This window comes from Streptomyces sp. NPDC058632, from assembly GCF_042717095.1.
Classification (GTDB): domain Bacteria; phylum Actinomycetota; class Actinomycetes; order Streptomycetales; family Streptomycetaceae; genus Streptomyces.
Map to the genome: position 1 here is coordinate 1 of NZ_JBHXQZ010000074.1, position 41,271 is coordinate 41,271.

A 41,271-nucleotide genomic window follows, 5' to 3' on the forward strand; every position below is an offset into this window, starting at 1 on the left:
GTACCCATGGGTACGGCGCCCGCGGCCCTGTGTGCTGCTGTGCTCAGTCCTCCCGCCGATCCTCCGCCGGGATCAAGCCGACTTTCGGCTGTCCCGGGGATGAACCGCAATGTTCATCGCGCCGGAGCGCAGAACGGCGAGACGCTCCTCGAGGACCTCTTCGAGTTCCTCTCGGGTACGTCGTTCCATCAACATGTCCCAATGCGTACGCGCGGGCTTGGCCTTCTTTTCCTCGGGGCCGTTGCCGTCAACCAGGAGTGCCTGGGCACCGCAGACCTTGCACTCCCACTCCGGCGGGATCTCCGCCTCGACCGAGAAGGGCATCTCAAAGCGGTGCCCCTTCTCGCATGCGTACTCCACGGCCTGGCGGGGGGCCAGGTCGATGCCGCGGTCCGTCTCGTAGCTGGTCACCACGAGGCGCGTGCCGCGAAGAGCTCGCTCACTCATGAATCGTGCCTCCCGGGCTTGTCGCCCACAGGACAGGTGTCGCTGTCGTCGTCATCCGGTCAACGTCCGGTCGGCGGTAAAGATTCCCGTTCCGGGCCATGTGTCGCCGTCGTAGCCGCAGCCTTGTCAACCAGTGCAGTACCCACCGGCGCCCGGTTTGTCACATCTGATGAAAGACGTGACACAGCGTTTCGGCATCTTTGACGCGCAGTAACGGTACACCTGGCAGGCCAAACGCGTACACTACAGCCCTTTCGCGTCGAGTGCTAAATCCTCTCCGGAACGGGATTTCCCGCGTCGGCTATCGCCCGGCGCACCGGGACCCGCGCGAGCAGCGCGAAACCGAGGACGAAGAAGGCCACCAGCGAGATGATCGCGTCCCGGTAGCTGCCCGTCAGCTGGTAGGTCAGCCCGAACAGCAGCGGCCCGAGCCAGCTCGTCCCGCGGTCGCTCAGCTCGTACGCCGAGAAGTACTCGGCCTCCTTGCCGGGCGGCACGAGGTGCGAGAACAGCGACCGGGACAGCGCCTGGCTGCCGCCGAGGACCAGGCCGATCCCCGCGGCCAGGACGAAGAACCACACCGGCTCCCCGGCGGGCAGGAAGTAGCCGGCGGCCAGCGTCACCGTCCAGGCGACCAGCGAGCCGAGGATCGTGCGCTTCGCCCCGTGGATCCGGGCCAGCCGGCCCAGCGCCAGCGCGCCCACCACCGCCAGCACCTGGACCAGCAGCACGGCCACGATGAGGGTGGACTGTCCGAGCCCCAGCTCCTTCGAACCGTAGACCGAGGCCTGCGAGATCACCGTCTGGATGCCGTCGTTGTATACCAGGTACGCCAGGAGGAAGGCGAGTGTCAGAGGGTGGCGGCGCATGTCGCGGAAGGTCGCCGCGAGTTGCCGGAAACCGGTCGGGGCGCCGGCCTCCCGCGCGGGAACCCGGCGGTCGCGCAGCCGCCGCAGCGGCACCAGGGTGAAGGCACCCCACCACAGGCCCGCCGACGCCAGACAGATACGGACCGCCATGCCCTCGGAGAGCCCGAAACCGTCATGGGCGGTGTAGAGGATCAGGTTGGCGACGAGCACCAGGGCGCCCGCCGCGTAGCCGAAGGCCCAGCCCCGCGAGGAGACCGCGTCCCGCTCCTGGGGCGTCGCGATCTGCGGCAGGTAGGAGTTGTAGAGCATCATCGCCACGGACTGCGCCGCGTTCGCCACGATCAGCAGCGCACCGCCCAGCAGATACCGCTCGCCATCGAGGAGGAACATGCACGCCGTCGCGGCGGCCCCGGTGTAGGCGGCGGCCGCGAGCAGCGGCTTCTTGCGGCCGGTGCGGTCCGCGGCGGCACCCACCAGGGGCATCGCGAGCACCGCCGTGATCACCGACAGGGAGACCGCGTACGCGAAGAAGGACCCCGCGCGCACCGGAACGCCGAAGGGATGCACGAACCCGTCCGCGTCCGCGGCCGCCTCGGCGACCGAGGTCAGATAAGGGCCGAGGAACACGGTGAGCACGCTCGTGGAGTACACGGAACATGCCCAGTCGTAGACGTACCAGCCACGCTGCTCGTACCGCCGGCCGGCCGCCTCGTCCGCCGCCGGTGACCGCACGGTGCCGTTGTCCACCCGTGCCCCCGCTTCCCCGTGAACGCGCTCGGCGGCCGGGCAGGGTCTCAGACCCAGATGCCGCGGTCCTCCATGACCTTGCGCAGTGTGCCGATGTGATCGGTCATGATGCCATCCACCCCCAGGTCCAGGAGCCGGTGCATCCGCTCCGGCTCATTGACCGTCCACACGTGCACCTGAAGCCCTCGCGCATGGGCGGTGCGCACGAAGCGACGGTCCACCACAGGGACGCCGGACTGGGCCTGAGGCACCTGGGCGGCGACGGCCGACCGGCGGACCGCCACCGGCACACCCCACGACCGCAGCCGGAGGTTCAGCGCCCCCCGCGTGCCGTACGACGTCGCGAGGCGGGGCCCGGCCAGCCGCTGGGCGCGCACCACGCGTGCCTCCGAGAACGAACCCAGGCAGACCCGGTCCCAGGTGTCCGTCCGCTCCATCAGATCCAGAAAGGGCAGGAGGGCCGGCTCTGCCTTGACGTCGACGTTCCACCGCACCTCGGGGAAGGCGGTGAGCAGCTCCTCGAACAGGGGCACCGGCTCCCGGCCCGCCACCCGCGCCTGCTCCACCTCCCGCCACGGCAGGTCGGCGATCAGGCCGGCTCCGTCCGTCACCCGGTCCAGGGTCGCGTCGTGGAACGCGACGAGCCGGCCGTCGCGGGTGACATGGACGTCGGTCTCGATGTAGCGATAGCCCGCCTCGACGGCGCACCGGAACTGGCGCGCGGTGTTCTCCAGGCCGTCCGCCGCCCCGCCCCGGTGGGCGAAGGCGATCGGGCCGGGATGGTCGAGGTACGGATGGCGTATCGGTGGAGTCACGGACGCAGTATCGCCCCGCGCGGTTGACCCGTGGCAACGACCGTGCTGCCGTCGGATGCCCGGGGAACGGCGAACACCCGCAGGAACAGCTGGGCGAGCGGGCCGATCGTCACCGCGTACAGCAGGGTCGCCACGCCCACGGTGCCGCCGAGGACGAAGCCCGTGACGACCACCGTGACCTCGACCACCGTACGCACCAGCCGGATCGACACCCCCGTGCGCCGGTTCAGCCCCGTCATCAGCCCGTCGCGCGGACCGGGCCCGAAGCGTGCCGCGATGTACAGCCCCGTCGCCGCGCCGTTCAGCGCGATGCCGGCCGCCGTCGTCGCCACCCGGAGAACCATGCCGTGCGCCTCGGGCACCACGGTCAGGGTCGCGTCCATGGCCGCCCCGATCACCAGGACGTTGGAGACGGTGCCCAGCCCCGGGCGCTGGCGCAGCGGGATCCAGAGCAGCAGCACCGCCGCGCCCAGAACGGTCAGCACCACGCCCATCGACAGGCCCGTGCGCTCGGACAGACCCTGGTGCAGCACGTTCCACGGCTCCAGGCCGAACCCGGACCTGACCAGCAGCGCCGAGCTCGCGCCGTACAGCGCCAGTCCGGCGTAGAGCTGGAACAGCCGCCGTGCGAGATGCCCGTGCCGGGGCGGGTGGCTGGACAAGATGTCCCCCTGTGGTGGAAGTGGACCGATGCATGACACCCTGTGGCGTGGATGGAGATCTCATCCATGGCCAATTCGGGGAAGGTGGACTGATTAGGATGGCGCAGTGGACCTCGGCGGTGGGTGCGGCGCAGCTCGCCCGGCTGCTCAACTCCCAGCAGGAGCGCCCTGCCGGCCCCGGCACCCGCCGCCCGCCCGCCTACCGGGCCCTCGCCGACGGCATCCGGCTCCTGGTGCTCGAAGGGCGCGTCCCCGTGGCCGCCCGGCTGCCCGCCGAGCGGGAACTCGCCCTGTCCCTGTCCGTCAGCCGCACCACCGTCGCCGCCGCCTACGAGGCGCTGCGCGGCGAGGGCTTCCTGGAGTCACGGCGCGGCGCCGGCAGCTGGACCGCCGTCCCGGCCGGAAACCCGGTTCCCTCGCGGGGACTGGAACCGCTGCCCCCCGAGACACTCGGTTCGATGATCGACCTCGGCTGCGCCGCGCTGCCCGCCCCCGAACCCTGGCTCACCCGCGCCGTGCAGGGCGCTCTGGAGGAACTGCCGCCCTACGCGCACACCCATGGCGACTACCCTGCCGGACTGCCCGCGCTGCGCGCGACGATCGCCGACCGGTACACCGCGCGGGGCATTCCGACCATGCCCGAGCAGATCATGGTGACGACCGGGGCGATGGGCGCCATCGATGCCATCTGCCACCTCTTCGGCGGCCGCGGCGAGCGCATCGCCGTCGAATCGCCGTCCTACGCCAACATCCTCCAGCTGATGCGCGAGGCCGGGGCCCGGCTGGTCCCCGTGGCCATGGCGGAGGGGCTGGCCGGCTGGGACATGGACCACTGGCGCCAGGTGCTGCGGGAGGCGGCACCGCGCATCGCGTACGTCGTCGCCGACTTCCACAACCCGACCGGCGCGCTCGCCGACGAGGACCAGCGCCGCCGGCTCGTGGACGCGGCGCGTTCGGCGGGGACGGTGCTGGTCGCCGACGAGACGATGAGCGAGCTCTGGCTCGATCCGGACGTGGAGATGCCGCGCCCCGTGTGCGCCTTCGACCCGGCCGGGTCGACGGTGGTCACGGTCGGCTCGGCGAGCAAGGCCTTCTGGGCCGGCCTGCGCATCGGCTGGGTACGCGCGGCCCCCGACGTGATCCGCAACCTCGTGGCCGCGCGCGCCTACGCCGATCTGGGCACGCCCGTCCTGGAGCAGCTGGCGGTGAACTGGCTGTTCGGCACGGACGGCTGGGAGCGGGCCGTGGAGATCCGGCGCGCACAGGCCCGGGAGAACCGGGACGCGCTGGTCGGCGCGGTGCGCCGGGAACTGCCCGACTGGCAGTTCGAGGTCCCGCGCGGCGGGCTCACCCTGTGGGTACGCACCGGAGGGCTCTCGGGATCGCGGATCGCCGAGGCGGGGGAGCGGGTCGGTGTACGGGCGCCCTCGGGGCCCCGCTTCGGGGTCGACGGGGCATTCGAGGGGTATGTGCGGCTGCCGTTCACCGTGGGCGGCGCGGTGGCCGAGGAAGCGGCACTACGGCTGGCCGCGGCGGCACGGATGGTGGAGAACGGCGGGACGTCGGGGGTGGAGGCGCCGCGCACCTTCGTGGCGTAGGGCCCGTCCGGCGGATCGTGCCGGAGACGCGGGGTCTCCGGCACGCACTCCCCCCGAGCTCTTCGAGCAGGGGGCGCCCCATGAGCGGGGGAATCCCATCGCGTCGGCGCCTGCGCCGAGGGGCGGCGGGGTGCACCGGCACGGCCGGCGCGCGGCGGGCGGTCAGGAGGAGGACTCGGTGGCGGCGGCCTCCGCGGGAACCGGCTCCAGAGGATCCCTGCCCGCGTCCGCCGCATGCGTGTCCGTGACGGTCCTGTCCGTGGTGGTCAGGTCCACGGGATTCTTGTCCATGGAGTGCTTGTCCATGAACGTCGCGTCCGCCGTGACCCCCTGTACGGGGTCGGGTTCCGGTGCCGTGTGCTCCGGCTCCGCCCGTGCGTCGTTCTGGGCGGAGCGGGCCGGGAGCAGATCCAGTACCGCCTGCCGGTGGTCGTCGCCGGTCGTGTCGTCGTACGGGTTCGGCGTGGCCGGGACCTGGAGACGGTGCACCGGGCCTGTGCCCAGGCGGGCGTAACCGCGGCCCGCGGGGACGTGATCGAGGGGGGTGGTGTGCGGGGGAGCACCCAGGACGGCCGTCACCTGTTCCGGAGTCGCGGGGCCGAGGACGACACGCGCGCGGGTGTGCTGCCGTACCGCGGCGCTGAGGGTCTCCAGAGCGTCGAACTGATCGGCGACGACGACCGTGACGTTCGCCGGGCGGCCGTGCCGCAGCGGGACCTGGAGCAGCGACTGGGGGTCCTCCCGGCCGTCGGCTGCGGCGAGGTGGGTGAACGCGCTCGGGCGGTCCAGCAGGATCCACAGCGGCCGCTTGGTGTCCTCGGGCGGCGGATCGCCCGCCTGGTGAGCACGGTTGGCCGCGATCAGGCGGCGCTCCGTCTCGTGCGCGGCCCACTGGAGGCTCTTCAGCGCGCCCGCCAGGCCGCACTCGACGGCGAGCACGCCGTCCCGGCCGGTCAGGCACGCGTACTCACCGGTGCCGCCCCCGTCGACCATCACCACGTCGCCGTGGAGCAGCGCCTGGAGGGCGATTGAACGCAGCAGGGTGGAGAGGCCGCTGCCGGGCTGCCCGGCCGCCAGCAGATGAGGTTCGGTGGAGCGGATGCCGGTGCGCCAGACGACCGGGGGGACGTCGCGCCGTTCCTCGCCGTGGGCGAGCGGCAGGGTCCGGCACACCTGCGTGGGGTCGGTGAAGCCGAGGACCGTCTCCCCTGGGGACGTGACGAAGCGCTGGGCGGCGATGTCGACGGGCAGCGGGGCGAGGACCTGGACCGTGAGCTCATTGCCCTCCTCGTCCCAGGCGAAGTGGTATTCGCGGCCGCGCCCCGACTTGGCGGCGAGCAGGTGCTCGATCCGTGCGCGGGACTCCGCCTCGCCGTCGGTGTAGTAGGCGGGGTAGGCGATCACCAGGCGCGCGATGCGGCCGGTGCCGTCGAACTCGTACGCCGGGAAGGCTTTCTCCCACGTGCCGCCGTGGGCGTACAGAGGACTGGGGTCACCTGCCGAGGAGAAGTACGGCACCAGGGCGTCGTACAGCGACTTGAGGCGCTGGGCCTGCGACTCGTCGGGGCCGTCCGGTGCGGCCGGGGCGCGGTCCCGGCCCTGCCAGGCCGCCGCAGCCATCAGGGTGATGGCGGCGAGCAGCGGACCGTACGGGAGCAGTGCGACGCCCAGGATCACCGATGCCAGCAGGAAGAGCAGAGCACCGCGTCGGTCCTTGGGGGTGTCGAGCCACCTGCGCCGCCCGGCCGAGGCCAGCCGGCGCAGTCCGCGCGCGATCGTGATCAGCGGGTGGAGGACGTCGGTGGCGCCGTCGGCCGCCGTCCGGGCCAGCTCCCGGCTCCGGGCGAGGTGAGCGCCGCGGTTGCTCAGGATGCGGGGAAGGGGACGCCGGGCCACTGCTGCCTCCAGGGCGTGGGTGAGGGTGGGCGGGGGCTTGGAGGGGCGGGGTCAGAACCTGATGCCGCCGAGGAGGCCGGCCAGGCTCTCGCCGCCGGCCTTGATGCTCGGCGCGATGGCCGTACTGGCCAGATAGAAGCCGAACAGCATCGCCACCACGGCGTGCAACGGTTTCAGTCCGTCCTTGCGGCAGAGGATGAAGAGGACGATGCCGAGCAGGACGACGCCTGAGATCGAGAGGATCATGTGAGTTCTCCTGGTTCGCGGGGGACAGTCACCATGAGTACTTCCAGGCTCACAGAATGTATCTATACGACAAAAGGTGCAAGTGAGTGAGGGTCGGTTGATTTCGCCCGGTCGGCGGACTGTTCCCGGCCTGAACGACGTGGACGGTTGCGTACGGCCGGATATGCCGTGATCTTTACCTCGGGCGCGTCGGCCCATGTGCCGAGCGAGCCAGTACCCTGGCGATTCACCTGTACGGCTCTGCCCCGCCCGCAGACGTACGCCCTGTCCCCGATGCGCGGAGTGATCCGTGGTGAGAGGCGGTTCGGCCGATATGACTGAAGCCCCCGACCCCGAGGTCGTGGAGCTGGCGACCAGGATCTTCGACATGGCCCGGAGCGGCCGGACCGAGGAGCTCGTGGCCTACGTCGACGCGGGCGTGCCGGCCGACCTCACCAACGACCGGGGCGACTCACTCGTGATGCTCGCCGCGTACCACGGTCACGCCGACTCGGTCCGCGCGCTGCTGGAACGCGGCGCCGACGCCGACCGGATCAACGACCGGGGGCAGACCCCGCTCGCGGGAGCCGCCTTCAAGGGCGACACCGAAGTGGTCAAGGCCCTCCTGCAGGGCGGTGCCGATCCGGCCGCCGGCACTCCCTCGGCCGTCGACACGGCCCGGATGTTCGCCCGCGCGGAGCTGCTCGAGCTGTTCGGCACGGACTGAAGCGCACCGGCGCGGCGGACGAACGCGGCGGACGGAGGGCAGCGCGATGAAGAAGCGCACCGAACGGCACTGAACCGCACGGACGCGCACGCTCCGACCGGCGAAGGCGCGGAAACGGCAGCGGAAACGCACAGCAAACGGGGGAGGCGGTGGAAGGCCGCCGGAATTCGGTCGCGGCAGATGTGACCGCCGGGTCATCATGACGACGTGATTCACGGACGCGATGGCTGGGCAGGTGTTGCCGCACCGCGCGGGCCGTGACGCGGTCCGCGAGGGCCACCGACGAGAGGCAGAGGAAGATGGTCTACAGCAGGCAGGAAACGGCGGGCGCCCTGACGTGTCGGCACGCGGCCAGGTAATGCACGTCCCCGGTTGCGTCGACGCTTGATGTGAGGCTGTTTCCCATGTTCGATCCGGTCATAGCGCCCAGCGGTACGCTGCTCGGCCTGCTCCAGCGGGGTCGCGGCGACGGCACGCTGCACGCGCTCACCGCCCCGCGCTCCGAAACGCTCGAGGCGCTGAACCACTGCGTGCTCCACGACCCGCGCCACGACTGGCAGGTGGAGAACCGCTCCCTCTACTACGCCCGCCTCTACCTGGACCTGCACGGTGAACTGGACGCCATCGAGGCCCACCTCTTCGATGCCGAGGACATCCTCGACACCGACGAGTCACGCACCGGGCTCGCCCTCGCCGTGCTCGGACATCTGGCCTCCTACGGCAGGCGGGACGCGCTCGCCCTGTTGCGCAGGTACGCCGGCCAGGGGGCCAACTGGGCCTGGGCCCTGGACGAACTGGCCCTCCGGGACGACGACGCGGGCCTGCGCGCCCTCGCCGCCCCCGTGCTCGCGCGATTCGCCACCGACCCCGAGGGCGAGGCCGAACTGGCCGCCACCGTCCGCGACGCCTTCGAACCGCGCCCCTGGCGTTTGTGGGCCGACGACCCGCGTGAATCCGTCGCCACGCGCGTGCGGGCTGCCCAGGAGGCCGGCTGCTTCGACCGCTGGCAGCGGCAGATGCGCCCCACCGGGCCCCGCCCCGGGTGGAGCGTGCAGGCCGTGTTCGCATGGGCCCAGCAAGGGATCGAGCGCGGTGCTGCCCTGCATGTCCCGGCCGCCCGCTGCCTCGCCGCCGTCGCGAGCCCCGAGGACCGGCCCGAGATCGTCCGCGCCGCCGAGGACGGTACGGAGGGCGCCCGCTGCACCGCCCTGCGCTACCTGGCCGACGGCAACGACCCGGACGCCCTCACCCTGATCGAGCGTGCCGTGGCCACCGGCCCGGCGCCCGTCGTGGAGGCCGCCGTCGACGCCTTCGAACGGATGCAGAGTCTCGCCGCCGTCGACCACGCGCGCCGCTGGGCCTGCCGGCCCGACGCCCTGGGCGCCGCCGCCGGCCGCGTCCTCGCCTGCCGGGGCGGTGTCCAGGACCGCGACCTGGTCCTCGCCGCTCTGCGCGAGGCGGTGCGGGGCGAGGGACCCGACGCGTCGACCCTGTGGACTCTCGTCGACGGCGCCGGACGCCTGGACATCGCCTGCGCCGCTCCCGTGCTCCGGCACATCTACCGCGAGACCGCCTCCTCCCACCTGCGCGGCCGGGCCGCCCGTGCCCTCGCCGCCACCGACCCCTCCTACGGCAGCGGCTTCGCCGTGGAGTGTCTCTGGGACTGCGAGGAGTCCACCCGCGAGATCGCCGCGCGGCACGCCGAGACCGGCGACACCCGGGTCGTCGAGCGTCTGCGCCGGCTCGCCGCCGACCCGGCCGAGGAGGCCGAGGTGCAGACCGCCGTACGCAGCCGGATGGGTCCCGGGGAGACCGTCGTGTGACCGCCCGGGCGCGCGCAGTGTGAACAAGGGACGACCCGCGGGTCAGGCGCGTATGGATGGCGTTCGGCCCGCATGGGTGTGCGAGGCAACGCTCATGGGACGTTCCCCCACCGGAAAGATCCACGTTGACGTGGCCACGTCCGGCGCGGCGAGAACACCCGTATGCGAGTCGTCATCGTGACCGAATCATTTCCCCCCGATGTGAACGGCGTGGCTCACTGCGCGCTCCAGACCGCCCGGCACCTCGTCGACCGCGGTCACACCCCTGTCGTCGTCGCCCCCGCCGCCGCGGGCGACGAGCCCGACGACCGGGCTCCGTGCCCCGTCGTCCGGGTCCCCTCCCTTCCGCTCCCGGGTTACCCGCAGGTCCGCGTCGCTCTCCCCAGCCGACGCGTCACCGCGGCGATCGCCGAGCACGGGGCCGATCTCGTCCACCTGGCCAGCCCCTTCGTGCTCGGGGTGCGCGGCATGGCGTCGGCCTCGCGTCTCGGGCTGCCCGCCGTCGCCGTCTACCAGACCGATCTCGCCGGGTACGCCCGCACGTACATGGGCGCCGGAGAGGCCGCGGCCTGGCGCCGTATCAGGTCCGTGCACTCGGCCGCCGACCTCACCCTCGCCCCGTCCGGCGCCGCACGGAGCGACCTCCAGGCGCACGGCGTCCCCAGGGTCAAGCTGTGGCCGCGCGGCGTGGACACCGTTCGCTTCCGGCCCGACCTGCGCGACGAGGCGCTGCGCCGGGAACTCGCCCCCAACGGCGAGCTGATCGTCGGCTACGTCGGCCGGCTCGCCCCCGAGAAGCAGGTCGAGCTGCTGGCCGGGGTGAGCACCCTGCCCGGAGTACGGGTCGTCGTCGTGGGCGACGGACCGAGCCGGCCGAGCCTGGAACAGGCCATGCCCGGCGCGGTCTTCCTGGGGCGCCGCACCGGCGACGAACTCGCCCGCATCTTCGCCTCGCTGGACGTCTTCGCCCACACGGGCCCCTTCGAGACCTTCTGCCAGACCGTGCAGGAGGCCATGGCGAGCGGCATACCCGTGGTCGCGCCCGCCGTGGGCGGCCCGCTGGACCTGGTCGTCCACGGGCGCACCGGGTTCCTGGTGCCGCCGCGCGACGCCGCCGCCGTACGGGACGCGGTGTGGTCCCTGGCCGCGGACCCCGGGCGGCGGGCCTCCTACGGGACGGCTGGGCGCGCCATGGTCGAGGGACGTACCTGGGCCGCCGTCGGGGACCAGCTGATCGGCCACTACGCGAACGTGCTCACCGGGCGCCGGACGGCGGTGGCGGCATGAACGCGACCGCGGGAACGGGCGCCCGGCCGACCGGTGCCCCGCCTGCGGGAGGCCCGGCGGTCCGCACGGTGCCGGCCACGGCGGACGGCGCCCGGGGGACCGAGGGCCCGCTGCGGATCGTACGGCTCGCGAATTTCGTCGCACCGGCTTCCGGCGGACTGCGCACCGCACTGCGGGAACTCGGCAAGGGCTATCGGGCGGCGGGGCACGAGTCCGTGCTCATCGTTCCCGGCGACCGGGCGAGCGACCGGGAGACCGAGCAGGGGCGGGTGATCACCCTGCCGGGACCACTGCTGCCCGGCACCGGCGGCTACCGCGTCCTCACCGACAAGCGGCGGCTGACCGCCCTGCTCGAGGAACTGGCACCCGACCGGCTCGAGGTGTCCGACCGCACGACGCTGCGCTGGACCGGGAGATGGGCGCGGCGGGCGCGGGTGCCCGCGGCCATGGTCTCCCACGAGACCGCCGACGGCGTGCTGCGCACCTGGGGCATACCGGAGGGGGCCGCGCGGCGCACCGCCGACGCCCTCAACATCCGCACCGCCCACACCTACGCGCGCGTCGTGTGCACCACCGAGTTCGCCGAGCGGGAGTTCGCCCGGATCGGCGCCCGCAACGTCGTACGGGCGCCGCTCGGTGTCGACCTGACGGAGCGGCATCCCGCGCTGCGCGACCCCTCGGTGCGGGCCCGTTACGCGCGCGCGGCGGAGACACTGCTGGTGACCTGCACCCGGCTGTCCGTGGAGAAGCGGCCCGGTACGGCGCTGGACGCGCTCGAGGCGCTGCGGCGGCGTGGACGGCAGGCGGTGCTGGTGGTGGCCGGGGACGGCCCGCTGCGGACGCGGCTCGAACAGCGCGCGCGGGAACGCGGACTGCCCGTCGTCTTCCTGGGCCACGTCCTCGACCGGACGTTCCTCGGTGCCCTCCAGGCCTGTGCCGACGTGTGCCTGGCGCCGGGACCCGCGGAGACCTTCGGGCTCGCCGCGCTGGAGGCGATGGCCTGCGGCACGCCCGTGGTGGCGAGCACCTCGTCCGCGCTGCCGGAGGTGATCGGTTCCGCCGGGGCGACCGCCGGGGACCGGGGCGAGTCGTTCGCGGACGCCGTCGAACTCCTGCTGGGACGGCCAAGGACGGAGCGGCGCGAGGCGGCACGCGCGCGTGCGGAATGCTTCGGGTGGGAGGCGGCGGTGACGGCCTTCCTGGACGCCCACGAGGCCCCGCGGCAGGCGTCCGTACGCGACGGCGCGCGGGAGAGCGCCCCGCAGAACGTACGGGAGGGTGTGGTGCCGGTCCGGCACGTGCCCGAGGTGCTGCCGGGTGGCCCGCTGTGAGACCCGTGCGCTTCGTGGCCCTCGGAGACTCACTGACCGAGGGGGTAGGGGATCGCACCGCCGGCGGATGGCGGGGCTGGGCCGCGCTGCTCGCCGGGTCGCTCGGAGAGCAGCCCGCGCGGTTCACCAACCTCGCGAGGAGCGGGGCGCAGACGCGCGACGTGCTCGAAGCGCAACTGCCCGTGGCACTGGCCCTGGGGCCCGAGCTGGTCTCGGTCGTCGTCGGGGTCAACGACACCCTGCGCCAGAGCTTCGACATCCACGCCGTCGCCAGACGACTGGACCAGGTGTACGCGGCCTGCACCGCCCAGGGTGCCGTGCTGCTCACCGCGTGCCTGCCCGACCCCGGCGGCGTCATGGGCCTGCCCGGGGCGCTGGCCAGGCCGCTGGCCCGGCGGCAGCGTGCGGTCAACACCGTCGTCCACGCCCTGTCCGACCGGTACGGCGCGGTCCACCTGCACGCCGGCGAGGGCGACTGGGTCACCGATCGCGCGATGTGGAGTGTGGACCGGATGCATCCCGGCGAGCGGGGGCACCGTCAACTGGCTCTGAGGTTCCACGCACTGCTGGCGGAACGCGGCCTCACGGCCGGACCGGCGCCCTCGCCGGAGCCCCAGTCCGCGGCGCCCACCCTGGGGGCGAGCCTGTGGTGGATGGCCACCGCCGGCACCGGATGGGTGGCCCGCCGGTGCACCGACCTGCTGCCCCAGCTCCTCACGCTCGCCGCCGACGAACTGCGGCACCGCGCGCGGGGCACGAGTATCCGGCTCGACCTGCGGGCCTCCGCCTCGGTGTCGGCGGCACTGGCCGCCCTGTCCGCGGGGGAGCAACGGCCGGGCACTTCCCAGGGATTCAGCGGCGCCCTACCGCAGTGAAGCGGACCGGGACACCGGACGGCCTGAGCGACGGCCGGGAGATCGGCGGGGCGGACCACCGCGACCACCGGACAGCCCCCGGTGGTCGGACGGCCGGCCAGGAACACCACCGGCCTGCCGTCCGGCGCAACCACCCCGGGACGCGTCTGCCGGAGGACAGCATCGGCGGTGCGCTCGGCGTCTTTCGCACCACCCTGCGCGAGGCATTCCGGCCGCTCACCCACGAGCGCCTGACCGTCCACGAGTTGAACCGGGAGGTCTTCGTGCGGGTCCTGACCGTCGAGGACATCTACCGCATCCGCCCTCTCGTCGGGTGCGCCGGCGACCAGGGTTCCGGGAGCCGCCCCACCGGCTCGACGCGCTCTCCGACGCGGTGCGCAAAGCGCGCGCTGCGGCGGATGCGCAGCGTGTTCGCCGAACTGAGGCCCGCTTTCCACGTGGCGGACGAGCCCCGCCGACTTCATGAACCGCACATGGCGCGCAATGCGGACATCCCCGGGCCCGCGGGCCGGGGAGCGGGACCGGGGTGTGTGACAACCGCGACACCGTGGCGCATCTGCGTCGTTTGGGTGCTTGTCAGACCGAGGACCTAGTCTGTGCACCGTGACTTCACCGGCATCGACGGACAGCGCTCCGCCCCAGCTCAGCGCGGGGCCGCGGCCCGCTGCGGGCCCGGCGGCCGACGAGGGGCTGGCCCGGCGGCTGCGCGCGCTCGCCTGCACCGCGCCGTTGCACGACCTCGACGCGCGCAAGGCCAACCTGGCCGGCGAGTACTCGGTGTACGGCATGGCGGAGATCGCCCTGGCGGCCATCGACCTGGTCACGCTGAACATGGACTTCGACACGGGCGCCGACCACGACCAGATAGTGGCCCGGCTCATCCCGCGCATCGCCGCCCAGGCCCCGCGCCGGTCCGCCGGTGAGCACGAACGGGTGGCCCGCTGGGTCCTGGAGAACCTGATCAACGTCGGCAGCGTCGACCGCGGCTTCCGCGCGGTGTACGGCGTGTTCGGCGCGGACGGCACCTACGTCCGCCGCGACTACGACTTCAAGCTCATCGAGGAGGTCCCCGGCCCCGGCGGCACGGTCTACCTCCGCACCACGGACGAGGCGGTCAACGTCCTGGTCGGTGCCCTGGACACCGACGTCACCAGTGCCCAGATCGCCGCCGAGGTCAAACTCGAGGTACTCATCAACCGCGGCAGGCTCGCCGACGCCCAGCTCGCCGCCGAGCAGGCCCGCTACCGGACCGTGCAGTACTCCGAGTCCCTGCGCCGCGCGCTGGACGCCACCCGGCGCAATGTGCGCGCGGTGGACTGGCTGAGTGCCGTCCCGGACATGATCGCCGAGGCCCTGGACCACGTCGCGGACCGGTACCGCCACGAGAACGCGATCCTCACCAACATCCGCAGAGCCCGCGACGAGTCGGAGGACCCCGAGCACAAGCGCAGGGCCGCCGAGCTGGTGGACATCGTCAAGGACTGCATCCGCAGGCACACCCAGCTGCAGTCCCGGCTGCTGGAGGCCGGCCCGCTGTTCCGCGCCGAACAGGACCGGCAGGCCTTCGCCGCCCCCGCGTCGTCCTCGGGCACGGACCTCTACGGACACCTCCTGGCACCGCTGCTCCCGCTGCCCCTGGAGCAGGCGGTCCGGGTCACCGACGCCTTCTTCGCCCGCGGCACCGGACTGCGCACACCTGTGTCCGTCCGGATCGCCGATCTCGTCGACATCCTGCTGATCCCGCCGGTGGAGCGGGAGCACCTGGGCGCCGAGATGCCGGAACCCGACCTGATCGCCACGCCGGACGACAGCCGCTTCACCGAAGAGCAGCTGGCGGCCGCGACCACGCTGCTGGAACTGCCGGCAGACGCGCCCCGGAGGCTGTCCGGACTGCTCGCCGAGGCACGCCGTCAGGACCCCGAACTGCCGTACCTGGTGGCCCTGCTGGCGGTCCACGCGGCCAGCCCGCCGGTCGGCACCGCCTATCGCCAGGGCGAGCGGCGGCTGCTCTTCGCGGTGGACGACGGCGTCGAGCTGGACGACCCCGAGTTCGGCGGCGCCGACCTCATCGTCGGCACGGCCCTGCTCGACGCGGCGGGCATGGCGGCAGGTCGGACGGAGGCGGCGTGATGACCCTTTCGCCGGGGATCCGGCCACCGGTCGAGGCCGACGGCCCCGGGACAGCCGTCCGCATGCCCTGCGCTGCCCGGACGGTCCGTGCCGCTCGTACGGTCCGCGCAGTCCGCGGCGCTTTCCCCGACCTCCCTGTCGTCCCTGCCGCCCCCGTCGTTGTCCCGTGCGAGGAGGACCCGTGTCCGTGACCGAGCATGCCGAGTGGAGCGAGACGGAGTCCTCCGCCGCACCGGTGGGCGGCGCCGTCACTCCCGCCGACGCCGCCGACGCGGCGCGGCTCGTCGCTTTCGGCCTCCAGCCCAAGCTCCAGCCGGCCCGCGACCAGGAGTACGCGGACCTGCTGCGCCGCTACCGCGAGGACCCGCCGTTCGCGCGGCTCGCCGACGCCGTGGCCACCGGCCTCGGGCTGATCGTCCTGGAGGTGTCCCCACGCGCGGGAATGGCCGTGACCGCCGCCGAGGACTCGGTGTTCGCCGTCCGCATGGGCGACTACGCGCGGCGCACCTCCGCCGACGGCGGGGACAGGTTCCTGCACGGACTCGCGCACCTCGCCGTCGCCGTCATGGCGTTCCCGCGCCCCGAGGACCTCGCCGACGACGGCTACATCGGGCGGGTCACCGTCAACGGCGTCGACGCCTTCGTGCGCCAGACCTGCCACCGGCTCGAGGAGCGGGCCGCGGAACAGGGCGAGAACACCGACCCGGCCAGCGACGCCCCCGGGCTGGAGACGGCCTGGCGGATCTGGGTGAGACGCAGCGCGACCGGCGCCACCAAGGACGCCCGCAGGCTCGCGGGCTCGACCACCGGCATCGTCGCCAAGGCCGTCACCTTCCTCACCGACTCCGGCTTCCTGCAACGCACCGGCGACGACAACGGCGGCACCTACCGCACAACGGCCCGCTACCAGCTCCAGGTACGCGACCTGGCCGGCAGCGCGGCCCTGGCCGAACTGCTGGAGCTGGGCGTCGTCCCGGTCACCGACGGCACTCCGACCCTGCTGCCCGCGGACAACGGAGAGGACCTGGACCTGGTGGCCGACGCAGGTCTGCCCTTCCACTCCACCTGAGCCGCCACCTCCACCGACACCGCGGCCCGCCCGCTTTCGCATCCCCCGCCCCTGCCCTCCGTCCCCGCTGCCCCCTTCCTCCCGCTCTTGCCTTCCGAACCACCCCGACCTGCCGAAGACTTCGAGAGTCCGCCATGTACGAGCTGTCCCGGGTCCGCCTCTACTCCATCGGACCCGCCGGTGCGCGCTATGCCGACACCGTGCTTGACCTGCGCGGTGTCGGTGAGACCGTGCCGCGACCCGCGCCGACCCAGGCGGAGTTCTTCGCGGAGGAGCCCGTCGGCCCGCCCCGCCGGCCCGCACCCGCCGGGGTGCTTTTCCTGGAGAACGGCGGCGGCAAGTCCGTCCTGCTGAAGCTGATCTTCTCCGTGATGCTCCCGGGCCACCGCAACACCCTCGGAGGCGCCAGCTCCGGCGTGCTGCGCAAGTTCCTGCTGGCCGACGACTGCGGCCATGTGGCCCTGGAGTGGCAGCACGTGCTGACCGGCGAGTGCGTCGTCGTCGGCAAGGTCAGCGAATGGCGCGGGCGCCAGGTCTCCAACGACCCGAGGAAGTTCGCCGAGGCCTGGTACTCCCTGCGGCCCGGCCCGGGGCTCGGCCTGGACAACCTTCCCGTCGCCGAGGCCACCTCCGTACGGCTGCCCGCCGACGGCCAGTCGGGCGCACGGGGCCGCCGCCGCACCATGAAGGGCTTCCGGGACGCGCTCACGGAGGCGGGCAGGACGTATCCGCACCTGGAGGTGCACTGGGAAGAGACCCACGAGCGCTGGACCGAGCACCTCGGCGAGCTGGGACTCGACCCCGAACTCTTCCGCTACCAGCGGGAGATGAACGCCGACGAGGGCGAGGCAGCCGGCCTCTTCGCGGTCAAGAAGGACTCCGACTTCACCGACCTGCTGCTGCGCGCGGTCACCGACGCCCGTGACACCGACGGACTCGCCGACCTGGTCGGCGGCTTCGGCAACAAACTGGGCCGACGCGCCGAGCTGATCGCCGAACGGGACTTCACCGCCGGGTCCGTCGAACTGCTCGGCCGGATCGTCGAAGCCACCGGCGCCCGCACCCGGGCGCGCGAGATCCACACCGCCGCCGAGCGCCGCACCCGCACCCTGGCCCGCAGGCTCTCCGCACGCGGCCACCGGGAACGCGTCCGCGCCGCCGACCTCGCCCACCGGGTCACCGCCGCCGCCCACGCCGTGACCAGGGCCGGGTCGGAGCGCGAGCACAGCGCGCTGATCTCCGCGGAGATCGCCTACCGGCACGCCTCCCTGGCTCTGGCGGCGGCCGAGAAGTCCGCCGCCGCCCAGAAGCGTGAACTCGCCGACGCACGCACCCTGTACGCGGCCTGGCAGGCCGCCGAGGCGGCGCTGCGCCACCGGGCCGCCGCCGACAGGGCCACCAGGGTCTCCGCCGCGATCCAGGAGGCCGAGCGGGACGCGGCGCCCGCACTCGCCGCCCGCGCCAAGGCCGCCGCCGACCTCGTACGTGCCCTGCACACGGCCGCCCAGAACGCCGAGAACCTCGCCAACGAGGAGGAGGAGCGGTCCGCCGCCCTCCAGGAGGTCAGCGACACGGCCCACCGCGACGCCACCTCCGCCGCGACCGAGACGCAGCGCGCCCGCAGCGAGATCGGCCACCTCCGGCAGCGGCTCGCCGAGGTCGAGCAGGAGACCACCGAGGCCGTCCGGGCCGGCTGGCTCGACGACAGCGCCCCCGACGCCGACCCGGCCCGCGCCGCCCTCGCGGCCAGCGACGCGGAGAAGGCCGCGGTCGCCGCCTGGGACGCGGCCCGTGAGGCCTCCCACCGGGCGACCGAGCACGCGCGTGAGGCCGCCGCGGGCGAGGCCCGCGCGGAACTCACCGCCGCCCGCGCGGCGGACGCGGCCACGGCGGCCGGCCGCGCCCACGAGGGTGAGCTGCGCACCGCGCAGGCCCTGGCCGCCGAGGAACGTCCGGCCGAACTGCTCGGCCTGACCGGTACCGAGGCCCGCCCGCCGGTTCCGGGGCCCCGCCCCGGCACGGACACCGAACCGGACGGCGACCCCGTCACCGAAGGCGCCCTCACCGCCACGGAACTGGACCGCTTCGCCGACGACCTGCGCGAGCTGCTCGAGGAGGCGGTCTCCTCCGCCGAACGACAGCTGTTCGAACTGCGCACCGCCGCCGCCGACGACGCCCGCATCCTCGGCGCCCTCGGCGACGGCGGACTGCTGCCGCCGGGGCCGGACGTGCTGGCCACGGTCGAGTTCCTCGGCGAGCACGGCATCCCCGCCCTGCCCGGCTGGCGCTACCTCGCCCAGGCCGTCGACCCCGCCGACCACGCGCGCGTGCTCGCCGCCCGCCCCGAACTGGTCGACGGCGTCGTCATCACCGACCCGGACTCCCACACCCGTGCCCGCGCGGTCCTGGGCGACGCCGCCCTGCTGCCCCGATCCGCGGTCGCCGTCGGCACGGCCGCCGCACTCCTCGCGCCGGCCCCGGCACCGGAGGCGGACACCGGCGATGTCTTCCTCGTACCGCCGAACCCGGCCATGCACGACGAACACGCCGCCGACGAGGAACGGCAGACACTGCGCGCCCGTGCGACCGCACGCGACGAGGAGATCCGGGCGCTCGCGGCACGGCTCGCCAAGGACCGTGAACTGACCGCGCGGCTCACCTCCTGGCGCACCGGCTGCCCGGCCGGCCGGCTCACCGAACTGGCCCGCGCCGCGCACGACGCCCGCGCCTTCGCGGAGGAGTCCGAGGCGGAGCTGGCCGAGGCACGCGCCGTGCGGGCGGAGGCCGAGGAGGCCGCGGCCGAGGCCGCCCGGGTGCGTGACGAGCGGCAGGAGGCCGCGCAGAAGGCCAGGCGCGCCGCCGACGCCCTCGCAGGACTCGCCTTCCGGCTCCGCGAACGGGCAGGCTGGCAGGCCAGTCTGCGCGAACTGGCCGACGACGTCACCGAGGCGGAGGCCCGCGCCCAGGCCTGCCTGGAACGCGCGCGGGCCGCCGACGAGGACCGGCGCGGCGCACAGCGGGCCGCCGACGACGCCCGGCGCACCGCGCGTGCGCTGCGTGCCGAGCGCTCCGAGATCGCGGGCGCCCCCGACGACGTACCCGTCGGCGCCCCCCGGGACGAACCGGGGGACGGCACCGAGCCGACGCGGATCTCCCTGCCCGCTCTGCGCGAGGCCTACCGTGCCGCGTCCCAGGTGTACGAGAAGGTCGGTGTCGGCGCCGACCTGCGCGCCGAGCAGGCCCGCGCGGAGAGCGACGAGAGCGCGGCCCGCGCGGAGCTGGACCGGCTGAGCAACAAGGTGCGCAACCGCGCGGAGCAGCTGCTCGAGTCACCCGACGGCTCGGACGGTCCCAGTCGGCAGGCCGCCGCCGCCCGCGCCGAGGAACTGGTGCAGCTCCTGGAGACCCGTATGACGAGCGCGAGCGAGCAGCTCGGGCGGCTGCGCGGAGAGGCCGAGCGGCTGGCGCCCGAGGACGGCGGGCAGCACACCGCGCTTCCCGAGGAGACGGTGCCGCGCGACGCCGAGCACGCACAGGTGCTGCTGCGTACCGCCACGGCCGAACTGGCCACCCGGACGGAGGAGCTGGAGAACGCCAGGGAGATCCACGGCGGACTCCTCGACGCGCACCGCGCCGCCGAGGACGCGGCCGGAGGATTCGACGAGATCGCAGCCATGCTCCGCGACCTGCTGCGGGAACACGTCGCCGAGGAGGAGCCGGAGCAGTCCGACCCCTATCCCGGCAACCCGGAGGAGGCACGCCGGTCCGCCGCGGAGGCCCGCAGATCACTCCGCGGCTGCGCCGCCGACCTGTCCGCCGCCGAGTCCGCGGTGCGCGAAGCGAGCGACATTCTCGTCCGGCACGCCAACTCCACACGCTACGAGCAGGTCCGTACCCCCGCGCGGCAGCAGATCCGCGAGCTGCCCGCCTCCGCGCTGCCCGAGCACGCCCAGAAGTGGGCGGACGCCTTCGCGCCCCGGCTCCGGGTCCTCACCGACGAACTGGAACAGCTGGAACGCAACCGCGACTCGATCGTGGACCGGCTCAGAGGGCTCGTCGAGTCGGCCCTCGCCACTCTGCGCTCCGCCCAGCGGCTGTCCCGGCTGCCCGAAGGGCTCGGCGAGTGGTCCGGACAGGAATTTCTGCGCATCCGCTTCGAGGAACCCGACCAGGCGACCCTCACCGAGCGGCTCGGCGAGGTCGTCGACGAGGCGACCCGTGCGGCCGTCCGCAAGAACTCCGACCTGCGCCGCGACGGCATGTCCCTGCTGTTGCGCGGAGTCGCCGCCGCCGTCCGGCCGAAGGGCATCGCCGTCGAGATCCTCAAACCGGACGCGGTGCTGCGCGCCGAGCGGGTGCCCGTCGGACAGATGGGCGACGTGTTCTCCGGAGGGCAGCTGCTCACCGCGGCCATCGCCCTGTACTGCACGATGGCCGCGCTGCGCTCCAACGACCGGGGCCGCGACCGGCACCGGCACGCCGGGACCCTGTTCCTCGACAACCCCATCGGCCGCGCCAACGCCACCTACCTGCTGGAGCTCCAGAGGGCCGTGGCCGACGCGCTCGGTGTGCAGCTCCTCTACACCACCGGCCTGTTCGACACGACGGCCCTCGCGGAGTTCCCCCTGGTCATCCGCCTGCGCAACGATGCCGACCTGCGAGCGGGCCTCAAGTACATCAGTGTCGAGGAGCACTTGAGGCCGGGCCTGCCCCGGGAGACCTCCGAAGAGGAAGCCGTGCACAGCGAGATCACGGCCACCCGGATGTTCAAGAGGCCCGCCCCGGCGAACGGTTGACCGGGCGGCCGCTCCCCGACGCCCCGGATCCTGGCCCGTCCGAGCGTGCTCCTGGCCCGCCCACGTGTCCCGCAGGACAGCGGAGCGGGCAGCGGCGGGGGCGGGATCAGGGGTGGGACAGCTGACCGGTCCCGCCGCCCTGACGGCGTATTCGCGCCTGCGCACGCTGCGCGGACCGCTCCTGACGGCGGGCCCTGCGCCGCTCGCGCCGCAGGGCCCGCGCGGTGCTGCTGGGTGCGGACACCACTCCGTTGCGCTGGCTCCAGACCTGGCGGGTCACCCACACGTCGAGAACACCCCAGGTGGCCACGATGGTGCTGATGACACTGCTGATGACCATGGGGAACGCGAGCCAGGAACCGGCGAGCGTGCAGAGGAAGGCCACCATGGCCTGAATCAGCGTGACCGCGACAATGATGACCGCCCGCACGGCCGACGTACGTACCGGATCCGGCAACCGGCGCCGCCGCGCGGGCTCCTCGGCCCACAACGGCCGGTGGTTCGGCTGCCGGTGGGCCTCGGCCCGGATGCTGTCGTTCCCCTCGGTCGTTGCGGCAGACGGTGTCCCGGGCCCGGCGTTGCCCGTGGCCGTGCCGGGCCGGTCCTCGCCGCACCCGGCCCCGGTCGCACCCGTCGACACCTCGTCAGTACTGGTCGCCGGAACGTCCTGGGCGCCGGCCGCCCCTCTCCTGGCCGCGGGCCCTCCGCGGTTCGGAGTCTCGTCATCCGGCCGCTCCACCACCTGCGCCACCGCGTCGCCCTCGGGCGACCCGTACCGCTCCGCCGTGCCCATCAACGTGTCACTCCCCACCGCCGGCAGACCGCTTTCCCGGGTCCGAAGACCCGGTTCCCCAACGGCTGCCCGGCTTGCACTGATTTACGCCGCCCGGATGCGGGACGTGGCTCCTGTGGCCGATTCCGCCCCCATCGCCCACAGAGAAGGACGAACGGCACGTCACAAAGATTCCCGAGTAAGGAAAGGAATCAGCCAAACCTTACCCGTGGGCGCTACGGCCCGGCCCGCCGACCCCCCTGCGAACCGGGAGCCGATCTCGTGCAATGCCCGGACAACTCGCCATGTCTCGCCGTCGGGCCGGAAGTTCGGATTCCGGAGAACTTTTCGGGTTGGCCGTGGCTCGGTAGTAGGCTCGCGCCGTTTATTGACGCACATGTGTGCTCCTGGCTGTCCCGGGAGCCGAGCTGGGGGAGGCCATGCGCTTTCGCGGGAAGTCCATCCGCCGGAAGATCGTGGCGCTGCTTCTCGTGCCGCTGGTGTCCCTGACGACGATCTGGGCCTTCACCACCGTGCTGACGGGCCGTGAGGCAAGCCATCTGTTCGACGTGTCGTCGGTGATGGAAGAGGTCGGGTACCCCGTTGAGGACACCGTTCGCGTCCTCCAGCAGGAGCGCCGCCAGACCCTCGTCCATCTTGCCGACCCGCGCGCCTCCAACGGGCTCGCCGCACTCCGCCGCAGCCGGGCCGCCACCGACAAGGCCGTCGACAACGTGCGGGAGAACGCGGCGAACCCCGATGTGCGTGACGCGATGGGCCAGGACACCGAAGCGCTGAGCGCGGTACTGGATTCCCTTGAGGGCATCGAGTCCCTGCGCCGCAGTGTCGAGGACGGCACCGTCGACCGCTCCCAGGCCCTCGACCTCTACAACCGGCTGGTCGACCCGTGCTACATCCTGTTGGCCGATTTGCACGTGGTCGACGATGTCGGGCTGGACAAGCAGTACCGTGCCCTCGTCAGTCTCGCCCGCGCCCGTGAACTCCTCGCCCGCGAGGACGCCCTGCTCGGCTCCGCCCTCATCGTCGGCACGCTGTCCCCCTCCGAGGTCCGGGACATCTCCGACTTCGTGGCCCAGCGCACGCTGCTGTACGACGCCGGTCTGCCGCAGCTGCCCGCGTCGGAACGGGACCGCTACGAGAGCTTCTGGAAGAACGCGGCGTCCGCTCCGCTGCGGGTCGCCGAGGAGGCGGCCGTCTCCTCCGGCACCGGACCGCCCCGCGGGATCACCGCGAAGAGCTGGGACACCGCGGCCGGCCATGTGCTCGAGGAACTCGGTACCCTCAACGACCAGGCGACCGACCGCTATCAGGACCGCGTCCAACCCGTCGCCATGGGCGTCATCACCCAGGCCGTCGTCGCCGGCCTCCTCGGACTGATCGCCCTGCTGGTCTCGCTCGTCCTGTCCGTGCGCGTCGGCCGCGGCCTCATCCGCGACCTGCGGCAACTGCGCCTGGAGGCCCACGAGGCGTCCGGTGTGCGACTGCCCAGTGTGATGCGCCGCCTCTCCGCGGGCGAACAGGTGGACGTGGAGACCGAGGTCCCGCGTCTGGAGTACGACAAGAACGAGATCGGCGAGGTCGGCCAGGCCCTCAACACCCTGCAGCGCGCCGCCGTGGAGGCGGCCGTCAAGCAGTCCGAACTGCGCTCGGGTGTTTCGGAGGTCTTCGTCAACCTCGCCCGTCGCAGCCAGGTCCTGCTGCACAAGCAGCTCACCCTGCTCGACACCATGGAGCGCAGGACCGACGACACCGAGGAACTCGCCGACCTGTTCCGCCTGGACCACCTCACCACCCGCATGCGCCGGCACGCCGAGGGCCTGGTGATCCTGTCCGGCGCCGCCCCCTCCCGGCAGTGGCGCAAGCCCGTCCAGCTCATGGACGTCGTGCGCGCCGCCGTCGCCGAGGTCGAGGACTACGAGCGCATCGAGGTCCGCCGGCTGCCGCGGGTCGCCGTCACCGGCCCCGCCGTCGCCGACCTGACCCATCTGGTGGCCGAACTCCTCGAGAACGCAACGGTGTTCTCCCCGCCGCACACCGCCGTCCAGGTCCTGGGGGAGCGCGTCGCCAACGGCTTCACCCTGGAGATCCACGACCGGGGTCTCGGCATGGCCGCCGAGGCGCTGCTCGACGCCAACCTGCGGCTCGCCGAGACACCGGAGTTCGAGCTCTCCGACACCGACCGGCTCGGACTGTTCGTGGTCAGCCGTCTCGCACAGCGGCAGAACGTCCGGGTCTCGCTGCAGCCGTCTCCCTACGGCGGCACCACCGCGGTCGTCTTCATCCCGGACGCGCTCCTCACCGACGACGGCCCCGACACCAACGGCGTCGGCTTCCGCCTCGACCGGCCCCGGCGCGCCAAGGACAGGGAGCCGGAGGGCGGCCGCCGTCCCGCGCTCTCCCAGGTGCCCGTCCAACTGCCCGGACTGCCCGCCTCGCGCCTGGACGGCCCGGTCGAACTCGAGGCCCCCGTGGACCTGGACGTCCTCGACGACTACCCGGGCGCGCCCGCGGAGGAGGATGACGAGCGCGGCCGCCTGTTCGGTCACCGCCGCCCCCCGTCCCGCGCCAAGGAGGAGCGGCCGGGCCGCCGCCGCGAGCCCTCACAGCAGGCGCCCGGCATCGGCAAGGGCAACGGCGCCGGACCGGACCTGGACACGGAAGGCCGGACGGATGCCCCGCTCCCGCCGCTCCGCAGGGGAACGCCCAAGCTGGTCAGCTCCCATGGACGCCCCGTCGGTGACGAGCACGCCCGCCGGGAGCGGACAAACCAGGACACCGGTACGTCGTCCGCCCGCCCGGAGCAGGAACCGGCGCCCGTACTGCCGACCCGCCGCCGCGGCGGGCAGGGGCAACCCTCCCCGGACCGGGATCCGGGACGACCCGACGGGGAGAAGCCGCCGCCCCTGCCCGCCCGCCGGCGGGGAGAGGCGTCCCGTCCCCGGATCGGCGCACGCGCCGAAGACCGGCCCGCGGACCAGGCGCCCCAAAGCCCCGCCCGGGACGACGGCCCAACCACCCCGGCCGCCGGCGAGACCCAGGGCGGCCCCGCACACCCCACGATCGCGGCGGACGCCCGCCAGGAGCACTCCGCGGCGGAGCCGGGCCCCGGCAGCGCCCCGCAGGACACGGGCACCGGCGGCCCGGCCGACACCGCGTCGCTGCCCCGGCGCGTACGGCAGGCCAGCCTCGCCCCTCAGCTCAAACGGACCGCGCCACGACGGAACGAGGAGAGATCCCAGCCCGTCGAACGGGACGCGGAGGAAGTGCGCAGTCGCATGGCCTCGCTCCAGCGCGGCTGGCAGCGCGGCCGTGAGGAGAACGCCGCGGGCGACGACGCCCCCGGCGGGGCAGCACCACGAGGAACGACCAGGAACGACTAAGGGGGACGGTCGATGACCGCACCGCACACGACCGGCCACGCCGACAACGGCAAGGGGGAGCTCAACTGGCTCCTCGACGACCTGGTGGCCCGCGTCGCGAGTATCCGAAAGGCCGTCGTGCTCTCCGGCGACGGCCTCGCCACGGGAGCCTCCCAGGACCTCACCCGCGAGGACAGCGAGCATCTGGCCGCCGTCGCCTCCGGGTTCCACAGCCTCGCCAAGGGGGTGGGCCGCCACTTCGAGGCAGGCAACGTCCGCCAGACCATCGTCGAACTCGACGAGGCGTTCCTGTTCGTCACCGCCGCCGGGGACGGCAGCTGCCTCGCAGTGTTCGCCGACGTCGACTCGGACGTCGGGCAGGTCGCCTACGAGATGACCCTCCTGGTGAAGCGGGTCGGTCCGCATCTGGACTCCGAACCGCGTACCGATCTGCCCCCGGGCGGGTAGTGGGATGACATGAGTGCTGACGGTGAGGGAAGAAGCCACTGGTTCGACGACGATGCCGGACCGGTCGTCCGTCCGTATGCCATGACGCGGGGCCGCACCTCGAGTGCGGCCCAGCACCGCCTCGACCTGATCGCGGTGGTCGTCACCGAACCCGACGCCGACGATCCGGAGACGGACCCCACACTCTCCCCGGAACACGTGGACATCGTCGAACTGTGCCGTGCCACTCCGCAGACGGTCGCCGAACTCGCGGCGGAACTCGACCTGCCGATCGGAGTGGTACGCGTCCTCGTCGGCGATCTCGTCGACCTCGAATCCGTCCACGTGAACCGGCCGGTCCCCCCTGCCGAACTGCCGGACGAGAGTATTCTGCGCGACGTGATCAACGGCCTCCGGGCGCTGTGAGCGGCGCGGAAGCGAGGTACTGACGTGACAGGCTGGCAGTTCTGGGTCGACCGAGGCGGCACCTTCACCGACATCGTCGCCCGCCGCCCCGACGGACGGCTCCTCACCCGCAAACTGCTGTCGGACAACCCGGCTTTCGACCGGTCCGGACCTCCTCCCGGCGGGGCGGAACCCGTCGCCGACGCGGCGGTCGCGGGCGTTCGCGAACTGCTGGCCGGCTCCCACGATTCCGTCGAGTCCGTACGCATGGGAACCACGGTCGCCACCAACGCCCTCCTGGAGCGCACCGGCGAACGCACCCTCCTGGTCATCACCCGCGGCTTCCGCGACGCCCTGCGCATCGCCTACCAGAACCGCCCCGCCATCTTCGCCCGACGCATCGAACTGCCCGAGCTGCTGTACGAACGGGTCGTCGAAGTGGACGAACGCGTCGCCGCCGACGGCACCGTCCTGCGCGCCCCCGATCTCGACGCCCTCGGCGGGCCGCTGCACCGGGCCCACGACGACGGCATCCGCGCCGTTGCCGTGGTCTGCATGCACAGCCACCTCCGCCCTGCCCACGAACAGGCGGTCGGGGAACTCGCCGCCCGCATCGGCTTTTCGCAGATCTCGCTGTCCAGCGAGGTCAGCCCGCTGATGCGACTCGTCCCGCGCGGGGACACGGCCGTCGTCGACGCCTACCTCTCGCCCGTGCTGCGCCGCTACGTCCGGCAGGTGGCCGACGCACTCGACGGCGTACGACTGATGTTCATGCAGTCCAACGGCGGCCTCGCCGAAGCCGCGCAGTTCCGCGGCAAGGACGCTGTCCTGTCCGGGCCGGCCGGCGGCATCGTCGGGATGGCCCGCATGTCGCAGCTCGCCGGCTTCGACCGGGTCATCGGCTTCGACATGGGCGGCACCTCCACCGACGTCTCCCACTTCGCCGGGGACTACGAACGCGTCTTCACCACACAGATCTCCGGTGTCCGGCTGCGCGCGCCCATGCTGGACATCCACACCGTCGCCGCCGGCGGCGGCTCGGTCCTCCACTTCGACGGCTCCCGCTACCGCGTGGGCCCGGACTCGGCCGGCGCCGCCCCCGGTCCCGCCTGCTACCGGGCCGGCGGACCGCTCACCGTCACCGACGCCAACGTCATGCTCGGACGCATCCAGCCCGCCGACTTCCCCGCGGTGTTCGGCCGGAACGGCGACCAGCCCCTCGACGCCGGACTCGTCCGCGACCGCTTCACCACCCTCGCGCGCGAGATCCGCGAACAGACCGGCGACGACCGCACCCCGGAGCAGGTCGCCGAGGGTTACCTGCGGATCGCCGTCGCCAACATCGCCGCCGCGGTGAAGCGGATCTCCGTCCAGAAGGGCCACGACATCACCCGCTACGCCCTCACCACCTTCGGCGGTGCGGGCGGACAGCACGCGTGCAGGGTCGCCGACTCCCTCGGCATCCGTACAGTTCTCGTGCCGCCCATGGCGGGTGTCCTCTCCGCACTCGGCATCGGCCTCGCCGACACCACGGCCATGCGCGAACACTCCGCCGAGGCACCCCTGGAGCCCGCCGCGATGCCCGGCATCCACCGGATCGCCGACGGCCTGGAGGCGGCGGCCCGCGCCGAACTCCTCGCCGAGGACATCTCCGAGGACCGGATCGAGGTGATCCGGCGCGCCCAGCTCCGTTACGACGGCACCGACACCACCCTCACGGTCGAACTGACCGACCCCACCGCCATGCGCCGGACCTTCGAAGAACGTCATCGCGCCACCTACTCCTTCACGCTCGACCGCCCGATCGTCGTCGAAGCCCTCTCCGTCGAAGCCACCGGCATCACCGAACCCCCCGATCTCTCCGCCCTCGCCCCTTACGAAGGCCGCCCCGCCCTTCCGCGCCCCGCCCGCCTCCACACCGGCGGCACCTGGCGCGACGTGCCCCTCCACCGCCGCGAGGACCTTCCCCCCGGCGGGGCGGTCACCGGCCCGGCGATCATCACCGAGGCCGGCGCCACGACCGTCGTCGACGAAGGCTGGCGGGCCGCCCCGAACGATGACGGACATCTGGTCATGGAACGCGTCACGGTTACGCAGGGTTTCGATCCCGACACGGAATCGGACGGGGAATCCGACCCCGAAGTCGACCCGGTGATGCTTGAGGTCTTCAACAACCTGTTCATGTCCATCGCCGAACAGATGGGCGCCCGCCTCGAGTCCACCGCCCAGTCCGTCAACATCAAGGAGCGCCTGGACTTCTCCTGCGCCCTCTTCGACCCGGACGGAAACCTGGTGGCCAACGCCCCCCACATCCCCGTCCACCTGGGCTCGATGGGTACCGGCGTCAAGGAGGTCATCCGGCGGCGCGGCTCCACCATGCGCCCGGGCGACACCTACGCCGTGAACGACCCGTACCACGGTGGCACCCATCTCCCCGACGTCACCGTGATCACCCCGGTCTTCGGCACCGGGGGCGCCGCCACCACGCAGGGTGACCGACGTGTCCTCTTCTACGTAGCCTCACGCGGCCACCACGCCGAGATCGGCGGCATCGCCCCGGGGTCCATGCCCGCCGACAGCCGCAGCATCGACGAGGAAGGCATCCTCTTCGACAACTGGCTGCTCGCCGAGAACGGCCGGTTCTGCGAGGAGGAGACCCTCAGCCTCCTGACCGACGCCCGGTACCCCTCCCGCAACCCGCAGACCAACCTCGCCGACCTGCGCGCCCAGATCGCCGCCAACCAGAAGGGCGTCGACGAGGTCGGCCGGATGGTCGAGAACTTCGGCCTCGACGTGGTCCAGGCCTACATGCGGCACGTCCAGGACCATGCAGAGGACTCGGTACGCCGCGTCATCGACGCCCTCGAAGACGGCGAGTACGCCTACGAGACCGACTCCGGCGCCGTCATCCGCGTGAGCGTGCGCGTGGACCGCGCGCACCGCTCCGCCACCATCGACTTCACGGGCACCACAGCGCAGTTGCCCACCAACTTCAACGCCCCCTTCTCGGTCGTCAACGCGGCAGTCCTGTACGTCTTCCGCACCCTGGTCGGCGACGACATTCCGCTCAACGACGGCTGCCTGCGGCCGCTGCGCATCATCGTGCCGCCCGGCTCCATGCTGGCGCCCCGGCCACCCGCCGCCGTCGTCGCGGGCAACGTGGAGACCTCCCAGAGCATCACCGGCGCCCTCTACGCGGCGCTCGGCATCCAGGCCGAGGGCTCCGGCACCATGAACAACGTCACCTTCGGCAACGCCCGCCATCAGTACTACGAGACCGTCGCCTCCGGCTCGGGCGCGGGAGACGGCTTTCCCGGAGCGTCCGTCGTGCAGACCCACATGACCAACTCGCGCCTCACCGACCCCGAGGTCCTGGAGTGGCGACTGCCCGTCCGCGTCGACGCGTTCGCCGTACGCTCGGGCAGCGGCGGAGCAGGCCGGTGGCGCGGCGGGGACGGCGCGGTCCGCCGTATCCGGTTCCTGGAACCCATGACCGTTTCCACGCTGTCCCAGCACCGCCGGGTCCCCCCGTACGGCATGGCGGGCGGTGCGCCCGGGGCGCCCGGCGCCAACCGGATCGACCGCGCGGACGGTTCCGTCACCACACTCGACGGCAGCGACTCGGCGGACGTCCACCCCGGCGACGTACTCGTCGTCGAAACCCCCGGCGGTGGCGGCTACGGTCCACCGCCCGACCCTCACCGAGCAGGAGAAAAGTACGATGATCTTCGGGCGTTCTGAGCGCGGCAAGCCCCCGGTCGAGCCCGTCACGCTCAAGATCCTGGTGGCCGGCGGCTTCGGCGTGGGCAAGACCACGCTCGTCGGCGCGGTCAGTGAGATCAGGCCGCTGCGCACCGAGGAACTGCTCACCGAGGCGGGGCGCCCGGTCGACGACCTCAGCGGGGTGGAGGCCAAGAACACCACCACGGTGGCCATGGACTTCGGCCGCATCACGCTCCGCGAGGACCTGGTGCTGTACCTCTTCGGCACGCCCGGCCAGGAGCGGTTCTGGTTCATGTGGGACGAGCTCGCCGAGGGCGCCCTCGGCGCCGTCGTCCTCACCGACACCCGACGGCTGGAGGACTGCTTCGCGGCCGTGGACTACTTCGAGCGGCGCTCCATACCGTTCCTCGTCGGCGTCAACTGCTTCGAGGGAGCCGCACGGTACCCGGCCGAGGACATCCGCCGGGCGCTCGATCTCGACCCGGACGTACCGCTCCTGATGGGCGACGCCCGGGACCGCGAGTCGGTCAAGACGGTCCTCGTCGGCGTCGTCCAGCACGCCATGGCGCAGGTGGCGCAGCGCCGCCAGACCGTCACCACCTGAACCGGGGACGGTGCGGCCGGACCTCACCCCGCCGGTGCCGTCACCCTCTCTGCACCGCGCGGGGCCGGACGTGTGCGTACCGCCAAGGGCAGCCGCGCGGGCGGCGCGAACAGCTCGCCCTGCGCCAACCGGGCACCGCGCGCCGGCACTGTCGCCCGCCGGCTCCTCGTCTCCACGCCCTCCACGGAGAGCGGCGCCCCCGACTCGTCGCACGGCGTCCGCATCACGCACGCGGCGTCGTACGGTGCGGCCGGCCCACCGAGGCCGGCGGGGGTGCCGGCGAACACGTTGACGTGGAGCGGAAACAGCGTCCCCTGCGGACCGGGGCCCGCACCGCGGCCACCGCCGGCCGGACGTCCGGTGAGGGGCCGCGACGGGCCCGGGCCGGGACGTCGCCGGTCTCCGGACGGGCGGGTGTCTCCAGGCCCGCCACCCCACCGGTCGTCAGGTCGACCACCGGTCGGAAGGCGAATCGAAGGCCGTCCGTCCAGGAGCGCACGGGAGCATGACGGCGCCGTCCGGGCCCGGTTCGCACGGCGTTCACCCGGGCACCGCCGTCCGGCGCCGCGCGCCAGCCCGAAGCACGCCGGACCGGTGGCACCGACGACGCCTCCACCCGGCAGCCTCCCGGCATCACGGATCGCGGCAATGGCCTTTCTCCCGTGGGAAGAAGACCGAGACGCAGTCCGACCAGCGGGTGCCGGGGAGCCGGAATCCGTCCTCGTCGTCGGCGAACCACCCCGCGGCCACCGGTGTGCGCTCACGTGGCACAGCGCCTCCGCGTGCCACGACCCCGCGACGCCGGCACCCCGACCAGCGTTCTTGACGGGGCGTCAGGCGGGTGCCACGGGTGAGCGGGCAAGGACCGGGTGCTTCCCCGCGGGACCCGCCGCCTGATAGATGCAGGAGACATGACACGACTTTCCGCCGCGGTCCGCGTTCTGGTCACCGCACTCGCCGCGTTGACGGCCACGACCGCCACGACCGCCCCCGCAGCATCCGCCCCGGCGTCGCCGGAGCCCAGGGCCCCGAAGGACTTCGTGGCGCTGAGCAGCGTGGACCCGACGATCATCCAGGAGATCCGCTACTTCACCCCGCACAACTTCGTGGGCGAGCGCGTCGACGGCTACCGGGAGCCGCTGTGCATCCTCACCCGTCCCGCGGCCCGCGCCCTCCACGAGGCCCAGCGGAAGCTGCTGCCCCGGGGCTACTCCCTCAAGGTGTACGACTGCTACCGGCCCCAACGCGCCGTGGACCACTTCGTACGCTGGGCCAAGAACCCCGACGACCAGGCGATGAAGGACGAGTTCTACCCGAACGTCGACAAGTCCCGGCTGTTCGCCGACGGTTACATCGCCGAGAAGTCCGGCCACAGCCGCGGTTCGACCGTGGACCTCACCGTCGTACGGCTCCCCGCCCTGCCGACCCGCCCGTACCGCCCCGGAGAACCCCTCGCCCCCTGCTTCGCGGACCAGGACGAGCGGTTCCCCGACAACTCGGTGGACATGGGCACCGGTTACGACTGCTTCGACACCCTCAGCCACACCCTCGACCCCCGCATACAGGGCGAACAGCGGGCCAACCGGTCGCTCCTCAAGAACATCCTGGAGGGCCTCGGTTTCGTGAACCTCGCCGAGGAATGGTGGCACTACACCTTCAAGCCGGAGGCCCGTCCCGACACCTACTTCGACTTCCCGGTGTCCCGGAGGTCGCTCACCGGCCACCGCTGAACGCCCCCCGGGTACTCCCCGGAGACGCCCCCGCCCCGATCGGCTACAGTCCGCGCGTGTCCAGAACCCAGCCCCCCGGCCCCGGTCCCGTGCCGGACTCCCACTGTTCGAGCTGCGGCACGCCCTTCGGCGAGGGCGTCTCCGGCTGGCCCCGCACCTGCCCGGCATGCGGCACCGCCGCCTACCGCAATCCGCTGCCGGTCGCGGTCGCCCTCCAGCCCGTGTACGACCCGAAGGGCACCGCCCTCGTCGTCATCACCCGGACCATCGCCCCCGCGCGCGGGGGAACGGCCCTGCCCGGCGGCTACATCGACGACCGGGAGGACTGGCGCCAGGCCGTCGTCCGCGAACTCCAGGAGGAGACCGGCATCGACGCGGCGAGCCGGGACGTACGACTCGCCGACGCCATGAGCTCGCCCGACGGGCACCTGCTGCTGTTCGGGCTGCTCCCGGAACGTCCCGCGGAGGGACTGCCGCCGTCGGACGCCACGGACGAGACGGAGGGCCGGCGCCTGCTGCGGCGCGCGGAGGAACTCGCCTTCCCGCTGCACACGCGTGCCGTGCGGGCTTGGTTCGAGGGCCGGTACATCTGACGCGACGCCGTGCCACGGCCCCGTCGGCCGAAGGCCCGGCCGGGAGCCGGGCCATGCCCCGCCCCGCTCAGTCGGGTCCGACCCCGCGGACGCGCACCGGGTGAGGGAGACCGCCGGTGCCGTCCCCGCTCTCCCGCTCGACGACGATCCGGGAACCCACCCAGCTGGCGGTGTACCGCTCGAGGCCCGGCTCCTCCCAGCCGTCGCCGGTGTCCGCGACGACCGTCCCGCCGCCGGCCCGCCCCCTGACGGGCGCCCACACCTCCAGTTCCAGCCCGCCGTCCTCTCCGCACACGGGAATGACGGTGCCCGCGCGGGCGAACACCGGAACGCGGTCCAGGGGCGCGTCGACCACCACCTGGGCAGGCCCGTCGAACGCCCGGCCCGTCGCCGTCTCGTACCAGCGCCCGCCCGGCAGCCGCACCGTACGCCGCTCCACGCCCGGATCCAGCACCGGCGCCACCAGCAGACTGTCGCCCAGCAGGAAGGAGTCCTCGCAGTCGCGCAACCCCCGCTCCTCCGGCGCCGACCACCACAGCGGCCGCACATAGGGAGCCCCGGTACGCCGGGCCAGATGCGCCAGAGTCACGAAGTACGGTTGCAGCCGCCGGCGCTCGACGAGAGCCGCGCGCGCGTGCGCCAGCACCTCGGTACCGGACTCCCACGGTTCCCTGTGTCCTGTCCCCCTCCCCGCGCGGGTGCGGAACAGCGGCAGATGGGCGCCCAGCTGGAGCCACCGCAGATACAGCTCGGGAGACGGATCCCCGCCGGTGCCGCCGACATCCGGCCCCGCGTAGGGGACACCGCACAGCCCGAGCCCCAGCACCAGGGCCAGCGACGCCCGCAGTCCGGGCCAGCCCGTGGCCACTTCCCCCGACAAGGTCCCGCCGTAGCGCTGCATGCCGGCCCAGCCCGAGCGCGAGAACAGGAACGGCCGTTCCCCGGGCAGCAGCGCCCGCAGTCCCTCGTGAGCCGCCCTGGCCATGCACAGCGCGTACACGTTGTGTGCCTCGCGATGATCACCGTCCCGGCCGTCCAGAGAGTGACGGGCCGAGCGGGGGAGCGTCGGCTCCCCGAACGCGGTGAACGACGTCGGCTCGTTCATGTCGTGCCAGAAACCCGCGAACCCCTGCTCCAGCCGCTCCGCGTACAGACCGCCCCACCACGCGCGCACACGCGGGTGGGTGAAGTCGGGGAAGACCACGTCCCCGGGCCAGGACACCCCCTGGACGACATCTCCCGACGCGTCGCGCACGAACGCGTCCCGGACCGTCCCCGCGTCGTACACGGCACGGCCGTCCCCGGCAGGGACCGCAGGACCGACGACCGACACCAGCCGGATCCCGTCCCGCCGCAGCTCGTCGGCCAGGGCCGGCAGTTCGGGGAACCGCTCCTGGTCCACGGTGAACCCCTGGTGGGCGTCGTGGTGGCCGCTGCCGAGGTGGACGGCGTCGAGCGGCAGTCCGTGCTTCTGATAGCCGGCGACGGTCCGCCGCACCTCCTGCTCACCGCCGTCGCCCCACCGCGCGTGATGATGTCCGAGGGCCCACGCGGGCGGCAGCGCGGGCGCACCGGTCAGTGACGCCCAGGCGAGCAGCACCCGCGCGGGAGTGCCCACCATCACCCAGCAGCGCAGCGGACCACCGTCCATCCGCAGCTCGCTGGTCCCCGCCCGGTCGTGCCCGGAGCCGGCGCCCTCCGCGCCCTCCCGCAGCGTGACGGTGCCGTCCCACGAACTGTCGTGGAACGCGAGATGCGTGCCCGCGTCGGCCACCACCAGCTGCACCGGCATCGTGACGGGCAGCGGAGCGTCACCGGGCCCGGCGTCCCGACCGGGACCCGTGTTCCACAGCCGGTAGGTACCGTCCCGCAGCCACGGCCCCGACGCCCGTCCGCCGAGCCCGAAGAACCGGGCGTCGGCACGCACCTCGGACCGCTGCATCCAGCGTGCCGGGCCTCCTGCCACCGGCTCCCACCACCGCGGCGGCAGCTCCCGACGCAGCACCACACCCCCCGGAGTGAGCACCTCCACCGCGCCGTGCCTCGAGACGGCGACCGTCACCCGCTCGGCGACCACCCGCCAGCCGCCGTCGGTGTCCGGCTCCAGCACCGCGCGTGGGTCCGGGTCGGGACAGCGCCCGGCCAGCGCGTACGACGGCTCCGGAGCCGCCCCGTCCCAGCCCCAGAAGACGGCCCCGTTCACGGCGACGCGGATCCGCAGCTCGGAACGGCCGAACCGGACGACACCCCCTCCGGGCCCGGGATCCACCTCCCGTACCGGCCCGGGAGTACGCGCGAGCTCCGCCCCGCGGGGCGGCAGCCCGGTGGCATCGGCCCGCCGCCTGCGCCACGCTGCCCGTACGGTACGAAAACCCTGTGCCGTCCCCACCGAGCCGACCGATCTCACCGAACGCACCAGGTCACGACCGTCCATGGTGCTCACCCTGCCACTGCCGGCACCTCGCAGGCGTGTCGTTCAACTGCCGTTCACCCATGATCGGACCACATCTTCACGACCGGGACTATGTGGGCCGTGCCCTGGTACGGAGGACGATCACGTGGCATCGTCCCTGTCAGCCGCGTCACGCGCACACCCCAGCCCGTGCGCGCAGGACGCACACGACGCGCACAGTCCGGGAGCCGCCCATGTCGACCGTGAACCCCCAACCGCTCTGGCAGCCAGACCCGGAACGCATCGCCCGTGCCCGGATCACCCAGTTCCACACATGGGCGGCCGAGCACCACGGCGCCCCCGCCGAGGGCGGCTACGCGCAACTGCACCGCTGGTCCGTGGACGAGCCGGAAACCTTCTGGAAGGCGGTCACGGAGTGGTTCGACGTCCGCTTCTCGGCCCCCTACGCGCACGTGCTGGGCGACCGCTCGATGCCCGGCGCCCAGTGGTTCCCCGGCGCCACCCTCAACTACGCCGAACACGCTCTTCGCGCGGCCGCGACCCGCGCGGAGGAGCCGGCGCTCCTCCACGTCGACGAGACCCATGACCCGAGGCCCGTCACCTGGACCGAGCTGCGCCGTCAGGTCGGCTCCCTCGCAGCCGAACTGCGCGCCCTCGGCGTACGTCCCGGCGACCGCGTCAGCGGCTACCTGCCCAACATTCCGCAGGCCGTCGTCGCCTTCCTGGCCACCGCGGCCGTGGGCGGCGTGTGGACCTCCTGTGCGCCCGACTTCGGCGCCCGGAGCGTCCTCGACCGTTTTCAGCAGGTCGAACCGGTCGTCCTGTTCACCGTCGACGGCTACCGCTACGGCGGCAAGGAGCACGACCGCCGCGACGTCGTCGCCGAACTGCGCCGAGAACTGCCCACCCTGCGCGCCGTCGTGCACATCCCCCTGCTCGGCACGGATGCTCCCGACGGCACGCTCGACTGGCAGGCCCTCACCTCCGCGGACACCGAACCGGTCTTCGAGCAGGTGCCCTTCGAACACCCCCTCTGGGTGCTCTACTCCTCCGGCACCACCGGGCTGCCGAAGGCGATCGTCCAGTCCCAGGGCGGCATCCTGGTCGAACACCTCAAGCAACTCGGACTCCACTGCGACCTGGGCCCCGAGGACCGCTTCTTCTGGTACACGTCGACCGGCTGGATGATGTGGAACTTCCTCGTCTCCGGCCTGCTCACCGGAACGACGATCGTCCTGTACGACGGCAGCCCCGGCTACCCGGACACGGGCGCCCAGTGGCGGATCGCCGAACGCACCGGAGCCACCCTCTACGGCACCTCCGCCGCCTACGTCATGGCCTGCCGCAAGGCGGACGTGCACCCCTCGCGCGACTTCGACCTCTCGGCGGTGCAGTGCGTCGCCACCACCGGCTCCCCCCTGCCGCCCGACGGTTTCCGCTGGCTGCACGACGAGGTGCGCGACGACCTGTGGATCGCCTCCGTCAGCGGTGGTACGGACGTGTGCTCCTGCTTCGCCGGTGCCGTACCCACCCTCCCCGTCCACGTCGGCGAGCTGCAGGCACCCTGTCTCGGCACCGACCTGCAGTCCTGGGACCCGAGCGGCAGGCCCCTGACCGACGAGGTCGGCGAGCTCGTGGTCACCAACCCGATGCCCTCCATGCCGATCCACTTCTGGAACGACCCCGACGGCAGCCGCTACCACGACAGCTACTTCGACACCTACCCCGGCGTCTGGCGGCACGGCGACTGGATCACCCTCACCTCCCGGGGTTCCGTCATCATTCACGGCCGCTCCGACTCCACGCTCAACCGCCAGGGCGTCCGCATGGGATCGGCGGACATCTACGAGGCCGTCGAGCGCCTACCCGAGATCAGGGAATCGCTCGTCATCGGCATCGAACAGCCCGACGGCGGCTACTGGATGCCCCTGTTCGTCCACCTGGCACCGGGCGCCGTGCTTGACGAGGACCTGACGGGCCGTATCCAGCGGACCATCCGCGAGGAACTGTCCCCACGTCACGTCCCCGACGAGATCATCGAGGTGCCCGGCGTCCCGCACACCCTGACGGGCAAACGCATCGAGGTCCCGGTCAAACGCCTTCTCCAGGGCACACCGCTGGAGAAGGCGGTCAACGCCGGCTCCGTCGACAATCTGGGTCTGCTCACCTTCTACGAGGACCTGGCCCGCAAACGCGCCTGAACCCACCCCGGCCGCCGCGCCCCGACCGCCCGGCCGGACGTCGTTGTCAGTACCCCTGATTACTGTGAGTGAGCATTGATCGACCGTGCAGGGGGAGACATGACGTACACCGACCACCGAACCATGCGACGCGTCCTGCGCCGCGAAATCGCGGGCACCATCGGGCTGCTCACCGACGAACACGACTTCCGCGCCATGCGGCACTACCGGAGCTTCACCTTCGACGACCACCGCACGTACCTCGAGCACGTGGAGGCCCTCCTCAGGACACGTGCCCTGCAGGGCAGCCACACCACACTGGCCCTCTTCGACCCCGAGGAGTACGCGGAGTTCTGCGCACAACGCGGCATCGACCCGGACAGCCACGCCAGCCGCACCCGCTTCACGGCCGAACTCGCGGCCACCGGACCCACCGTCTCCTACGAGGGGCAGCCCCTGACCGACCTCCTGCCCGCCCTCGTCGACGAGGGCGTCCGCCAGGCGACCTGGGAGTACGCGACCATGCTGCTCGCCCGTCTCGGCGCCTGCCCCTCGTGCGGAGAGGACCTGGGAGGCGAGGCATGTGCCCGCGCCTCCCAGCTGATCGTCCGCATCCTCGAAACGACAGGCCCCGGAAGCAGGCACCTCGTCTGCAGCGTCTCCGGACCACCCGAGCCCCTGGTCGCCGTCCTCCAGGCCGACGACAACGGCGGGCGTCTTGAACTGGACGACGCCGAGATCCTCGAATTCACCACGGTGCTGGCCGTCGGTCTCGCCACCGACAGCCCGGGCGGGCTCGTCATGCGGACCACCACCCCGGGCGCCCCCGACCGTGTTCACGGCTGGCGATTGCGGGCCCACGGCCTCGAACCCCTCACCGCGGGCGAGGTGTTCGACGCCTACTGCACCGACGTGGAATCGGGAGACCTCATCCCGCCGGAGTCCAACGTCGACTACTGCGAGCCACCCGGCCTGGGGGAAGGCCTGCCTCCGAGCCACCGCCACTGAACCCTGGACGGGGAGCGGAGGCCGAGGAAAGGGGCGCCCCTCGAGTGGAGCGCCCCTCCGGAACAGCGGCGGCGGTCGTCCGCGCCGCGCGCCCGCCGCGTCCTGCTACTCGCCCGACAGCACGGCCTGAGCGGCCCTGCGGGCCTCCTCGGCGCTGTCCGTCGCACGGGCCGCCGCGGCGGCCCGCTCGCACTGCGCCAGAGTGAACTTCGCCAGCGCCGCCCGCACATAGGGAATGGACGCCGCACCCATGGAGAGGGAGGTGACACCCAGACCGGTCAGCACCGAAGCGAGCAGCGGGTCGGACGCGGCCTCACCGCAGACACCGCAGCTCTTGCCCTCGGCCTTCGCGGCCTCCGCCGACAGCGCGACCAGGTCGAGCAGCGCGGGCTGCCACGGATCCTGCAGCCGGGACACCGCACCCACCTGACGGTCCGCGGCGAACGTGTACTGTGCGAGGTCGTTCGTCCCCAACGACAGGAACTCCACCTCCTGCAGGATCGAGCGCGCCCGCAGCGCGGCCGACGGAATCTCGACCATCGCGCCGAACTTCGCGTGCAGACCCGCCTCACGGCACGCGTCGGCGAAGGCCTTGGCATCCGCGCGGTCCGCCACCATCGGGGCCATCACCTCAAGGTGGACGGGCAGCCCTTCCGAGGCCTTGACCAGCGCCGACAGCTGGGTGCGCAGCACCTCCGGGTGGTCGAGCAGCGACCGCAGACCGCGCACGCCCAGTGCCGGGTTCGGCTCATCCGCCGGGGTGAGGAAGTCCAGCGGTTTGTCCGCGCCCGCATCCAGCACCCGCACGACCACACGGCCCTCGGGGAACGCTTCGAGCACCTGACGATAGGCCGAGACCTGCTTCTCCTCGGAGGGAGCGTTCTTGCTGTCGTCCAGGAAGAGGAACTCGGTACGGAAGAGACCGACCCCCTCCGCGCCCGCCTCGACCGCGGCCGGCACGTCCGCCGGACCGCCGATGTTCGCCAACAGCGGCACCGTGTGACCGTCGGCGGTCGCACCGGGGCCGGTCGACGTGCTCAGCGCCGCCCGGCGCTCGGCCGCCGCGGCCTCGAGCTGCCCCTTCTTCTCCTCGCTCGGGTTCACGAAGATCTCACCGGTGCTGCCGTCGACGGCGATCAGCGTCCCCTCGGCGAGTTCACCGGCACCGGGCAGAGCCACCACGGCCGGCACACCGAGTGCCCGAGCCAGGATCGCGCTGTGACTGGTGGGTCCCCCTTCCTCCGTCACGAAACCGAGCACCAGGGTCGGGTCCAGCAGCGCCGTGTCCGCGGGCGCGAGATCACGGGCCACCAGAACGTAGGGCTCGTCGCTGTCCGGGACACCCGGCATCGGTACACCGAGCAGTCGGGCGACGATGCGGTTCCGCACGTCGTCGAGGTCGGCCACGCGGCCCGCCAGATACTCACCGGCAGCGGCCAGCAGTTCGCGGTACGCGGCGAACGCGTCGTACACCGCACGCTCGGCGGTGCTGCCTTCGGCGATGCGGCGTTCCACGTCCGTCATCAGCTCGGGGTCCTGGGCCATCATGGCCTGGGCTTCGAGCACCGCCTGGGCTTCTCCGCCCGCCAGGGTGCCGCGCGCCATCAGATCGGCCGCCACCGCCTCCACGGCCTTGCGGGCGCGCCCCTGCTCACGCTCCGCCTCCTCGGTCGGGATCTGCCTGGCCGGTGGCTCGAGCACCGCCGTTCCCATGTGCCGAACCTCGCCGATCGCCACACCATGGCTCACGCCGACGCCTTGCAGCGTTGTCTCCATCTCACTGTCTCCGGTAGTGCGGCGTTCCCGCCGCAGTGTGGGTTGCCCTGCCGGCCGTCGGGAGACGGCACCGGTGTCACTTCCAGAGGAAGAGGCGTTCGCCGGCCTTCACCTCGCTGTCGTCGCACAGTTCGGAGAGCGCCTCCACCATGGCGTCCAGGGCCACGACCGGGCACACCGGGGACTTACCGGAGGCCTCGACTGCGGCAGGGTCCCAGCGCACGATGCCCTGACCGCGGGTCACGGTGTCGCCCTTGTTGACGAGCAGCTCGAAGCCGTCACCGTTGAGCTGCACGGTGTCGATGCCGAGATGGGTGAGCACGCCGTGCCCGCTCTCGTCGACCACGACGAACGCGTGGGGGTGCAGAGAGACGACGACGCCGTCGACGGGCGAGACAGCCGTGGAGGGCTCCCGTACGGGGTCGATCGCCACACCCGGGCCGACCATGGCCCCGGAGAAGACCGGATCGGGCACGGAGTCGAGTCCGATCGCCCGTCCTTCGAGCGGGGACGTCACGGTGGTCATGGGAAGCCTCCCAAGGGCGAAGATTCATAGGAGCCCGTCACTGTCGGTCTCGGACGGCGCACTGTGATGCAGCGTATGTCACTGGTAGTGCCGGTTCCGTGCGCGAGGACCGATTGGAGGTCTAGACCACATCTTCTTATCGATTTGCACCCGCTGCACGGCCTCATGTACAGTCGAGGACCTGCTTGGGGCTGAACGACGTGATCTCGCGTCACTGACCCGCAGCAAATCCAACTTGTTGATCCTATCCCGGGGTCAGCCTCTGCGTGTTCGCAGGACGGTGGTCCGGGAGTCGGAAAAACACTGGTAGTGTTGGAAACGTAAGACCGAAGGGAAGCGCCCGGAGGAAAGCCCGAGAGGGTGAGTACAAAGGAAGCGTCCGTTCCTTGAGAACTCAACAGCGTGCCAAAAATCAAC

At 72.6% G+C, this 41,271-nt stretch carries 28 protein-coding genes and 2 pseudogenes; 18 read left to right on the forward strand and 12 right to left on the reverse strand.

From position 1 onward, the window contains the following. Positions 1-72: 72 nt before the first annotated feature. From ACFWVE_RS25200 to ACFWVE_RS25215, 4 genes are all read right to left on the reverse strand, one after another. The gene (locus ACFWVE_RS25200) at positions 73-447 is read right to left on the reverse strand and encodes an RNA polymerase-binding protein RbpA (protein ID WP_042173984.1); all 375 of its coding nucleotides are present in this window, start codon (positions 445-447) and stop codon (positions 73-75) included. Between the two features lie 266 nt (positions 448-713). Then, positions 714-2,063: an MFS transporter gene (locus ACFWVE_RS25205; protein WP_384018117.1), complete on the reverse strand. Its 1,350-nt coding sequence runs from the start codon at positions 2,061-2,063 to the stop codon at positions 714-716. Between the two features lie 47 nt (positions 2,064-2,110). Beyond that, a complete protein-coding gene (locus ACFWVE_RS25210) occupies positions 2,111-2,878 on the reverse strand; it encodes a glycerophosphodiester phosphodiesterase (RefSeq protein WP_384018120.1) in 768 nt (255 codons plus the stop codon). Then, the gene (locus tag ACFWVE_RS25215; protein WP_384018123.1) at positions 2,875-3,540 is read right to left on the reverse strand and encodes a YitT family protein; all 666 of its coding nucleotides are present in this window, start codon (positions 3,538-3,540) and stop codon (positions 2,875-2,877) included. Before ACFWVE_RS25215 ends, ACFWVE_RS25210 begins: the two co-directional genes overlap by 4 nt. Before the next feature lie 98 nt (positions 3,541-3,638). On the opposite strand from ACFWVE_RS25215, the gene ACFWVE_RS25220 reads away from it, so the two are divergent. Further along, positions 3,639-5,138 carry a PLP-dependent aminotransferase family protein gene (locus ACFWVE_RS25220; protein ID WP_384018126.1) on the forward strand — a complete coding sequence of 500 codons (1,500 nt, stop codon included), beginning with the start codon at positions 3,639-3,641 and terminating at the stop codon, positions 5,136-5,138. Positions 5,139-5,300: 162 nt separating this feature from the next. Here the strand turns inward: ACFWVE_RS25220 and ACFWVE_RS25225 are convergent, their stop codons facing one another. Both ACFWVE_RS25225 and ACFWVE_RS25230 read right to left on the reverse strand, forming a co-directional pair. Beyond that, positions 5,301-7,034 carry a hypothetical protein gene (locus tag ACFWVE_RS25225; RefSeq protein WP_384018129.1) on the reverse strand — a complete coding sequence of 578 codons (1,734 nt, stop codon included), beginning with the start codon at positions 7,032-7,034 and terminating at the stop codon, positions 5,301-5,303. 51 nt (positions 7,035-7,085) lie between these two features. Beyond that, positions 7,086-7,280 carry a membrane protein gene (locus ACFWVE_RS25230; RefSeq protein WP_042173973.1) on the reverse strand — a complete coding sequence of 65 codons (195 nt, stop codon included), beginning with the start codon at positions 7,278-7,280 and terminating at the stop codon, positions 7,086-7,088. 313 nt (positions 7,281-7,593) lie between these two features. On the opposite strand from ACFWVE_RS25230, the gene ACFWVE_RS25235 reads away from it, so the two are divergent. From ACFWVE_RS25235 to ACFWVE_RS25255, 5 genes are all read left to right on the forward strand, one after another. Continuing rightward, positions 7,594-7,986 carry an ankyrin repeat domain-containing protein gene (locus ACFWVE_RS25235; RefSeq protein WP_384018132.1) on the forward strand — a complete coding sequence of 131 codons (393 nt, stop codon included), beginning with the start codon at positions 7,594-7,596 and terminating at the stop codon, positions 7,984-7,986. A gap of 404 nt (positions 7,987-8,390) precedes the next feature. Beyond that, positions 8,391-9,809, forward strand: coding sequence for a HEAT repeat domain-containing protein (locus tag ACFWVE_RS25240; RefSeq protein ID WP_384018135.1), 1,419 nt, complete (start codon positions 8,391-8,393; stop codon positions 9,807-9,809). Between the two features lie 162 nt (positions 9,810-9,971). Then, a complete protein-coding gene (locus ACFWVE_RS25245; protein ID WP_384018138.1) occupies positions 9,972-11,096 on the forward strand; it encodes a glycosyltransferase family 4 protein in 1,125 nt (374 codons plus the stop codon). Further along, positions 11,093-12,427 (forward strand): glycosyltransferase, encoded by a 1,335-nt coding sequence (locus tag ACFWVE_RS25250; RefSeq protein ID WP_384018140.1) that lies wholly within the window; start codon positions 11,093-11,095, stop codon positions 12,425-12,427. The genes ACFWVE_RS25245 and ACFWVE_RS25250 overlap by 4 nt, the downstream gene beginning before the upstream one ends. Beyond that, entirely contained in the window at positions 12,424-13,302 is an 879-nt protein-coding gene (locus tag ACFWVE_RS25255; protein ID WP_384018143.1) for an SGNH/GDSL hydrolase family protein, read from the forward strand. Before ACFWVE_RS25250 ends, ACFWVE_RS25255 begins: the two co-directional genes overlap by 4 nt. Here the strand turns inward: ACFWVE_RS25255 and ACFWVE_RS25260 are convergent. Beyond that, positions 13,280-13,433 (reverse strand): annotated as a pseudogene (locus ACFWVE_RS25260) (allophanate hydrolase subunit 2 family protein); the annotation flags it as partial. The gene ACFWVE_RS25255 and the pseudogene ACFWVE_RS25260 sit on opposite strands and share 23 nt — an antisense overlap. Positions 13,434-13,905: 472 nt before the next feature. On the opposite strand from ACFWVE_RS25260, the gene ACFWVE_RS25265 reads away from it, so the two are divergent. The 3 genes from ACFWVE_RS25265 (at position 13,906) to ACFWVE_RS25275 (ending at position 21,297) form a co-directional block, all read left to right on the forward strand. Beyond that, a complete protein-coding gene (locus ACFWVE_RS25265) occupies positions 13,906-15,432 on the forward strand; it encodes a hypothetical protein (protein ID WP_384018147.1) in 1,527 nt (508 codons plus the stop codon). 187 nt (positions 15,433-15,619) lie between these two features. Then, complete coding sequence (locus ACFWVE_RS25270) at positions 15,620-16,501, forward strand: hypothetical protein (RefSeq protein ID WP_384018150.1); 882 nt, start codon at positions 15,620-15,622, stop codon at positions 16,499-16,501. A 134-nt stretch (positions 16,502-16,635) separates the two neighbouring features. Then, positions 16,636-21,297, forward strand: coding sequence for a hypothetical protein (locus ACFWVE_RS25275; protein ID WP_384018152.1), 4,662 nt, complete (start codon positions 16,636-16,638; stop codon positions 21,295-21,297). A 106-nt stretch (positions 21,298-21,403) separates the two neighbouring features. Here ACFWVE_RS25275 and ACFWVE_RS25280 read toward each other — a convergent pair whose 3' ends face one another. Next, on the reverse strand, positions 21,404-22,090 hold the full coding sequence (locus tag ACFWVE_RS25280; protein WP_384018154.1) for a hypothetical protein: 687 nt from the start codon (positions 22,088-22,090) through the stop codon (positions 21,404-21,406). 419 nt (positions 22,091-22,509) lie between these two features. Here ACFWVE_RS25280 and ACFWVE_RS25285 point away from each other — a divergent pair, with 419 nt between their 5' ends. Genes ACFWVE_RS25285 through ACFWVE_RS25305 form a run of 5 tightly spaced genes read left to right on the forward strand, consistent with a single transcriptional unit; the run spans position 22,510 to position 30,628 of the window. Then, positions 22,510-25,470, forward strand: a complete 2,961-nt coding sequence (locus tag ACFWVE_RS25285; RefSeq protein WP_384018157.1) for a nitrate- and nitrite sensing domain-containing protein — start codon at positions 22,510-22,512, stop codon at positions 25,468-25,470. A 12-nt stretch (positions 25,471-25,482) separates the two neighbouring features. Further along, positions 25,483-25,917 carry a roadblock/LC7 domain-containing protein gene (locus ACFWVE_RS25290; RefSeq protein WP_384018160.1) on the forward strand — a complete coding sequence of 145 codons (435 nt, stop codon included), beginning with the start codon at positions 25,483-25,485 and terminating at the stop codon, positions 25,915-25,917. Between the two features lie 9 nt (positions 25,918-25,926). Further along, positions 25,927-26,322: a DUF742 domain-containing protein gene (locus ACFWVE_RS25295; RefSeq protein WP_384018163.1), complete on the forward strand. Its 396-nt coding sequence runs from the start codon at positions 25,927-25,929 to the stop codon at positions 26,320-26,322. A 24-nt stretch (positions 26,323-26,346) separates the two neighbouring features. Then, the gene (locus tag ACFWVE_RS25300; RefSeq protein ID WP_384018166.1) at positions 26,347-30,042 is read left to right on the forward strand and encodes a hydantoinase B/oxoprolinase family protein; all 3,696 of its coding nucleotides are present in this window, start codon (positions 26,347-26,349) and stop codon (positions 30,040-30,042) included. Next, the gene (locus tag ACFWVE_RS25305) at positions 30,023-30,628 is read left to right on the forward strand and encodes an ATP/GTP-binding protein (RefSeq protein WP_384018168.1); all 606 of its coding nucleotides are present in this window, start codon (positions 30,023-30,025) and stop codon (positions 30,626-30,628) included. The genes ACFWVE_RS25300 and ACFWVE_RS25305 overlap by 20 nt, the downstream gene beginning before the upstream one ends. A gap of 80 nt (positions 30,629-30,708) precedes the next feature. Here the strand turns inward: ACFWVE_RS25305 and ACFWVE_RS25310 are convergent. Then, a pseudogene (locus ACFWVE_RS25310) lies at positions 30,709-31,127 on the reverse strand (hypothetical protein); the annotation flags it as partial. Positions 31,128-31,539: 412 nt separating this feature from the next. Here ACFWVE_RS25310 and ACFWVE_RS25315 point away from each other — a divergent pair. Together ACFWVE_RS25315 and ACFWVE_RS25320 are read left to right on the forward strand one after the other, a co-directional pair. Beyond that, positions 31,540-32,358, forward strand: a complete 819-nt coding sequence (locus tag ACFWVE_RS25315; RefSeq protein ID WP_384018171.1) for a M15 family metallopeptidase — start codon at positions 31,540-31,542, stop codon at positions 32,356-32,358. A gap of 56 nt (positions 32,359-32,414) precedes the next feature. Further along, positions 32,415-32,951, forward strand: coding sequence for an NUDIX domain-containing protein (locus ACFWVE_RS25320; RefSeq protein ID WP_384018174.1), 537 nt, complete (start codon positions 32,415-32,417; stop codon positions 32,949-32,951). 67 nt (positions 32,952-33,018) lie between these two features. On the opposite strand, the gene ACFWVE_RS25325 is transcribed toward ACFWVE_RS25320, so the two are convergent. After that, positions 33,019-35,385, reverse strand: coding sequence for a glycoside hydrolase family 31 protein (locus tag ACFWVE_RS25325; protein WP_384018177.1), 2,367 nt, complete (start codon positions 35,383-35,385; stop codon positions 33,019-33,021). A gap of 212 nt (positions 35,386-35,597) precedes the next feature. Here ACFWVE_RS25325 and ACFWVE_RS25330 point away from each other — a divergent pair, with 212 nt between their 5' ends. Beyond that, positions 35,598-37,565 carry an acetoacetate--CoA ligase gene (locus ACFWVE_RS25330; protein ID WP_384018179.1) on the forward strand — a complete coding sequence of 656 codons (1,968 nt, stop codon included), beginning with the start codon at positions 35,598-35,600 and terminating at the stop codon, positions 37,563-37,565. A gap of 99 nt (positions 37,566-37,664) precedes the next feature. Next, positions 37,665-38,552 carry a hypothetical protein gene (locus tag ACFWVE_RS25335; protein ID WP_384018182.1) on the forward strand — a complete coding sequence of 296 codons (888 nt, stop codon included), beginning with the start codon at positions 37,665-37,667 and terminating at the stop codon, positions 38,550-38,552. A 105-nt stretch (positions 38,553-38,657) separates the two neighbouring features. Here ACFWVE_RS25335 and ptsP read toward each other — a convergent pair whose 3' ends face one another. Then, entirely contained in the window at positions 38,658-40,328 is a 1,671-nt protein-coding gene (ptsP, locus tag ACFWVE_RS25340) for a phosphoenolpyruvate--protein phosphotransferase (protein WP_384018185.1), read from the reverse strand. Positions 40,329-40,404: 76 nt separating this feature from the next. Further along, complete coding sequence (locus ACFWVE_RS25345) at positions 40,405-40,854, reverse strand: PTS glucose transporter subunit IIA (protein WP_384018188.1); 450 nt, start codon at positions 40,852-40,854, stop codon at positions 40,405-40,407. Positions 40,855-41,271: the final 417 nt, after the last annotated feature.

Bases quoted from the DNA above. Each gene is read 5' to 3' on its own strand.
- ACFWVE_RS25200 (WP_042173984.1), bottom strand. From the start codon at position 447: ATGAGTGAGCGAGCTCTTCGCGGCACGCGCCTCGTGGTGACCAGCTAC.
- ACFWVE_RS25220 (WP_384018126.1), top strand. From the start codon at position 3,639: ATGGCGCAGTGGACCTCGGCGGTGGGTGCGGCGCAGCTCGCCCGGCTG.
- ACFWVE_RS25230 (WP_042173973.1), bottom strand. From the start codon at position 7,280: ATGATCCTCTCGATCTCAGGCGTCGTCCTGCTCGGCATCGTCCTCTTC.
- ACFWVE_RS25235 (WP_384018132.1), top strand. From the start codon at position 7,594: ATGACTGAAGCCCCCGACCCCGAGGTCGTGGAGCTGGCGACCAGGATC.
- ACFWVE_RS25240 (WP_384018135.1), top strand. From the start codon at position 8,391: ATGTTCGATCCGGTCATAGCGCCCAGCGGTACGCTGCTCGGCCTGCTC.
- ACFWVE_RS25245 (WP_384018138.1), top strand. From the start codon at position 9,972: ATGCGAGTCGTCATCGTGACCGAATCATTTCCCCCCGATGTGAACGGC.
- ACFWVE_RS25250 (WP_384018140.1), top strand. From the start codon at position 11,093: ATGAACGCGACCGCGGGAACGGGCGCCCGGCCGACCGGTGCCCCGCCT.
- ACFWVE_RS25275 (WP_384018152.1), top strand. From the start codon at position 16,636: ATGTACGAGCTGTCCCGGGTCCGCCTCTACTCCATCGGACCCGCCGGT.
- ACFWVE_RS25280 (WP_384018154.1), bottom strand. From the start codon at position 22,090: ATGGGCACGGCGGAGCGGTACGGGTCGCCCGAGGGCGACGCGGTGGCG.
- ACFWVE_RS25285 (WP_384018157.1), top strand. From the start codon at position 22,510: ATGCGCTTTCGCGGGAAGTCCATCCGCCGGAAGATCGTGGCGCTGCTT.
- ACFWVE_RS25290 (WP_384018160.1), top strand. From the start codon at position 25,483: ATGACCGCACCGCACACGACCGGCCACGCCGACAACGGCAAGGGGGAG.
- ACFWVE_RS25295 (WP_384018163.1), top strand. From the start codon at position 25,927: ATGAGTGCTGACGGTGAGGGAAGAAGCCACTGGTTCGACGACGATGCC.
- ACFWVE_RS25305 (WP_384018168.1), top strand. From the start codon at position 30,023: ATGATCTTCGGGCGTTCTGAGCGCGGCAAGCCCCCGGTCGAGCCCGTC.
- ACFWVE_RS25315 (WP_384018171.1), top strand. From the start codon at position 31,540: ATGACACGACTTTCCGCCGCGGTCCGCGTTCTGGTCACCGCACTCGCC.
- ACFWVE_RS25325 (WP_384018177.1), bottom strand. From the start codon at position 35,385: ATGGACGGTCGTGACCTGGTGCGTTCGGTGAGATCGGTCGGCTCGGTG.
- ACFWVE_RS25330 (WP_384018179.1), top strand. From the start codon at position 35,598: ATGTCGACCGTGAACCCCCAACCGCTCTGGCAGCCAGACCCGGAACGC.
- ACFWVE_RS25335 (WP_384018182.1), top strand. From the start codon at position 37,665: ATGACGTACACCGACCACCGAACCATGCGACGCGTCCTGCGCCGCGAA.
- ptsP (WP_384018185.1), bottom strand. From the start codon at position 40,328: ATGGAGACAACGCTGCAAGGCGTCGGCGTGAGCCATGGTGTGGCGATC.
- ACFWVE_RS25345 (WP_384018188.1), bottom strand. From the start codon at position 40,854: ATGACCACCGTGACGTCCCCGCTCGAAGGACGGGCGATCGGACTCGAC.